We start from the raw sequence: 57,671 nt of genomic DNA, 5'->3' as shown, positions 1-57,671 counted from the left end.
CTCTATACCTAAGATCTCAATCTGATCTCGTGATATTAAAGCGATCGGACGTTGGTTTTGATGTTCGCGAAGTCATTGATCTTAGTTTGAATGATGCGAAGCACGCCGTTAAAAGCATCGATTTATTATCGGGTGCTTACTCCCTGTTAGTAACGCATCAGGACGGACAAGTTTCCCAATGGTTTGATGTGCTGAAAGATGAACAGCGTAGTCTGACTCACATCCGCGATTTCCAACTGGCTGAAGAAGTGCAATTTATTTTGCCGGATACTTACCGAAAGGGTTTCTACAGCTTCTATAAGAATGGCACATTACAAAGCCATTATACGACCAGCGAGAAGCTCTCTCTATTTGAACGAGCATTTGATAAATCACCTACATTAGCAGCCATGTCTGCTAATGAATTACATCTGGCAACGCTAATTGACAACAAAATAAGCGTGGCTAAGGTCGACAATGAATACCCACAAATTTCGTTTTCATCGCTGTGGCAAAAAGTTTGGTATGAAAGCTATCCAGAGCCTCAATATGTTTGGCAATCAACGTCTGCCAATGATGATTTTGAAGAGAAGTTCAGTTTAGTCCCTATCACTTTCGGTACCATCAAGGCGGCTCTGTTTGCCATGATGTTTGCAGTACCGGTTGCTGTACTCGGGGCTATTTATACCGCTTACTTTATGTCTCCACGGATGAGAAGAGTAGTGAAGCCTTCGATTGAACTGATGGAAGCTTTACCGACAGTTATCATTGGCTTTTTAGCTGGCTTATGGTTTGCCCCAATCGTTGAAACCCATTTAACGGCTGTATTTTCATTAATGGTGTTGCTGCCATTAAGTACGCTATTGACTGGGCTAGCTTGGTTCTGTTTACCTAAGGTGGTGACGAGTCGCTTCTCTAATGGCTGGCATGCGCTGATTTTGATACCCGTTTTGATTGTCACTGTGGTTGCGGTATTTGCTGGTGGCAGCAGCATTGAAGCTTTGTTGTTTGATGGTGATATTCGAACTTTCCTGGCTAGTTATGGCGTCGATTTTGATCAACGTAACGCGTTGGTCGTTGGTTTTGCTATGGGCTTTGCGGTCATTCCTACGATTTTCACCATTGCAGAAGATGCTATTTTCTCAGTACCTAAGCACCTGTCAGATGGATCATTAGCTTTAGGCGCAACAGCGTGGCAGACCCTGATTTACGTCGTATTACTCACGGCCAGCCCCGGTATTTTTTCAGCAATTATGATGGGGCTAGGGCGTGCTGTCGGTGAAACGATGATCGTTTTGATGGCAACAGGTAATACACCGATCCTCGATTGGAATATTTTGGAAGGGATGAGGACGTTATCGGCAACGATCGCTGTCGAATTGCCAGAATCTGAAGTGGGCGGGTCTCATTTCCGCTTGTTGTTCTTAGCTGCACTCCTGCTGTTTATTTTTACGTTCGCGGTGAACTCAGTTGCTGAGTGGGTAAGACAAAGATTGAGAGATAAATATCGTGCTCTGTAGTTTTGATGTTTTGTCTCATTGCGTGCTTGAATCTCGTTGTTTCACTAAGGACACTGAGCGTTGTGCTATTCATGAAAACGATGACAGTTTTGTTTATGTGGACAGCGTTCGAGGTTGGTGGTGATGGATAAGCTAAAATCATTAATATCTTGGATTAAATCTGGCTCTCCATGGATCTGGTTAACCGGCGGTGCAGTGAGTATTAGTATGCTTTCTGTTCTTGGTTTAATGTTATTGATTGGCTGGAAAGGGTTAACTTATTTTTGGCCGACCCCGCTGTACCAATGGCAAGTTGAGTCTAAAGATCTATCTTTGGTTGTCGACCTTGATGAAACGGTGTCAAAGCAAGATGTGCTAATTGGTCAGTTGTATGAACGAAAATACATTCCGATAGAACAGGTACCACAAGCTCATGATCTTTTATCGCCACAAAACATTTCTACTGGGTTAATACAGCGCTTAAATATCAAAGTCGCAAACAGAGAACTTTACCCTGCTGATTTTGTATCAATACTGGATGTGAATTTACTAGAGCCAACCACCCCCTCTGAATGGGCTGTGATTGAACGCAGTCGTGGTGGGTATTTCTTTGGTAAACCCGTTGGCTTTAAAACGGCTTCTGGAACCTTTTACTCGAACATTGACCAAAAGCTTGAAGACGGTTTGGCGTTTGCCGATACATTGCGTGAAGAAACGTCACGTGTTGTAAATCAAGAGATACGTAACGTTAGTTGGCAATTAGAAAATTTACGTTTAGAAAAGCGTAAGCTAGAGCTAAATGAGTCAGTGAGTGATGACTATCTTAAAACATATACAGAAACCAAACTTGAATTAAACCGTCAATTAGATGAAGCCGAATTAAAGCTGGAGCATCTCAGAACGCAATTGAATGTGGAAAGTTTGCTGGTGGAAGATATGACAGGCGAAAAGGTAGAAATACCGCTCAGTCATATACTGGATTACTGGTATCCCAATAAAATGTCTTATCCTGAAAAGGTCGGGCATTGGGGTAAGCAAGTTTGGAAATTCTTATCTGAAAATCCGCGAGACTCCAATTCTGAAGGCGGGGTTTTTCCTGCTATTTTTGGTACTGTGTTGCTTGTAATACTGATGTCGATCGTAGTGATGCCTTTAGGCGTTGTTGCGGCTATTTACCTACATGAGTACGCAAAAAGTAACGCATTGACTCGTTTAATTCGTATTGCCGTGATCAATTTGGCGGGTGTTCCATCGATCGTATATGGTGTTTTTGGTTTAGGCTTTTTTGTTTATACCATTGGCGGATCAATCGATAGCTTATTTTATGCAGAGCGTTTACCTGCTCCAACATTTGGGACTCCTGGACTGCTTTGGTCTGCACTGACTTTAGCGGTATTGACGCTTCCGGTTGTTATTGTGACAACAGAAGAAGGTTTGACGCGAATTCCTAGCTCTGTAAGACATGGCTCTTTAGCGCTTGGTGCAACTCAATTTGAGACGCTATGGCGTATTGTGTTACCGATGGCAAGCCCTGCGATTATTACGGGGTTAATATTAGCGATTGCTAGAGCTGCGGGAGAAGTTGCCCCATTGATGTTAGTAGGGGTTGTTAAACTCGCATCAAGTTTGCCTGTTGATAGTCAGTTCCCTTACATACACTTAGATAGAAAGTTCATGCATTTAGGCTTTCATATCTACGATGTTGGTTTTCAGACTTCGAATATCGAAGCGGCACGACCTTTAGTGTATGCGACTTCATTTTTATTGGTTACGGTTATCGTTGGACTGAATTTAACAGCCATCAATATCCGTAATAACTTGCGTGAAAAATACCGAACCTTAGGACAAGATTAAATGTTCTCGATTAATGAAACCTTGGGTTACCAAGCACCACTTGATGTTCACAACCTAAAGGATGAGCAAATTGCTATCTCGATTGAAGGGCTGAATCTTTATTATAAAGAGAGCCAAGCACTCGATGATATCTCAATGCAGATTCCTAAAGGACAAGTGACCGCATTTATCGGCCCATCTGGGTGTGGTAAGTCGACCCTATTACGCTGTATTAATCGTATGAACGATTTGGTTGAGGGGTGTAAGGTTTCAGGGAAAGTAAAACTTCATGGTAAGAATGTCTATCACCCTAAGGTTGATGTGGCTACATTGAGACGTCGTGTTGGAATGGTTTTTCAACGCCCAAACCCTTTCCCTAAGTCTATTTATGAGAATGTGGTTTACGGTTTGAGACTACAAGGCATGAGTAACAGTCGAGATCTCGATGATGCTGTTGAACGTTCTTTGCGCGCAGCTGCGCTATGGGACGAAGTGAAAGACCGATTGCATGAGAATGCCTTTGGTTTATCTGGCGGTCAACAGCAGCGTTTGGTCATTGCCCGTGCAGTGGCGATTGAACCAGAAGTTCTGTTGTTAGATGAACCGACATCAGCATTGGATCCTATCTCTACGTTGACCATTGAAGAGTTGATTAACGATCTGAAAACCCAGTATACCGTAGTGATTGTTACTCATAACATGCAGCAGGCTGCTCGTGTTAGTGATCACACTGCCTTTATCCATATGGGAAAATTGATCGAGTACTCAGATACGGATTCAATCTTTACGTCTCCATTGAAAAATCAAACAGAAGACTACATAACAGGTAGGTATGGCTAACGTTTAATCGGAGCCGCTCAGAGCTAAGCCACTCTTATATCAATGGCTTGTTTCATTTCTTTTCAAGGAGCTGATATGCATTTCGGTCGTCATATTTCAGGGCAATTCAACGTAGAACTAGAGTCTATCCGTACTCATGTACTTACCATGGGCGGGTTGGTGGAGCAGCAACTTTCGTTTGCGATGCAAGCTCTCCATAAAGATGACGTGGAACTGGCCAAAAAAGTGATTCGTGACGATCACAAAGTGAATGCAATGGAAGTATCTATTGATGAGGCTTGCACTCGTATTATCGCCAAACGTCAGCCTACAGCGAAAGATCTACGTTTGATTATGGCGATCATCAAAACAATTACTGATCTCGAAAGAATTGGTGATGTTGCTTCTAAGATCGCTCAAGGCGCGATAGAGATCCCTTCTACGAAAGAGCAAAAGTTTCACGTCTCGTTAGAGCCATTGTGTCGTCAGGCAATTACTATGTTGCATCAAGTATTAGATGCTTTTGCTCGTATGGATGTCGATGCGGCGGCAGAAGTACATAAACTTGACGATAAGCTGGATGCGGAATATGAAGCTGTGATTCGTCAGTTGATGACGTACATGATGGAGGATCCTAAGAACATCCCCAATATTCTACAAGTGATGTGGTCAGCCCGTGCGATTGAGCGAGTGGGAGATCGTTGTCAAAATATCTGTGAATACATTATTTATTTTGTGAAGGGTAAAGATGTACGCCACCTTGGTGAGCAAAGCTTAGATGACGCACTGAAGTAGGTATTAACTTTAGAATCGAATAATTGCACCAAGGTTAAGGTTGATTGTTGTGTCGTAAGGCACGAAGGTCTTATTGTGATCAAAAATATTCATATCAACACCAGCTCGTAGCCCAAGCACTGGCGTTGCTTGGTAAACGTAGGCTCCACCAAGACTTAACCCATGTGCTGTCTTCTCTTCAACTTCGCCATTGCGCGTTTTTGTTCCGTCATAACTCGCTACACCAATCTCCGCCTGAAAGCCGTGGTTCTGGTTTCTTCCAAACATGTTCTGGATACCAACGCGATAAGCATCAACCGTTTCATCATATCGATCGCTGTCATACCATAGGTGAGAATAGCTCAGGTAAATGGCGCCTAGATTTGCAACGTCAGTAATACCTGCTTGCATTCCAAAACCATGATAAGAACCAATCTTTAGTTCTGGGGATAAATGAAGACCATTTGAAAATGCAGAGGTTGAGAATAAAGCAGAAGCTAAAAGAAGTGTTTTAAATTTCATGGTACCACCGAAGTAATTGTTTGCTCTCCTTAGCATTATGTCGCTCCATGTGTAAAACCAGTGAAGCAATTGAATAACACTCATATTGTAATATTTTAGAAAGAGTAGGCTAATTCGTATTGGTTATATCGGTGATAATGCCTACTTATTGGTACGCATGATTACTTTGCTCACAACCCAAACAGATTGTGAACAAAGTGTTTAATTGATGGAAAGCTATTCTTAGAACTTGTATCCGACAGTGAAAGATAACTGATCGATGTCATAGTCATCCATCATGATGAAGTTGAAGCGTAGGTCGGTATAAAGACCGAAATCAAAATTTGCTCTAACTCCGGTGCCTAGCAATAGAGAAGTATTGTTGTCTTTGATACTTGCACTACCGTCAGGCGTATTTAACGTGATCTTTTCCTCTACACGAGCAAAACCAATAGCACCGTATGGCTTTACATCAAAGCCATTGAGGAAGAATGCATAGCCGATGTCTGTGTCTATTTTGAAGGTTGAAACTTTAGTCTCATATCCATAGCCTTCAAAATTTTCATCTTCTTTACTCGTATCTGATGAGATATTCACACCAAAGATTCGGTTAATGTCATAACCATATTCGAGCTTTAACCCATTACCTAAATCGCTTCGAGAGAAATTTGAATCTAGATGATCGACTTCACTAGACACAATACCGAAACCAATACGATGTCCAGAATAGTCTTTCTGAGCATAAGCTGATGAAGCAGAAGTGATTGCGATAACGGTTAGTGCTGTAGTTAGTAATTTCATATAAATAACGCTCTTAATGTTTAATTATTGCATCCTTATATTTGATTGACTCCCTGTCGATGGAGTGAATATTAAACAGTGTTATATTTTTAAGCTAAATAGGTTCTCGTATATCTGTAATAAGCATTACTTATTAATTTGTTGTAGTAGCGCATCTTTGATTACATCGAAAAGCCAGGATATGAGAGGGTTATTACGGTTTTTAGTGTGTATATGGCTGTAAACGCTGACATTTTTGTGTTTAGTGTCAAGATCTACATCTATAGCTCGCAGCGTTGGGTAGTTATCTATGGGGAATAGGTTGGAATGTGGCATGTACATATCTGAGTTCGCCACGACATCGATGATAGCCATCAAAATCTCGGAACGAAAGCCAATACTGTGTGGAATTGAACGTGACTCTAATATGTTGGCTGCATGGCTAAAATTGTCGTTCCAGCCAGGAGATATCATTGATGCTATTTCATAACCTGCTAACTCTTCGGGACTGACTGAAGCTTGCTTTATCGGATGATCCTTTCTTACAAATAATCGGCCGGTAATTTCCACCAGTTTTTTTACATAAATCTCTTTTGATGTAAAAGGAAGCTCGTAAGCAACGCCTAATAGAACCTCTCCTTTCTGTATATCTTCACAAGATGAGGTAGACCAACTTACAAGCTCGAGTTTTGAATTTGGTGCTTGTCTCATAAGCTCTTTATATAAGGTACCGGATAAACAAGCTAGTACTACAGGTGATAACGCTATCTTTAAGGGGTAGTCAATTTCACTTGGATTAAATCGATTGGATGCATTCACAGCGGTCATTAGGCCATCAAAGTGTGGTGTTATTTCATTGATGAGTTGCTCACTGAATGAGGTAGGTTGCAGGCCACCATGAACCTTTACGAAGAGGTCATCATTGAAGTGATATCTTAGCTTCTGTAGGGCTTGGCTGACTGCTGGCTGTGAAACAAAGAGTCGCTCCGCAGCCTTTCTGGTGTTTTTTTCTTGATAAACAATGAGGAATGTTCGTAACAGGTTTAAATCAAGAGTACTGAATAAGTCTTTAGCCATATCTATCCATGAAAATTTTCGGCACTATTAAATCTAATATACGTCAGTTAGTTAGATTAGTCGCGAGGTTCTCTTAGATTTGTGTTAGTGATTATTGCCCTAAACAATGAGGGCTTCTCTTACATCGGATATCTTATTAGCGTCGGTCACTGGGATCTGATAATCATCAATATCATCACTGCCCATTTGAGCACTTGAGTTGTTTTCCATTAGGCTTGGTCTTGTTGATTTTCCTGAAAGGTGAAGAGCTGGCACTTGGGTATTGCTTTGAATAATCTTAGCATTTGTTGCGTTGACGCCAGCCCCAGCCATGATATCGATTCTGCTATCGGCTTGTTTGACCATTGCTGCCAATACATCGATGCCTTGCTCTGCATTAACAGCAAGCCCTGACGTTAGGATTCTTTCGCATCCAAGTGTAATGATTTGTTCTAATGCTACTTGGTAGTCAGAACTTTGATCAATGGCTCTGTGGAACGTAATTCCAAGCTTTAATGAGTGCGCTTTGTCAGCCAGTTGCTGCATTTTTGGCATATCAATACTTCCATTAGGCTCTAACACGCCAAGTACGACCCCATTTACCCCGGCACTTGCACAAGCTTCAATATCTTCAAGCATACAGAGCATGTCGTCATCATCGAAAATGAAGTCGCCTTGTCTTGGCCGTATCATGGCATATACTGGAACTGACGAAACTTTTGCTGCTTGCTTCATCATTCCGAAGCTTGGAGTTAACCCGCCAAGTGACAAGGAAGAGCAAAGCTCAATTCGATTCGCACCGCCAGATAGTGCGTTATGTAGAGATTCTAAGTTATCGATACAGACTTCAATTTCGGTGTTCATCAGATTTATTCGTTCAAAAAGTTATTGATGAAATAATAGCAATCTAGATGTGATTCTGAATAGATGTTTGAAGAGGGAAATAGGGGTAAAGTTTTGCTTTGCAGTTACCCCTATTCATTGTGAGAAAGGGAATGGATTAAAGCGTGTAAAAACAAAAAGCCCGAAGCGTTAACTTCGGGCTTTTAATAGGACTTTACTTCTTAACTGATTGGCGGTGCGCTTTGCGCTATTAGCTTATGCTTTATTTCTCTTTATAGAGAGTCTTCCAACCATTAACCCGCGTTGAGTTCGGGCTTAAGAGGTAATTACTTGCTTAGGTCGCCAGCGTGCTCAGATAGGAATGCTGCAACACCTTTTGGAGATGCGTCCATACCTGATTTACCTTCTTCCCATTGTGCAGGACAAACTTCACCGTTCTTCTCGTGGAAGTTTAGTGCGTCTACCATACGTAGCATTTCGTCGATGTTACGACCTAGTGGAAGATCGTTCACTACTTGATGACGTACAAGACCGTCTGCGTCGATTAGGAAAGAACCACGGAAAGCAACGCCTGCTTCTGGGTGCTCAACATCGTATGCTTTGCAGATTTCGTGCTTAACGTCAGCAACTAGAGGGTATTTAACTTGACCGATACCGCCATCAGCGATAGCAGTGTTACGCCATGCGTTGTGAGAGAATTGTGAATCGATAGAAACACCGATTACTTCAACGCCTTTAGCTTGGAAATCTTCAAGACGGTTGTCGAAAGCGATTAGCTCTGAAGGACAAACGAAAGTGAAGTCTAGTGGGTAGAAGAAAACTACCGCTTTCTTACCTTTAGTGAATTCTGCGAAGTTGAAGTTATCAACGATCTCGCCGTTACCTAGAACAGCTGCTGCAGTAAAGTCAGGGGCTTGACGACCTACTAGTACCATTTGGAATCTCCTAAAAAATTAGTTGGCCCAACACATCTTTGTTTGAGCTCCGTTTCTACGGGACAAACTATAGTACAATCGGTACTATAGAAAAAAGCGAATTAAATAGATTAAGTTAATCGAAAAAAGCGATAAGCTTATTCTTTGCTCAGTCCTTAGGTCTGCTGACCTTTGTCCAACTTATCCTACTCATATTACAAAGTAATTTCATGAATAAATGGCCAAGTCTTAAGCAACTTTATTATCTCGTTACTCTTCACGAAACACGCCACTTCAGCGATGCTGCTGATCGCTGTTTCGTCAGTCAATCCACGCTAAGTAAAGGTATTCAAAACCTCGAAGAGCTGATTGGTTGCCCTTTGTATGAGAAAAAAGATAAAAAGAGTCCATTAGTATTTACACAAGCGGGTGAGCTGGTGGTTAAGCATGGTCGAGAGCTACTGGCGAAAGGGCAAGACCTTGTTGAGCTCGGAAACTTATGCAATGGGGATGCAATGCAAGGGCAGCTACGAGTAGGGTGTATTCCTACCATCGCGCCGTTCTTGTTGTGCGATTTAGTACAAGAAGTTAACCAACGCTTTCCACAGTTAAATTTGCTGTTACGTGAAGACACAACAACTAACTTATTAGCAGCGCTGCGTCATGGTGAGTTGGATGTTTTGATTTTGGCTTTGCCTGTCGATATCGACAACATGGAGAGCCAAGTTGTTGGGCAAGACCCATTCAGAATGGTGATCAGTCGCAATCAAGCAGATGGCATTCGTGTTCCGATTAAATACGATGACTTACCAGATGAGTCTGTATTTTTGTTGGAGAATGAGCACTGCTTAACCGAGCACGCGGTATCAGCCTGTAAGCTAACCGACAAAGAGAAGATAAACCCGTTCACCGCCACAAGCCTACATACATTGGTACAAATGGTGGCCAATGGTTTAGGAACTACCTTTATTCCACAAATGGCTATCGACCATGGCTTACTGGAAAATCAAAACCTAGTGGTTATTGATCCTCCTGGTCAGCAAGCGTACCGAGATATCGGCCTTGTATGGCGCCCGAGCTCTTCGCGTCTCGAGACATTCCACCAATTAGCTGATGTGGTTTCTGAGTTGTTGTAATAACTAGAACATCAAATAGATAAAATAAAAAGAGCGGCCATTTTAGCCGCTCTTTTTATTTATTTTAGAAGAAAAACGCCACAAACTGTGGCGTTGGAAATTTATTTACAGCGTTAGATTTTGAAAAAACTCAGTAAGTCTTTTTGTTTCACTGCTAATGAAGATAACTCCTCACTCGCTTGTTTGCTTTGTTCGATTCCTGAAACATTTTGGTGAACGATATCAAAGGTCAAAGAAACATTTTGTGAAATATCCTGTGTGACTCCTGATTGCTCTTCAGATGCTGTTGCTACTTGTGTATTCATATCTGAAATCAGGCCAACAGACTCCGTTATTGATGCGAATGCCGTTCTAAGCTGTTCGCTGTAATGACGCGACTCGACGGCTAACGATAGGTTAGATTGCATGAACTGGTTGGCATCTTTTGCCTGTGCTTGAAGTCGAGAGATTATCTCTTGAATATCGACAGTTGATTGTTGTGTTTTAGCGGCCAGAGAACGAACTTCATCAGCAACGACAGCAAAACCACGCCCTTGCTCACCAGCTCGTGCTGCTTCAATTGCCGCATTTAACGCAAGCAAATTCGTCTGTTCGGAAATCGAGTTGATCACTTCAATAACAGTCCCGATCTCTACCGAGTACTCTTGCAGTTGATTGACGATGTTTGATGTTTCTTCGATTGAGTCTTCAACCTTGCGAGATATATCATCGGATGCATCGAGTGAAACTCCCCCCTCTTTGACATTGGAAGTTGCACCCGTTGCCGCGTTCTCAGCACTAGCAGCGTTGTGGCTGACTTCATTCGCAGTACTAGAGAGCTCATTGATGGCAGTTGCTATTTGTTCCATTTGACTCAGCTCTTGTTGAGCGTTCCCCTCGGTTTGGCTCATTACGGCTGTTAACTCGACTGAAGCTGCTGAAACGTTGTCTGAAATTTGGTGGAATCCATCGATGATGCGACGCAGTTCTTGGCGCATTTCTAAAATGTTGGCGTATATACCCGTTTCTTTACCTGTTACTGGAATCTGTTTTGAAAGATCGCCTGAAGCAACTTCTTCGACAATCGATTGAATCTCGCTAGGCTCCCCTCCTACAACTTTCCATACGCTTCGGTAAATGGAGATTGCAATGCCAAGGGCGATAGCGATAACAATGATTGAAAGTGCACCTAAGATAAATTGAGCATTTGAAAATCGTTCAACCATGCTTGGTCCTACAGAGTCTTGTTTTGACTTTGTGGATAGTTTGATTTCTTCAATTGTTTTTGCTGCGTTGCTACCAGCAACATCAAGGGTGCCAGAAACGATGCGGTTTCGTTCATTTATCGTGTCAACGACTTCTGAAAATGTCAGACGGTAGGCTTTAAAAGCGGTATTAAAATCAGTTAAGTATCGAATTTGCTCGTTCGACATTAGTTGAGATTCTATTGTTTCCACAAGCAACGCTGCTGATGCAAATTCTTTTTCTGCTCGCTGAGCATCTTCTGTGTTGTTACTGGTCAGAAATTTAGAAGCATATAATCTTGATAGCAATACGTGTTGTTGAAGTTGTCCTGAACTGACTGCAACCTCTAAATCCTCTTCAGCAGATGCTTGAGTCATCAAGTTAGTCACTGCTTGTCGCATTTTTAAACCTGATGGGTCTAAGCTCTCTTTTACTAAGCTATTTCTAGTATTGACCAGTTGAACAACTTGGCTAAACCCTTGGCTATACTGTTTAAGCTGCTTCTCTATCGCTAAGAACTCATTTTTATGGAGGTCGTCAAGATGAGCCTCTAACACTTCATCGATCAATTGAATTGATGTAGTGATGCGCTTGTCCAGTTCTGAAGCATGCGATGCAACAGGGTCCTTTATATATTTTAATGCAGATAAACGAGCTTCCAATATGTTGGCTTGGATTCGCCCTGTGGATACGCTTGTTAATGCGAGGGAACGATAGATGTTAAATCCATCACTCGATTGATAAAAGCGCAATGAAGCAACGACTGAAATAACCAAAATTAGCGCAAGAATTACGCCAAAACCCAAGGACAGCAATTTCTTTAAACTCATACGTATCATTCCCAGAAAGGCAGTTTGTTTTTATTGTTAACAAATTTTTACATTATCCAAACGATAGATATATCAATAAATCCAATTAGAGCCTTACATTCTCATATATAAGAACAATAAGTGAGTTCGGTTTATTGAGAGGCTTGAACTTTGGAACTGGTCTCTAAGAAGAAATGAGGGATACAGTGAGTTTCACAGTGAATATGTGATTGTTGGACATGTAAAGAGCCTTGGATTGAAAGGCTCTAGGGGGATAGCAGATAGAACAACGTTGGCTAACTTTCGACTTCTTCCGGTTCTACTTCTTCTTGGAGTTCGAGTAGATTGATCGCTATCGTGACGAAGTCGCTATCAGTGATAATCCCTACTAATTCGTGGTCATCGACAACAGGTAAACAGCCCACTTTGTGCTTTTGCATATAAACAGCTGACTCTTTCAATCCAGCTCGCGGCTCTACCGACATAACGCTTTTGTGCATGATATCGTTGAGTGGTGTCGCAAGAGTAAATGATTGAGCTTGTGGGATGTTTTGTAGACTAGATTCTTGAGCGGCAAGAACGTCACGTTGTGTTACGACGCCTAATAATTTTCTGTCGGCATCTACAACTGGGATATGGCGGATATCAAGCGCTTCCATCATGTGCTTAGCATCGGCCAGTGAGTGTGAGCGCAATAGGGTATGAGGGTTGCGAGTCATCATATCTTCAACCTTGATCATACGAACCTCCTTCTTTTTTATTTGTTGCTATTACTATAGTTTTTTATCCAAAAAATAACTGAGACCTGACGCATTTTTGGGCGAGTTTTATGCAACTAATTCTTTAGTTTGAGGAGGTGAATCGTTAGCTTTATTTTACGCCTCTTTACAATAATCCAGTGCTGTAAACCTTGCTATTGCGGCTCGTGTGCCTATACTAGCCCACTGCGAAATTTTTAGTCGTGTTTGTCATCAGTTCCCGGTAATGAATTACTTATCGTAACGATCGATTAGCAAGCATGATTTATTATTCGTCAACGGCACGAATCTCATCAACTAAGACAAGACTAGACACATGCAAGTTTCAGATTTTCACTTTGACCTACCAGATGAACTTATTGCTCGTTACCCTCAAGAAGAGCGTACAGCAAGCCGCCTGCTTAAATTAGACGGCAATAATGGCAACCTGACGGATGGTTCGTTTAAAGACGTTTTAGACTTGGTTGAGCCGGGTGATCTTGTCGTTTTCAATAATACTCGAGTTATTCCTGCTCGCGTGTTCGGTCGCAAGGCATCAGGCGGTAAGCTTGAAGTGTTGGTTGAACGAATGCTCGACGAGAAGAGTATTCTAGCCCACGTTCGTTGTTCTAAATCTCCTAAACCAGGCACTAAATTGTTTCTTGGTGAGAATGACGAGTATGAAGCTGAAATGGTAGCGCGTCATGATGCGTTGTTTGAAATCCATTTCACTTCCGACCAAAGCGTATTAGAAATTCTTAACAGTGTTGGTCACATGCCACTGCCACCTTACATCGATCGTCCTGATGAAGACGCAGATAAAGAGCGTTACCAGACGGTTTACAATGAGAAGCCCGGTGCCGTTGCTGCGCCAACAGCTGGCCTTCACTTTGATGACAAGCTAATGGCTGACATGAAAGCTAAAGGTGTAGAGTTTGCTTACGTGACACTTCACGTAGGTGCGGGCACATTCCAACCAGTAAAAGTTGATAATATCAATGATCATCACATGCATGCTGAGTACGTTGAGGTACCGCAAGAAGTGGTTGATGCCGTTGCTGCAGCAAAAGCTCGTGGCGGTCGTATTATTGCCGTTGGTACAACATCAGTGCGCTCACTAGAAAGTGCAGCGCAAGATGCACTGAAGAAGGGCACCGAATTAGTTCCTTTCTTTGGCGATACAGAAATTTTCATCTTCCCTGGTTATGAATATCAGTTGGTGGATTGCTTGATTACCAATTTCCACTTACCAGAATCAACACTGATTATGTTGGTGAGTGCATTTTCTGGCTACGACAATGTGATGGGCGCATACGATCACGCAGTGAAGAGCGAATATCGCTTCTTTAGCTACGGTGATGCGATGTTCATCAATAAGAAAACGAGCTAATCTAACTCGTTATAAACGATATAAAAAGAATTTACGGGTGCTAGCAGTAAGCTAGGAGTTGGGCAGAGTGTCTGTCTAATCTCTCGCAGGGAATACGCGACCGCTCCTCATAGAACTCGCGAGATTGAACTTATGTTTAGCTTAAGGTTCTGAATTATCAGTCAGATTGTTTCTCTGGCATATTGGAGGCTTCGTGAAATTAAAATACGAACTTAAAAAAACAAACAGCGGCGCACGTCGTGGTCAACTTCAGTTTGAACGTGGTACCGTTGAAACACCAGCATTCATGCCAGTAGGTACTTACGGTACGGTAAAAGGTATGACGCCTGAAGAAGTGAAAGACACCGGTGCTGAAATCCTACTAGGTAATACGTTCCATCTATGGTTACGCCCTGGTCAAGAAATCATGAAGCTGCACGGTGACTTGCACGATTTCATGAACTGGAAAGGACCTATCCTGACTGATTCAGGCGGTTTCCAAGTATTCAGCCTAGGTGCGACGCGTAAAATCACTGAAGAGGGTGTTCACTTCCGTAACCCTGTAAACGGTGACAAGATCTTCATGGACGCTGAAAAGTCGATGGAAATCCAAAAGGATCTAGGCTCAGACATCGTAATGATCTTTGATGAATGTACGCCTTACCCTGCGACGCATAAAGAAGCTAAAGACTCGATGGAGATGTCTCTTCGTTGGGCTCAACGTTCACGCGATCACTTTGATAAGCAAGAAAACCCGAACTCACTGTTCGGTATTGTACAAGGTGGCGTATACGAAGACCTTCGTGATGTGTCCGTTAAAGGCCTAACAGAAATTGGTTTTGACGGTTACGCTGTTGGCGGCCTAGCTGTAGGCGAACCAAAAGAAGACATGCACCGTATTCTTGAGCACACATGTCCTCAATTACCTGAAGATAAGCCACGTTACCTAATGGGCGTAGGCAAACCTGAAGACTTGGTTGAAGGTGTTCGTCGCGGTATCGACATGTTTGACTGTGTAATGCCAACGCGAAATGCACGTAATGGCCACCTATTTGTAACTGAAGGTGTGATCAAGATCCGTAATGCGAAGCATAAAATGGATACAACACCACTAGATTCAGAGTGTGACTGTTACACTTGTAAGAACTATAGCAAGTCGTACTTACACCATTTGGATCGTTGTAATGAGATCCTAGGTGCTCGACTGAACACGATTCATAACCTGCGTTTCTACCAGCGAGTAATGTCAGACATTCGTCAGTCTATTGATGAAGATCGCTTTGAAGAGTTCGTTGCAGAGTTCTACGCAAGAATGGGGCGTGAAGTGCCACCACTAGGTAAAGAATCTTAGTATTTCTTTTTTTGCGAGCCCCATCTCTCTTCCGAGAGTTGGGGCTTGAAAATAAAGGGGTGCAACCCAATTAGACAAACAATTACGAAAATATAATAGAGGATGTTTTAAATGTTTATTTCTCAAGCTCACGCAGCAGCAGAAGGTGCACCAGCAGGCGGCGGTTTCGAAATGCTTATCATGCTAGGTATGTTTGCTGTGATCTTCTACTTCATGATCTACCGTCCACAAGCTAAGCGTGTTAAAGAGCACAAGAACCTTATGTCTTCAATGGGCAAAGGCGATGAAGTTCTTACAAGCGGTGGCTTAATCGGTAAGATTACTAAGATTGCTGAAGACAGCGACTACGTTGCTATCGAATTGAACGCAAACAACGAAGTAGTTATCAAGAAAGACTTCGTTACAGCAGTGCTACCAAAAGGTACTCTGAAATCTCTATAAACAGCTAGAGGATCCTCGCTGTGCTAAACCGTTATCCGTTATGGAAGTATTTGATGGTGATGTTTGCCATCGCTATTGCTGCGTTATACGCACTTCCAAATATATACGGTGAAGATCCGGCAGTTCAAGTTACAGGGGCGCGCGGCGCCTCTGTAGATCTGTCTACGCTGGATGCTGTCACCGATGCTCTTGAAGCAGAGAGCCTTTCTACTAAATCCGTTGCTCTAGAGAACGGTTCCATTCTTGTTCGCTTTAACGATACAGATACGCAAATTAGTGCCCGTGATATCATCACAGAAGCACTAGGTGATGATGTTATCGTTGCTTTAAACTTAGCGGCTTCAACTCCTGATTGGCTTGAATCTATTGGTGCTGCACCAATGAAGCTCGGTCTTGACCTACGTGGCGGTGTTCACTTCTTAATGGAAGTGGATATGGATGCTGCAATGGAAAAGCTGGTTGGCCAACAAGAAGAAGCGTTCCGCAGTGAACTTCGTGAAGAAAAGATTCGTTACCGTGCAATTCGCCCATCAGGTAAAGATGCGGTTGAAGTGATTCTGCGTAACGAAGAGCAGCTTGCTGAAGCGAAATCGCTACTGCAATCTAAACACCAAGACATGACGTTCGTCGATTCTGCATCTAACGGTCGTTTTTCTTTGGTTGCAAACTTCACAGAAGCTCGTCTTCAAGAAATCCGTAACTACGCGGTAGAGCAAAACATCACTATCCTACGTAACCGTGTTAATGAACTTGGTGTAGCTGAGCCTTTGGTTCAACGTCAAGGTGCTAGCCGTATCGTAGTGGAATTGCCTGGTGTTCAAGACACGGCGCGCGCTAAAGAAATTCTTGGTGCGACGGCAACACTTGAATTCCGTGAAGTGGATAGCAGTGCTGATTTAGCCGCTGCCGCTTCTGGTCGTGCCCCTGCGGGTAGCGAAATCAAGCAAGATCGTGATGGTCGTCCTGTTGTACTTCAGAAGCGCGTTATCTTAGGCGGTTCAAGTATTACTGACGCAAGCTCAAGTGTTGATGAATATGGTCGTCCACAAGTTAACATCTCGCTAGACAGCGAAGGTGGTAGCAAGATGTCTGCGTTCTCTCGTCAGAATATCGGTAAGCTAATGGCAACGGTATTTGCAGAGTATAAAGACAGCGGTCGTAAAACGCCTGAAGGCCGAGTGATTCTAAGTAAGCACGAAGAAGTGATTAACCAAGCGACGATTCAATCTGCACTTGGCCGTAACTTCCGTATTACAGGTATCGACTCAACGGCTGAAGCTCATAACTTGGCACTTCTACTACGTGCTGGTGCATTGATTGCGCCTATCTCGATTGTAGAAGAACGTACGATTGGTCCATCTATGGGGCAACAAAACATCGATATGGGTATCATGGCGATGGTTTGGGGTATGGCTGCAGTAATGCTGTTTACACTGCTTTACTACCGAACTTTCGGTCTGATCGCGAACGTCGCTCTGATGGCTAACCTTGTGTTGATTATTGGTGTCATGTCGATGATTCCTGGCGCGACAATGACGCTACCAGGTATTGCCGGTATCGTATTGACGGTTGGTATGGCAGTCGATGCCAACGTTCTTATCTTTGAGCGTATACGTGAAGAACTTCGAGATGGACGCAGTCCACAACAAGCAATTCACCAAGGCTATGCAAACGCATTTAGTACAATCGCCGATGCCAACATCACCACACTACTGACAGCAATCATTCTGTTTGCTGTAGGTACAGGTGCGATTAAAGGCTTCGCGGTAACGTTATCAATCGGTATCTTGACTTCAATGTTTACAGCTATTGTCGGAACACGTTGTATCGTGAACCTGATGTATGGCGGCAAACGCGTTAAGAAACTGTCGATCTAAGGCTAGGAATTAATATGTTTCAGATTCTAAAAGCAGAAAAAATGATCGACTTTATGCGTTGGTCAAAGGTTGCCTTTGTATTCTCTATCTTGATGATTGGTACTGCTATCTTCACCTTAACAACGAAGTCGTTGAACTGGGGTTTAGATTTTACCGGCGGTACGCTGATTGAAGTGGGTTTCGAGCAACCAGCAAACCTACCTGACATTCGAAGTGCACTAGAAGCTGAAGGCTTTGGTGATGCTACGGTTCAGAACTTTGGTTCTGCGCGTGAGGTAATGGTTCGTCTACGTCCACGTGACGGTGTTGCAGGCGAAACGCTTGGTAACCAGATCCTGACTGCAATTAAAGATGGTACTGGTGAGCAAGTTGAAATGCGCCGTATCGAGTTCGTTGGTCCAAACGTGGGTGATGAACTAACAGAAGCTGGTGGCCTTGCTATTCTAGTTTCTCTTATCTGTATCTTGATCTACGTGTCAGTGCGATTTGAATGGCGTTTGGCTGCAGGTGCTGTATTAGCCCTAGCACACGACGTTATCATCACACTAGGTGTGTTCTCTCTAATGCAAATTGAGGTAGACCTTACTATCGTAGCAGCCTTGCTGACGGTGGTCGGTTACTCCCTCAACGATACCATAGTGGTATTTGACCGGATTCGTGAGAACTTCCGTAAGATGCGTAAGGGTGAAGCACCTGAAGTACTGAACAGCTCAATCACACAAACATTGAGCCGTACATTGATCACTTCTGGTACAACGTTATTCGTAGTTATCGCACTGTTTGTTCAGGGCGGCGCTATGATTCACGGCTTCGCAACTGCACTTCTACTGGGTATTACGGTTGGTACATACTCTTCTATCTACGTTGCATCTGCACTGGCTATGAAGTTGGGTATTACGCGTGAACACCTAATGCCACCGCAAGTGGACAAAGAAGGTGAAGAGTTTGACGAGATGCCTTAGGCCTTGGCTTAATAAGTTTCGCTAAACAAAAAAACCGCTGCCTAGTCAGCGGTTTTTTTACGTCTGTATTTTGTCGATAAGCTCAATGCAATTCATCAGCGAAGTGTGTTGTGCTCATCGCGACTAACCGCCATCTTGCTCGTAGCTCGTATCACAGATACAAAAAAGCCCCGCAATAGCGAGGCTTTGAAAATCTTCTGCTCTTAACTAAAGAGCATTAACGTAAGGTCTGAATTACTTCAGCATACCTTCGTTAGAGTTTTCACGAACGTGCTTAAGAATAGACTTAACACCACGAGCGCTTGAAGCAACAACATTACCAGACGTCATGTAATCAGTACCGCCAGCAAAGTCAGTCATGATAGCACCAGCTTCACGAGCGATTAGATCGCCAGCAGCTAGATCCCATGGCTTAAGACCAAGTTCTAGGTAACCGTCAACACGACCAGCCGCTAGGTAACATAGGTCAAGAGCTGGAGAACCAGTACGACGGAAGTCAGCGCAATCTACGAATAAAGCTGAGATGATTTTCATGAAAGATTCAGAGTGTTGTTTTTGCTTGAATGGGAAACCAGTCGCTAAAACAGTACCTTGAAGGTCTTTAAGTTGAGTAACACGCATACGAGCGTTGTTAAGTTGAGCGCCAGCGCCACGTTGAGCAGTGAATAGCTCGTTTAGCATTGGGTCATAAACACAAGCAACTTCTGTACGACCGTTCATACGAACAGCAATAGATACAGAGAAGTGAGGGAAACCTTTTACAAAGTTGTTGGTGCCATCTAGTGGGTCAACGATCCATTGTACGTCAGAGTCTTTACCTTCAGTCAGGCCTGACTCTTCAGAAATAATGCTGTGCTCTGGGTAAGATGATTTGATTGTCTCAATAATCATGTACTCAGCTTCTTGAGCAATGTTAGTAACGTAATCATTGTTACCTTTTAGAGATGTTTCGATCTTATCAGTTGTTTCAAGAGATTTAGCAATATGGTTGCCAGCTTTACGCGCAGCGCGTATCGCAATGTTTAGCATTGGATGCATATGGTTTTTCCCACAAGATGTTAAAGAACAATTTAAAGCGGCGGCGAGTATACCAAAGTTTCCGTAAAAGGGAAGTGGTTATTTTTTGAACTCTTGGTTTCACATTCCGTTAAGGGTCTGACCATTTTACTTTGCTATGTGTTAATATCTCGCGATTATTTTTAAAGTGGTGTCATATAGCATGTTAGACAATGTAAAAGTCGTTCTGGTTGGTACGTCTCATTCGGGAAATATCGGCTCAGCAGCTCGCGCAATGAAAGTGATGGGTTTGAGTCAGTTGGTTCTTGTAGACCCTCAATGTGAAGTTGACGAGCAGACCTTAGCACTGGCTGCGGGTGCAGGTGACATCGCAGAAAACGCGACCATTGTTTCTACTCTAGAAGAAGCAGTAAAAGACTGTGGTTTGGTTGTAGGCTCAAGTGCTCGTTCTCGTACGCTTGAGTGGCCAATGCTTGAGCCTCGCGAGTGTGGCGAAAAGTTTGCCGTTGAAGGTCAAAAATATCCAGTCGCATTAGTGTTCGGTCGTGAACGTACTGGCTTAACGAATGACGAGTTGCAGAAATGTCACTATCACGTATGTATCCCTGCTAACCCAGAATACAGCTCATTAAATCTAGCGATGGCGGTACAGACTCTGAGCTACGAAGTTCGTGTTGCACACCTTGATATGGTGGCTAGCCAATATCAGCCACAACAACAAGATGACTACCCACGTCACGAAGAACTAGAAATGTTCTATGAGCACCTTGAAAAAGTGATCATTGATACCCAATTTATCTCTAAGGATAAGCCGGGTCAGGTGATGAACAAGTTACGTCGTCTATTCAGCCGTGCTCGCCCAGAGCTTCAAGAGATCAACACTTTGCGCGGTATTTTGACTTCGATTGAGAAGAGTAAATCGGGCAAATAAATCCCATACAACCTCTAGGGATGAATACTTGACTAAAATAGTCAACTAAATACTTGACCAATTTAGTCGGGTATGGGAAAATTCCAACCACATAAACAATGTGGATACGGTGTGATATGAAACTTACATCTAAAGGAAGATATGCGGTAACAGCTATGCTAGATGTAGCACTGCATTCGCAAAAAAGCCCAGTTCCTCTGGCTGATATTTCAGAGCGACAAGGCATCTCGTTATCTTACTTAGAACAACTCTTTTCTAAGTTACGTAAAGCTGGCTTAGTTGCTAGTGTTCGCGGCCCTGGTGGTGGTTACCGCTTAGGTGCTGAAGCGAGCGACATTGCTGTCGGAACTGTTATTGCAGCAGTAGACGAATCAGTGGATGCAACCAAGTGTCACGGTCGAGCAGATTGCCAAGGTGGTAGTCGTTGTTTAACTCACACTCTTTGGCGTGATTTAAGCTCCCGAATCAGCAGCTTCTTAAATGACATTACGCTCGGTGAGCTAATGAAAGATAACGAAGTTTTAGAGATTTCTGATCGTCAAGATATCGATCTTGCGGTTAATAATGGTTTTGCACATAAAAATACGAGCACTACAACGATTAGTGCAGCACCTCACGGTGTTAATGCCCGCTCTTAGCGGTCAGTTTTTACATTGGAGTAGAAAATGAAACTGCCTATTTACTTTGACTATTCAGCTACATGCCCAGTCGATCCACGTGTTGCTGAAAAAATGGTTCAGTGCATGACGATGGACGGTAACTTCGGTAACCCTGCATCTCGTTCACACCGTTACGGCTGGCAGGCAGAAGAATCAGTAGATAATGCTCGTGAGCAAATTGCCGATCTACTAAATGCAGACCCACGTGAGATTGTTTTCACGTCAGGTGCTACAGAGTCAGACAACCTTGCTATCAAAGGTGCAGCGCACTTTTACGAGAAGAAAGGTAAGCACGTAATCACGTGTAAAACAGAACATAAAGCGGTTCTTGATCCATGTCGCCAACTAGAACGTGAAGGTTTTGAGGTGACTTACCTTGAGCCTGAAGCAAACGGCATCATTGATTTAGACAAGCTACAAGCAGCAATGCGTGAAGATACGGTTCTTGTTTCTATCATGCACGTAAACAACGAGATTGGTGTAATCCAAGATATCTCTGCAATCGGCGAATTATGTCGTTCACGCAAGATCATCTTCCACGTTGATGCGGCTCAGTCTGCGGGTAAAATCCCACTAGATGTAAAAGAGATGAAAGTTGACCTTATCTCTCTTTCTGCACACAAAGCATACGGCCCTAAAGGCATTGGTGCTTTGTACGTTCGTCGTAAGCCACGTATTCGTCTTGAAGCACAGATGCACGGTGGAGGTCACGAACGTGGTTTCCGTTCTGGTACGCTTGCTACTCACCAAATCGTGGGTATGGGTGAAGCTTTTGCTGTCGCTAAACAAGACATGCAGAAAGATTATGACCACGCACTAGCACTTCGCGAGCGTCTATTGAAAGGGGTTCAAGATCTAGAAGCAGTAACGGTAAATGGCGACTTAGATCAACGTGTACCACATAACCTAAACGTGAGCTTTGCTTTCGTTGAAGGTGAATCTCTGCTTATGTCTTTAAAAGACTTAGCGGTATCATCAGGTTCTGCATGTACATCAGCGAGTCTTGAGCCTTCATACGTTTTACGCGCTCTTGGCTTAAACGATGAACTGGCACACAGCTCAGTACGTTTTTCATTCGGCCGTTTCACTACGGAAGAAGAAATCGACTACGCGATTGCACAAATCCGTGTAGCAGTAAATAAATTACGCGACATGTCTCCTCTATGGGATATGTATAAAGAAGGGATTGATTTGAACACTGTTGAGTGGGCTCATCACTAATCTCACGGAAATAGAGGATTCGAGGTAACTATCATGGCATATAGCGAAAAAGTAATTGATCACTACGAAAACCCACGTAACGTAGGTTCGTTTGATAAAGAAGATCCAAGTGTAGGTAGCGGCATGGTTGGCGCACCAGCTTGTGGTGACGTAATGAAACTGCAAATCAAAGTATCTGCAGAAGGTATTATTGAAGACGCAAAATTCAAGACTTACGGTTGCGGTAGCGCAATCGCTTCTAGCTCACTAGTAACTGAGTGGGTTAAAGGTAAAAGTATTGATGAAGCAGCTGCTATTAAAAACTCTGAAATCGCAGAAGAGCTAGAGTTGCCACCAGTGAAAGTTCACTGTTCAATTCTTGCTGAAGATGCAATCAAAGCAGCGGTTGCGGATTACAAAAAGAAGCACTAATCGTTTCTACAACGTAATCACTTCAAAAAAGTAATATTTGGGAGCACCCTTTGTGCTCCCCCTGAGTTCTCAATTTATATAAAACACAAGGTTGTAGTATGGCCATCACCATGACAGATACGGCAGCAAGCCGAGTTCAAGCTTTCCTAGATAACCGAGGTAAAGGTATCGGGTTGCGCTTAGCGGTAAAAACTACTGGCTGTTCGGGTATGGCGTATGTACTGGAATTCGTTGACGAGCTCAACGAAGAAGACGAAGTGTTCGAGCATTCAGGTGTTAAGGTCATCATTGATCCAAAGAGCCTAGTTTACCTAGACGGTACTGAGCTTGATTACGTAAAAGAAGGCCTAAACGAAGGTTTTGAATTCAACAACCCTAACGCGAAAGGCGAATGTGGTTGTGGTGAGAGCTTCAATGTATAAATGCCTCAATCGTTGAGCGTTTATAATGAGCGAAGAATAAAATTAGGCTCTAAGTAAAGAGCCTAAACTTAGGACCACCGTTACATGAATCATTTCGAATTATTTGGGCTACCACTTCAGTTTCAACTGGATGGTAGCCTTCTTTCTTCTCAGTTTAGAGATCTGCAACGCCAATTCCACCCTGATAAATTTGCCACGGCTTCTGAGCGAGATCGCTTGCTGGCTGTGCAAAAAGCTGCGCAAATCAATGATGCGTACCAGGTGTTGAAAAATCCAGTCAGCCGTGCTGAATACCTGTTAGTTCAACATGGTGAGGATATTCGTGGTGAGCAGCAGACTATGCAAGATCCTATGTTCCTGATGGAGCAAATGGAATTGCGTGAAGAGCTGGAAGATATCGCCGACAGTTCTGATCCTGAAGATGCTTTGTTTGCATTTGAAGGAAAGGTTAGCAAAATGTATAAACAACAATTAAGCGCTATCCAACAAGAACTCGACAGCGAAGCTTGGTTAGAAGCTGCAGACCGAGTAAGAAAGCTTAAGTTTATTGCAAAATTAAAGAATGAAATCGAGTTAGTTGAAGATCGCTTGATCGGCTAGTTCGTATAACAAGGACACATCCATGGCACTACTTCAGATTGCAGAACCAGGGCAAAGCGCCGCTCCTCACCAGCACAAGCTTGCAGTGGGTATTGATTTAGGTACAACAAACTCATTGGTTGCGTCAGTGCGCAGTGGTGAGGCGAGCACGCTTGTTGATCAACAAGGTCGCAGTATTCTCCCTTCCGTTGTTCACTATCAGTCAGAGTCGTACACCACTGGTGATGAAGCGCGTGTAAATGCACAAACTGATCCTAAAAATACCATTATCTCAGTTAAGCGATTAATCGGTCGTTCACTGTCAGATATTCAACAGCGATACCCATCTCTGCCATATCAGTTTGAAGAAAGTGATAATGGCCTGCCTGTGATTAACACAGCGCAAGGAAATAAGAACCCAATTCAAGTATCTGCAGATATTCTTCGTGCACTCGGTCAACGTGCTGAGTCGACGTTAGGTGGTGAATTGGCTGGTGCCGTGATTACCGTCCCTGCGTACTTTGATGATGCACAACGTGCAGGTACCAAAGACGCAGCGCAACTTGCTGGTCTTCATGTGTTACGTCTTCTTAATGAACCCACTGCAGCTGCGATTGCTTATGGCTTGGATTCAGGTAAAGAAGGGGTAATCGCTGTTTATGACTTAGGCGGTGGTACGTTTGATATCTCTATCCTACGCCTGTCTAAAGGTGTCTTCGAAGTTTTAGCAACCGGTGGCGACTCTGCATTAGGCGGCGATGACTTTGACCATTTAATTGCGGATCATTTCCAAGAGCAAATGGGCTTGTTAGAGCTGACAGCAGAACAGAACCGTATTCTTCTAGACGCAGCAACAGAAGCGAAGATTGGCTTATCTGAAGCTGAAAGCGTTAATGTTGAAGCACTAGGTTGGTCTGGCTCATTAACTCGTGAAGAGTTCGAAGAGATCATCAAGCCACTAGTTAAGAAAACGCTGCTTTCGTGCCGCCGAGCACTGAAAGATGCGGAAGTTGACGCGGATGAAGTACTAGAAGTCGTGATGGTAGGTGGTTCAACTCGTACCTTACTTGTTCGTGAAATGGTCGGTGGCTTCTTTGGTCGTACTCCATTAACCAGTATTAACCCTGATGAAGTGGTTGCGATTGGCGCATCGATTCAAGCGGATATCTTAGTTGGCAACAAGCCTGACTCTGAGATGCTGCTATTGGATGTTATCCCTCTGTCACTGGGTATCGAAACCATGGGTGGCTTAGTCGAAAAGATCATCCCTCGTAATACCACGATCCCAGTTGCTCGTGCACAAGAGTTTACCACGTTCAAAGACGGTCAAACTGCAATGACAGTACACACCGTGCAAGGCGAGCGTGAGATGGTTGATGACTGTCGTTCACTGGCTCGATTTGCTTTGAAAGGCATCCCGCCGATGACAGCAGGTGCTGCTCATATTCGCGTTACTTACCAAGTGGATGCTGATGGTCTACTGTCGGTTACCGCAACGGAGAAGAGCACTGGCGTTCAAGCTGAAATCCAAGTTAAGCCTTCTTACGGTCTAAGCGATAACGAAGTGGCCAGCATGCTGAAAGATTCGATGACGTTTGCAAAAGAAGACATGCAAGCGCGTGCTCTTGCTGAGCAACGCGTAGAAGCGGATCGCGTTATTGAAGGCTTAATTGCTGCGATGCAAGCCGATGGTGATGAGTTGCTGGATGAGCAAGGCAAGCAACAACTTGTTCAAGCCATTGAAGCACTGATTGAAGTGCGCAATGGCGACAATGCCGATGCCATTGAACTAGAAATTAAAAATATCGACAAAGCGAGCCAAGACTTTGCTTCTCGTCGTATGGATAAATCAATTCGTGCTGCACTGTCAGGTCAGTCAGTCGATAATATTTAATAGTTAGAGAATAGATAAACATGCCAAAGATTATTGTTTTACCTCACGAAGATCTATGTCCAGAAGGCGCTGTTTTAGAAGCAAAAACTGGTGAGACGGTTCTTGATGTTGCATTGAAGGCCGGTATTGGTATTGAACACGCATGTGAGAAGTCGTGTGCATGTACTACATGTCACGTTGTGATTCGTGAAGGCTTTGATTCTTTAGAAGAGAGCGATGACCTAGAAGACGACATGCTAGATAAAGCATGGGGCTTAGAGATGGAATCCCGCCTAGGTTGCCAAGCTAAAGTTGCTGATACGGATCTTGTTGTAGAGATTCCAAAGTACACGCTGAACCTAGCTTCTGAAGATCACTAAGAACTTGTTTTTAGTAACGGTTTCTATGGTTATAACTGTGTAATTATTATTTAGACAACCATTACTAGAACAGCCATGTTAAGAAACAGGCCTAGAATATAGATCATAAAGGTGACAGAGCGTCGCTGATAAAAATAAGGAAGTGTTATGAGCTTGAAGTGGATTGATTCGCGAGATATCGCAATTGAACTATGTGATTTGTACCCAGATACTGACCCTAAAACGGTTCGTTTTACCGATTTGCATCAGTGGGTGTTAGACCTTGAAGAGTTCGACGACGCGCCGAACAACTCTAATGAGAAAATCTTAGAGGCTATTATTTTGTGCTGGATGGATGAGATGGATTAATCCTCTTGTCTAATGATTAGGTTGTGGGTTGGCATCAGTCCAATATAAAACGCAGCCAAGTTAACAATTCTTACTAAAAACAGCGGACCTTATGGTCCGTTTTTTTATCAAAATGACATTTTACTCCTACATAATGCTAACATCAGTGCGCTAATAAAAAATAATCAGAACCACTTAATAACGGTGGTTCATGACAAGGAGAAATCATGTCTACACAGATGTCAGTATTTTTAAGTCAAGAAGCTGCCCAGCCTCAGTGGGGAGCTAGAGCTATTTTATCGTTTTCTGAAGCAGGAGCGACAATTCACATTGGTGAAGGTCACGATTTAGGCGCAGTTCAACGTGCTGGTCGTACGCTTGACGGACAAGGTATCGCATTCGTTTCACTTCGTGGTGAAGGTTGGGATCTAGAAAGCGTTTGGGTTTTCTACCAAGGCTACCGTGGACCAAAGAAAAAGAATGCATTGGAATGGGATGCACTTTCAGAAGCTGATCAAGTAGAGCTAGAAGCTCGCATTCGTGCTACTGATTGGACTCGTGACATTATCAACAAAACCGCTGAAGAAGTGGCACCTCGTCAATTAGCGACAATGGCTGCTGAATACATCAAGTCAGTGGCGCCAGCAGGCACAGTGAAAGCGAAAATCGTTAAAGATAAAGATCTACTAACTGAAGGTTGGGAAGGCATCTACGCAGTAGGGCGTGGCTCTGAGCGTACATCAGCAATGCTTCAATTGGATTTCAACCCAACAGGCGACGAAAATGCACCTGTATTTGCTTGTCTAGTCGGTAAAGGTATCACTTTCGACTCAGGCGGTTACAGCATCAAGCCAGGTCAATTCATGACAGCAATGAAGGCTGATATGGGCGGCGCTGCAACCATCACTGGTGGCCTTGGTCTTGCAATTGAACGTGGCTTGAACAAGCGTATTAAGCTTATTCTATGTTGTGCAGAGAACATGATCTCTGGTCGTGCATTGAAGCTTGGCGACATCATTACCTACAAAAATGGTAAGACGGTTGAGATCATGAATACTGACGCTGAAGGTCGCTTGGTTCTTGCTGATGGTTTGATGTACGCAAGTGCACAAAATCCAGAATTGATCATTGATTGCGCAACGCTAACTGGCGCAGCGAAAAATGCACTAGGTAACGACTACCATGCACTATTAAGCTTCGATGATGAACTGTCTCACCAAGCGCTAACGGCTGCGAACCAAGAGAAAGAAGGCCTATGGCCACTGCCTCTTGCTGATTTCCACCGTGGTATGCTGCCTTCAAACTTTGCTGATCTTTCAAACATCAGTTCAGGAGATTACACGCCGGGTGCAAGTACCGCTGCTGCATTCCTTTCTTACTTTGTAGACGACTACAAAAAAGGTTGGATTCACCTGGATTGCTCAGGTACTTACCGTAAATCTGCAAGTGATAAATGGTCGGCTGGTGCAACGGGTATGGGTGTTCGTACGCTCGCTCGCCTTCTTATCGATCAAGCAAAATAATAATAAGAATGTGCGGTATTTCGATGCCGCTCATTCAGAAACTAAGATCGAATGATCTCAGTAATTTCAGTATTTAATAACAAAAAAATGAAGTGAAGGAATCCCTATGGCTCTAGAAAGAACGTTCTCAATTGTTAAGCCAGATGCAGTTAAGCGTAACCTTGTTGGTGAAATCTACCACCGCATCGAAAAGGCAGGCCTAGAAATTATTGCTGCTAAAATGGTTCGTCTTACTGAAGAACAAGCAAGTGGCTTCTACGCAGAACACGAAGGCAAAGAATTCTTCCCGGCTCTTAAAGAGTTTATGACTTCTGGTCCTATCATGGTTCAAGTACTTGAAGGCGAAAACGCGATTGCTCGTTACCGCGAATTGATGGGCAAAACAAACCCAGAAGAAGCAGCATGCGGCACTATCCGTGCTGACTACGCTATCAGCATGCGTTACAACTCAGTACATGGCAGTGACAGCCCTGAGTCAGCAGCTCGTGAAATCGAATTCTTCTTCCCAGAATCTGAAATTTGCCCGCGCCCAGCTGAATAAGCAGACAACAGCAAATCATTCTAAAGGCTTCACTTCGGTGAGGCCTTTTTTGTATCTGGTTGATTGTGGGAAAAGAGGTGCAGTTAAAAGAGAGATTCCAGATACCTCGTTCCTCGGTTCTGGAATGACGGGTACTGGTGCTTCTTGATCTCGATGAGGTAAGTGTAAAGATGTCAGGGTTAGTCACGTCATTCCCGAGAGCGACGAAGGAGCTTAATCGGTAATCTTTTCTTCAAATTGGTTAATCTCAGGCCGATAAATTAAATTGTTCAAATTTTAATCATTTAAGTTTGAATGTCTTAGTAAACACAGGGTTTTACAGTGCTTGTTGAAGTTGCGTAAAGCCTGTACAATTCGCGCCCTTAATTATTGTTCCGTCACTGAGAGGCATCATGACCACAGCTAAAGTCAATCTACTCGATTTTGATCGTAAAGGTCTTCGTAAATTTTTCACAGAAGAACTGAATGAGAAAGCGTTTAGAGCAGAGCAAGTGATGAAGTGGATTTATCACTTCGGTGTCGATGACTTCGAACAAATGAACAACATTAACAAAAAGTTACGTGAGAAACTTCAACGTCGTTGTGAGATTGTTGCACCTGTTGTTTCTGAAGCTCAGCACTCTACAGATGGCACAATTAAATGGGCTATGAGCGTTGGCGACCAAGACGTTGAAACCGTATACATCCCAGATGGTGACCGTGCGACGCTATGTGTATCTTCACAAGTTGGTTGTGCACTTGAGTGTAAATTCTGTTCAACAGCTCAACAAGGCTTTAATCGTAACCTAAAAGTTTCAGAGATTGTTGGTCAAATTTGGCGTGCATCTCGTGAGATCGGTCTAGAGAAAGAAACAGGTCGTCGCCCAATTACTAACGTTGTAATGATGGGTATGGGTGAACCTCTATTGAACATGAAGAATCTAATTCCATCATTAGAAATCATGCTTGATGATCTTGGCTTCGCACTGTCTAAGCGTCGTGTAACGGTATCAACTTCTGGTGTTGTATCTGGCCTTGACCAAATGACTGATAACATCGACGTAGCACTTGCGATTTCTCTACATGCACCAAACGATGCACTACGTAGCCAAATCATGCCGATCAACGACCGTTGGGATATCCAAGACTTCCTAGCGTCTGTTCGTCGTTACATTGCTTCTTCAAATGCTAACCGCGGTAAAGTAACCGTTGAGTACGTTCTATTGGATCATGTGAATGACGATATGGACCATGCTCGTGAACTTGCTGAGCTAATGAAAGATACGCCATGTAAGATTAACTTGATTCCATTTAACCCTTACCCAGGGTCACCTTATAAGAAGCCAAGTAATTCTCGTATTGATCGCTTCCAAAAAACGCTGATGGAATACAACTACACAGTAACGGTTCGTAAAACTCGTGGTGATGACATTGATGCCGCATGTGGCCAATTGGTGGGGGATGTTATTGACAGAACCAAGCGTACCAAAATGCTGAAAGCCGCCTCAGAAGCTAACCTCATTGCAGGTGGTGTGATTGAAGTAAAAGCGGTTTAAACGCGATTGGAATTTAAACAAGCCAGAAGTCTAACTTCTGGCTTGTTGCTTTTTGGGAGAGTTAATTTCCAATTTTTAGATTTTTTTCCCATGCTTTCTTACATTTTTCGTCAAATTTTGGACAAAACCATGAGCTGACGGTAAATTTTGTTTAAAGTGTTTTTGCCTTGTAATGGCATTAGCTTATGATTAACTAATCTTAAATTAATTTTAAGTGCTCGCTTGTTACTGATCATCAATATGTCTATTTAGGTTGGCTACTTGATAAACTAGCTTCCTGAGAGCGTCGTTCATAACGGTATGACCGATGTTTGTCTTTAAGGGTTGATGATTTAAGTAACAGGAAAAATTCCACATAAAGTGGGTTGCTAGATTGAGCTTAAACGACAATAAAAACATGCTCTCATCAACCTGCGATAATACTTTAGAAGTTCACTCTCTATGAACACAGAACACGACACAAAAACACCTGAAATAGTTGCACCGACTTTAGAAGCAGGAACACTGCTTAAAAATAAACGTGAATCTCTTGGTTTAACACAAAAGCAGATCTCTGATCGCTTGAAGCTTCGCGTTACTTTGATTCAACAAATCGAAGAAAACCAGTTCGAATCTGACCAAGTGGCAACGTTTATGCGTGGCTACATTCGCTCATATGCGAAGTACGTTAATCTTGATGAGAAAGTGGTTTTAAATGCGCTTCATCATTCTGGTGACGCTCAACATCAAGAACAAGAAATGCTGAGCTTTTCTCGTAAGACCAAAACCGAAAAGCACAATAGCCGTATTATGTTCCTAACTTGGAGTATTTTCGCGGTGATTGTAGGCATGTCTTCATTGTGGTGGTGGCAGAACCAACAGCAAGACACCTTGTCTCAATCTCTGGTTAATACCGAAAGCTCAGAAGAGCTAATGGTCGATGAGTCGCTAGACCCTGAATTAACGTCATTAGAAGTGATTGAAGCTGAACAAAACACAGAGACATCTTTTGTTACTGAAAACTCTGATGATCTGACTTCTACAAATACAGCTGAAACTTCAGAAACTATTGAACCAGTTGAACAGATGGAAGAAGCACAACAAGCTGCAGACGTCGCTTCTGTTACGGCAGAATTAGAAACGGTAGCTCCAGAATCTGTGGTTAACGAGCTAGTGATGCAGTTTTCTGCTGATTGCTGGATCCAAGTGAAAGATGCTTCGGGTAAAACGTTGTCTACTGGCATCAAAAAAGCAGGCCAGACCTTAAATCTTTCTGGAGCTGCACCATATAAAGTGATTCTGGGTGCGCCTGAAGGCGTATCGATGACATTTGCAAGTGAACCTGTCGACCTTTCTGGGTATACTTCAGGCAAAGTAGCTAGAATAACCTTACCTTAGAGTTAATATGCAACACGAATCTCCTATTATTCGTCGCAAATCAACCCGTATTTATGTGGGTGATGTGCCGATCGGTGATGGTGCACCAATTGCTGTGCAATCCATGACCAACACAAGAACAACTGATGTAGCCGCGACCGTTGCTCAAATTCGAGCTTTGGAAAAAGTGGGTGCTGATATCGTTCGCGTATCTGTTCCTACTATGGATGCCGCTGAAGCGTTTAAGTTAATCAAGCAGCAAGTATCTGTTCCTTTGGTTGCTGATATTCATTTCGACTACCGTATCGCCCTTAAAGTGGCTGAATATGGCGTTGACTGTTTGCGTATCAACCCTGGTAACATCGGTAATGAAAGTCGTATCCGCTCCGTTGTTGATTGTGCTCGCGATATGAATATTCCGATTCGTATTGGTGTTAACGGCGGCTCTCTTGAAAAAGAGATCCAAGAGAAATACACAGAACCGACAGCCGAAGCGCTTGTTGAATCCGCAATGCGTCACGTCGATATCCTAGACCGTTTGAACTTTGATCAATTTAAAGTCAGCGTTAAGGCTTCTGATGTCTTCCTCGCCGTCGGCTCTTACCGTTTGCTGGCTAAGCAGATTGACCAACCACTTCACCTTGGTATCACCGAAGCGGGCGGTGCTCGTGCTGGCTCTGTGAAGTCAGCTGTGGGTCTAGGTATGCTTCTTTCTGAAGGTATCGGTGACACGCTGCGTATCTCGCTAGCGGCTGATCCTGTTGAAGAGATCAAAGTTGGCTTTGATATTCTTAAATCTTTGCGCATTCGCTCGCGTGGCATCAACTTCATTGCGTGCCCGAGCTGTTCTCGTCAAGAGTTCGATGTTATTAACACCGTTAACGCCCTTGAAGAGCGCTTAGAAGACGTTATTACCCCAATGGACGTATCAATCATCGGTTGTGTGGTTAACGGCCCTGGTGAAGCTGAAGTGTCTCACTTAGGTTTAGCCGGTAGTGCACGTAAAAGTGCCTTCTACGAAGACGGTAAGCGTCAGAAAGAGCGCTTCGACAACGATGATCTTGTCGACAAACTTGAAGCTAAGATTCGTGCAAAGGCGTCAGTGCTTGATAAAGCAAATCGCATTGATGTAGAAAACTTAGAAGATTAATACAACGCGATGGGGTGTGACTGTCTATTCGCACTAACACCTGGTCGTGAGAAATTACGGAATAAATACTGTGGCTAAAAATATCCAAGCAATTCGAGGCATGAACGACTGCCTTCCAACTCAATCACCACTGTGGCAGAAAGTAGAAAGCGCAGTTAAAAACGTGGTGAGTGCATACGGTTACAACGAAGTACGTATGCCTATCGTTGAAGAAACAAACCTATTTAGCCGTGCCGTTGGTGAAGAGACAGACGTTGTTTCTAAAGAGATGTACACCTTTGACGACCGCAATGGCGATAGCCTAACGCTGCGTCCAGAAGGCACAGCTGGTTGTGTACGTTCATGTATTCAAAATAGCCTTATCAACCGTGATGAACAGCGCCTATGGTACATGGGCCCGATGTTCCGCCACGAGCGTCCTCAAAAAGGTCGTTACCGTCAATTCCACCAATGTGGTGTTGAAGTGTTTGGCTTAGACGGTCCAGACGTTGACGCAGAACTTATCATGATGACAGCTCGTCTATGGCGTGAGCTAGGTATCGATAAGCACGTTCGCCTAGAGCTAAACTCAATCGGTTCTCAAGAAGATCGCGTAAGCTACCGCACTGCGTTAGTGGCTTTCCTTGAGCAACACATTGATGTGCTAGATGATGATTGTAAACGTCGTATGCACACTAACCCTCTACGTGTACTTGATACTAAGAACCCTGATGTTCAAGCTATCTTAGGTGACGCACCTCGACTATCTGAATATCTAGGTGAAGAATCGAAGCAACATTTTGCTGGTTTGTGTGAACTTCTTGACGCTGTTGGTATCGAATACCAAGTTAATGAGCGTCTAGTACGCGGCCTAGATTACTACAACCGTACCGTATTTGAGTGGATCACAGACAGCCTTGGTGCTCAAGGTACAGTATGTGGCGGCGGCCGTTACGATGGTCTTGTTGAGCAACTGGGCGGAAAAGCAACCAATGCAGTTGGCTTCGCAATGGGTCTAGAGCGTCTGGTTCTGATGATGGAAACGCTAGAACTAACAGAAGTTCGCCGTAGCGTTGATGTTTACATGGTTGCGGCTGGCGAAGGCACTATGATCGCAGGCATGCAACTAGCGAATCAATTACGCGACACTGTAGAAGGCGTGCGTGTGATGAACCACTTTGGTGGTGGTAACTTCAAGAAGCAATTCAAACGTGCTGACAAAGTAGGTGCCGTTGTGGCGCTAGTGCTTGGTGAGAACGAAGTTGCTGATAATACCGTTGTACTAAAAGATTTGGTTGGCGGCGAGCAAGAAACCGTGTCTCAAGCGGAAGTTGCAGAGAAAGTTGCTGCGCTAATCTAATTAGCCATTGAGCAAACGCTCATAATGAATATTAACGTCAGCACTATGCTGGCGTTTAAAGAATTAAAGAGGACAGGAAGTGGAACTTTACGATAGCGAAGAGCAACAGGTTGAAGCCATTAAAGATTGGTGGAAAGAGAACGGTAAAGCCGTAATCTTTGGTGCGGTTATTGGTTTAGGTGGTCTATTTGGTTGGCGCTATTACCAAGATTCAGTCCTTGAAGCGCGTGAAGCTGCTTCAGAAAGCTACACCTCTGTCATTTCAGCTCTTGATGCTAAGGGCGTTGATGCTCAATCTGACATTCAAGCTTTCATCGACGCAAATAAAGACGCTGAGTATTCCGTTCTTGCTGCTATGCAACTAGCAAAAGCACAAGTACAAGCGGGCGAACTTGCAGCGGCACTTGAACAGCTTGAGTGGGCAAAATCGGCAACTAAGGATGCGGCTCTAGCGCCACTTCTTACTTACCGTGTTGCACGTATCAAAGCTGAGCAAGGTGAATTTGACGCAGCATTGACTGATCTTGAAGCGATGACTGACGAATCCTGGAAAGGCCGTGTTGCTGAACTACGTGGTGACATTTCACTTCGTAAAGGCGATACAGACGCAGCATACAGTGCTTACACAGAAGCACAGCAAGCTGTTGATGCTAGCCAAACGCTTCAAATCAAACTTGACGACCTAGCTAAATAAGGCGCTTTGAATGAAGAAGATGTTTCCCAAAGCGGCGTTGTGTGCGATTGCTCTTGGCCTGTTAGCAGGCTGTGCGGGTGAAGAAGACACAGTCATTATGGCTCCAGTACCAACAGTAAATAGCGAGTTCACTCCTAAACAGGAATGGTCTACGTCAGTTGGTGATGGTGTTGGTCACTACTTTTCAAAACTATCGCCAGAACTGGCGTACGACAAAGTATTTGTTGCAAGCCGCGAAGGTTTGGTTAAAGCGCTTGATCCTGAAACGGGTAAAGAGCTCTGGAAAGTCGATCTAGAGAAAGACGTACTGGCTCGTTTATCGGGTGGCTTAACTGCGGCTTACGGCAAAGTATTTGTTGGTTCTGAGAATGGCGAAATGATCGCGTTGGACGAATCGACGGGTGAAGAGCTATGGCGTGTTTCAGTGAATGGCGAGGTGCTTGCATCCCCAGCGACTGAAAACAATATGGTACTGGTTCATACTAGTCGCGGCATGATGATTGCTCTAGACCAAGAGACCGGTGAGCAAAAGTGGACAATCAGCACTGAAGTTCCAAGCCTAACACTCCGTGGTGACAGTACGCCTGTTGCTGTTTCTGGTGGTGTTTTCTGGGGTACGGCAAATGGTCGTCTAGCTGCCGCTATTGTTGACCGTGGCCAGCTTATTTGGCAACAGCCAGTAGGTACGCCAAAAGGCGCAACGGAAATTGATCGCTTAGTGGATGTTGATGCATCTCCAGTTGTTCTTGGTGGTACTTTGTATACCGTTGGTATCAATGGTCAATTGATTGCTATCGATCTTCGAGCTGGCAAGCCAATTTGGAAACGTAACTATTCGTCAGCGATTGATCTCGCGAGTGATGGCAGTCGTTTGTTTGTGGTTACCGATAAAGACCATGTGGTTGCAGTTGATGCTCGTAGTGGTACTGAACTTTGGAGCACTCCATTGTTAGAAAACCGCTTACTGACAGCACCTGCTATTATTAATGGATATGTTGTCGTGGGTGACACCGAAGGTTATCTGCACTGGTTAGATCGTTCATCTGGTGAGTTTGTTGCTCAACAGTTAGTCGATGATAGCGGCTTTGCGGTTGCACCAATTGAATTGCCTGAAGGCTACTTAGTGACGACTCGCAATGGCGATGTAAAGAAACTAACGATTAGCCAATAAAAGCGTGATACAATTCACAGTCGGCTCCTGGTTGGTAACAGCCAGGAGCCGTTTTGTTGTTAAAAATTAATAAACCGTGTGGTTATAGGTAAGAGTTTAAACTTGCGAACAAGTGCTTACCTATAACTACATTTAGAGAAGAAATTGTAGAGGTTGTTATGGTACCTGTTGTTGCTCTAGTAGGGCGTCCGAACGTAGGTAAATCTACGTTATTTAACCGATTGACTCGAACTCGTGATGCATTGGTTGCGGATTTTCCTGGCTTAACGCGTGACCGTAAATACGGTCATGCTCATTTTAGCGAGCATGACTTTATTGTTATTGACACTGGTGGTATCGACGGTACCGAAGAAGGTGTTGAAACTAAAATGGCTGAACAGTCGCTAGCGGCGATTGATGAAGCTGATGTCGTTCTATTTATGGTAGATGGCCGTGCTGGTCTAACACCTTCAGACGTAGCGATTGCTAAGCACCTTCGTCAACTAGAAAAGCCTTCAATGCTAGTAGTAAACAAGGTTGATGGTATTGACCCTGATGCGGCAAGTGCTGACTTCTGGCAACTAGGTGTAGAAGACATGTATCAGATCGCTGCTGCGCACGGTCGTGGTGTAACAGCGTTGATTGATCTTGCTCTTAACCCATTTGCGGAAGCGCTTAAAGCTGAGAATGGCGAAGTAAGCGATTTGACTGAGTTTGAAGACGAAGAAGAAGAGCAAGTTGATTTCACTGAAGAAGAAGCGGAAGAAGAATTCAAGCGCCTTCAAGATCAACCGATCAAGCTAGCGATCATTGGCCGTCCTAACGTAGGTAAATCAACATTAACTAACCGTATTCTTGGTGAAGAACGTGTTGTTGTTTACGATATGCCGGGCACAACCCGCGACTCTATCTACATTCCAATGCAGCGTGATGAGCGTGAATACGTTCTAATTGATACTGCGGGTGTTCGTCGTCGTAAAAATATCAACGAAACGGTTGAGAAGTTCTCAGTGGTTAAAACACTGAAAGCGATTGAAGATGCAAACGTTGTATTGCTGCTTATCGATGCTCGCGAAAACATCTCCGATCAAGATCTAAGCTTGTTAGGCTTTGCATTGAACGCGGGTCGTTCAATTGTTATTGCAGTAAACAAATGGGATGGCCTAGATAACGACGTTAAAGATCGCGTTAAGAAAGAATTAGACCGTCGTTTAGGTTTCGTTGATTTCGCACGTATTCACTTTATTTCTGCACTTCATGGTACAGGCGTTGGTCACTTGTTTGAGTCTGTTCAAGAGGCTTACAAGTCAGCAACGACTCGTGTTGGTACTTCTGTGCTAACTCGTATCATGAAAATGGCAACCGATGATCACCAACCGCCTATGGTTCGTGGGCGTCGTGTGAAACTGAAATACGCGCACGCTGGTGGCTACAACCCACCTATTATCGTTATCCACGGTAACCAAGTTCGCAACTTGCCAGATTCATACAAGCGATTCTTGATGAACTACTATCGTCGTTCACTAGAGATTATGGGTACACCTATTCGCATTCAATTCCAGAACAGCGAGAACCCATTTGAAGCGAAAACAAACAAGCTGACAATCTCTCAAGAACGTAAACGTAAGCGCATGATGAGCATGGTTAAAGGTCGTAAGTAAACCTTTCCAATAGATTTGATACCCGAGCCTGTCTCGGGTATTTTTTTAAGCAAAATTCACGTTAATCCACAACGACACATTTTTGTTTCGCTGTGGCTTAACGAATCAGACTCGATTTCAAAAGAAGAACAATATGACCACTAGCGATTTGATTACACAAGCTGAAGCAATCCCACCAACCATTACTCAATTTTGTCATCAAGCGTGGCAACTTACGGCGAAAGCGTTGTATGTAGAAAGCGACAGCAGTAAAACTTACCTGATCACTGATGTGACGCCTTTTCATCCTGTGAGTCATATTTGGCCCGATCACCCAGCAGACCAAGGCTTCGTCAATGTTGGTGACGAGCAATATCCTGTGGAAGACTGCCTTGTTGGTGCAATAGAACAATCTACTGGAAAACTTCACATCGCAGCCGATATTCCTGTTAAGCGTGATACGGAAGGCTGGGCGTTTGTGGTTGTCCACCAGCTACCTGTATTAGTTTCTATGATTAATGTTAACGATGAAGTGCTGTTGTCGGTTGATAAAGAGTACCAAGCCAGTTTGAGCCGAGGTCACAGTGCTGGCCACATTGCTTTCTTAGCGTTGAATAAAGTATTGGCTGAGAGCTACTGGCGGAAAGATGCCGACAGAAAAGATCCGCTCGGCAGTTACGACTTTAATAGCTACGCACAAGTGACTAGCTTTGTGACTCCTGAGTTGTGTACTGATAAGTATCGTTTGGGCAAAACCCTGAAGAAGCGTGGTTTGAACGTAGCAGATATGCTAACCAATCTTGATGGTATCGAAGCTGACATCAATCAGATGATTAAAGGTTGGCTCGCAGATTCGACGCCAGTGGCAATGAGATTGGAAGGCGAGGTATTAACAGACTCTCGCTATTGGGAATGGCAATTGGATAGCGATACTTTAGTGTCGATTCCGTGTGGTGGTACTCACATAGATAATACTTCAGAGCTTGGGGCGTTATCGGTTAAGTTAACTCAGCTAGATGAGCAACATATTGAAATGCTAACGCATGTAATTCGATGATTTCGGTTACAGATCGAAATTACTTATTCTGTTTAACCTGTTTTTATATGTAATTATCAAAATAAATAACCATTTAAAATTGAAATGCAGCACATGTAACTTATGCTTTCGGTGTGTGGTGATATAAATATTCTTTTTGGGGTAGATCGCTGATCAAAATAGATAAAGCAAAAGATCAACCTATGATCTTCGATTGTGTGTTGTGGTTATTTAGTGTGTTATTATTAACCAACAGCAAGCTTGCATAAGAACAGGCTGCACCCGACTACACAATTGAAAGCTTTAGTGAATGGAACAACAATTTTTATTAGAAGGCCACCGAGCAGTGAATCGTTTGCTTCGAAAGCTTGCACTTGGAATGGATCGTAAGGATTTAAACCATAAGATCATTCAGCTTACAGAGCAGCTTTTTGGGCAACGTATGGCCTCAATATTACTGCTTAACTCAAAGTCGAACACTTTACACATCGAATGCGCGCCTAACTTGCCCGATTTTTATAATCAGCAGATAGAAGGTATTGGAATTGGCGTTGGTATTGGTTCTTGTGGAGAGGCTGCTGCGCTTAAGAAAGCTGTTATGGTCTCTGATATTAATACTCACTCAAATTGGGCGCCTTTCTTAACCTTGACCAATCAAGCCAACTTACACGCTTGTTGGTCGGTGCCCATCATCTCTTCGCATGGCCACGTGCTAGGTACATTTGCTATTTACAGCCGATGCATTTCAGAACCTCATGAATTTGAACTCGAGATCTTGGAGCTGCTTGCTTCTTTGTATTCAGTAGCGCTAGAGAAATACGAGCTAGAGAATCAACTCAACTTTTTTGCCAGTCATGATTCGCTGACGCATTGCTTGAACCGCCGAGCACTGTTAAGTGAAGCTAAGAAGGTTTTAGTTAAACGATGTTTTGCGGACAAAGTGATGGCCTGCCTGTTTGTTGATGTTGATAAATTCAAGTCAATCAACGATACGTATGGCCATAGCTTTGGCGATGATGTTCTGTTAGCCGTTGCAAAAGTTCTCGATGAAGCGACTACGGCATGTGCCAAGGTAGGTCGTTACGGCGGTGACGAGTTTGTAGTGTTTTCTTGCTTTGATACCGAACAAAAAGTGTCAGACTTTTATCACAGCTTAGAAAAAGCGTTGGATAAAGCTCTCTATATTAATGGCGTTCAGTTTTCAGTCAGTGTTGGGATTGCTTGTGAAAAGTCGCCTAAAGGGCTCGATAAGTTGATTGCGTCAGCTGACAAAAGCATGTATCAAATCAAGCAAGCCAAGGCGAAGAAAGAGTAGATTACTTATTAGTACTGAAAGTAAAAAGTTAGGATTTCCTATGAGTGAAAATATCTGCCCTAAATGCCAGTCAGAACTTAGCTGGGATGGTAAATACCACTGTGAAAGCTGCCAAGATCACTTTACAAAAGTGGGCTTTTGTCCTGAGTGCAGCAGCCAATTAGAGAAGCTTCAAGCTTGTGGGGCTGCGAGCTATTTCTGCAATGGTGATTGTAACGAGCTTAAATCTAAGTCGAGAGTGAAATTCGAGTTTCAACAAGCCGAATAGTCTTACCTCTCAATGGCAAGACGATAATCTGAGGTGTTTTTTGTAGGTCTAGTATGAAAATATTGGGCCTTTTTTGTATTTAGCGAATATGCGTGTGTCATCTTGGTTCAATCTTATCGTCACTGCACCAGCATGAAACATAGTAACCTTGTCGCTATGCACTGCATTGGTGTTAACTTAGTTAAAGTACTATTAAATACAAAGGCTTAAAACTTTGTTGGTTATGTTTTAAGTTTGGCACTCTTCTTGTAACTCTGTAATTGAATAACAAAAATACAATTATGGAGTAACAATCATGAACAAGGTGTTCAATTTATCGCTAGCTGCACTGTGTACAACACTTTCATTTTCTTCTGCAACAGTGCTTGCGGCTGACGATACCATTAAAGTCGGCGTTCTACATTCATTGTCAGGCACTATGGCGATCAGTGAAACAACGCTAAAAGATACCGTTCTTATGCTCATCGACGAGCAAAACAAAAAAGGTGGCTTACTTGGTAAGAAGCTTGAGCCTGTAGTTGTTGACCCTGCGTCAAACTGGCCGTTGTTTGCTGAGAAAGCACGTGAGCTTATCGAGAAAGAAAAAGTGGATGTGGTATTTGGTGGTTGGACATCGGTATCACGTAAATCCATGCTGCCAGTTTTTGAAGAGCTAAACAGCATCCTTTTCTACCCAGTACAGTATGAAGGCGAAGAGTCCTCTAAAAACGTTTTCTACACCGGCGCTGCGCCAAACCAACAAGCGATTCCTGCCGTTGATTACTTAATGGATGAACTTGAAGTGGAACGTTGGGTGCTTGCAGGTACCGATTACGTTTATCCACGTACCACCAATAAGATCTTAGAGGCCTACCTAAAAAGTAAAGGTGTCGCAGAAGAAGACATCATGATCAACTACACACCGTTTGGTCATTCTGATTGGCAATCTATTGTTTCAGATATCAAGAAGTTTGGTGAAGCTGGTAAGAAAACCGCCGTTGTATCTACTGTGAATGGCGATGCAAACGTACCTTTCTATAAAGAGCTTGGTGCTCAAGGTGTTTCATCTGAAGACATTCCAGTGATTGCATTCTCGGTTGGCGAAGAAGAGCTATCGGGCATGGATACTGAACCTCTAGTGGGTCACTTAGCGGCATGGAACTATTTCATGAGCGTCGATACCGAAGTCAATGAAGAGTTCGTTGAAACATGGCAGTCATTCATTAAGAGTGACAAACGTGTAACGAATGACCCGATGGAAGCACACTATATTGGTTTCAATATGTGGGCTCAAGCTGTGACTAATGCGGGCACAACCGATGCTGAAGCGGTGCAAGATGCATTGATTGGTGTGTCTGTTCCAAACCTATCTGGTGGCTACTCAACCATGCTACCAAACCACCACATAACTAAACCTGTATTGATTGGTGAGATTCAAGATGATGGCCAGTTTGACATCGTTTGGGAAACCACAGGCCTTGTTGCAGGTGATGCTTGGTCTAACTACTTACCTGAATCAGCAAAACTATTCTCTAGTTGGTCTAAGCCATTCTCATGTGGTGCGTTCAACGTTGAAACTAAAAAGTGTTCTGGTGGTAACTAGAGTTATTCGCTCTTAGCTGATAACTAGTTACTGGTTATCAGCTTTCGTTACTGGGTGTTAGCTATTACCGGTAACTACTAGCTATGAATATTGAGCCTTCTCTTTAGGGAAGAGTGCTTCTGCATGGAGGCGCAACGAAAGAGAAGGCTCAAATTAGTTTCAAGTCACAACAACTATCCAAACATCCACCAAGTAAAAAATAACAATATCTAACTTGTTGGTTAAGGAAGCAGGGATGAAGAACGTATTAAACGTATTTAAGGCGCTGTTGCTCATGGCTATCAGTGCTCAGTTGGCTTTTGCTGGAATAACGGATGAAGCTAGCTTTACCAAGGCGCTAGTTGGTAAAAAAACATCGGATAAAGAGCTAGCCATCGATTGGATCATTGAGACACAAACGGAAGACGTGTCGAAGGCTATTTTAGATGGATGGTTAAACGGCAATCTCTATTACTTCAATGATAAAAAAAACGAACATTATAAACAGCTCTATCTCATTCAAAACACCAAAACAGCCACTTCAGCTCAGTCTGTATGGGATGAATCAACTCTCAATATCGACAATGCTAAGCTGTTTAAAAAGGTGCGCGTAAACAACAAACTTCGCGGGATCTTACGGGGTGAAATTGCCTCTATTGGATTAAATAGCAGTAACCCAGATGTGCGTTATCAAGCGGTTCTCGATCTACTGGGAACTAAGGATGCCACTATCATCGATCGTTTATCCGAACTTAGAGAAAATGAGACCGATGGTAAAGTCGCTGAACTAATGGATTTGTCATTAGCTATTTTTACCTCGCTTGATAACAGTGCAACAACTGAAGCTCGAGTAACATCGATTGAACGAGTGGGCGACTTTAAGCATTCAGTCGTTCTAAAAACACTGAACCAACTACTTAACGGTGAGCAAGAACCAAGCATTTTGGCTGCAACAGAGCGTGCGATGGACGATTATCAACAAAGCCAAGCTCTGTACTCAGGTGTTGAAACCGTATTCTTTGGCTTGAGTTTAGGTTCGGTATTGGTACTAGCGGGCATTGGCTTAGCGATCACCTTTGGTGTGATGGGCGTTATCAACATGGCTCATGGTGAGCTGATCATGATTGGCGCTTACACCACCTATGTATTGCAACTTCTGATGCCGAATCATATTGGTTTAGCGCTAATACTTTCTATTCCTGCAGCATTCATCGTTTCGGGCTTAGTGGGTATTGCGATTGAGCGAAGCGTGATTCGTCACCTTTATGGGCGTCCATTAGAGACCTTGCTCGCCACCTTTGGTATCAGCTTAATCTTGCAGCAAGCCGTTCGCTCTATTTTCTCTCCGCTGAACCGATCAGTGAGTACACCTGAATGGATGTCTGGTGCGCTTCAATTGAATCCTATGCTATCGCTGACTTATAACCGTCTTTACATCATCTTGTTCTGTGGCTTGGTGTTTATGGGGTTATTGATGGTTCTGAAAAAGACACCGTTAGGCCTTCAGGTTCGTGCCGTTTCTCAAAACCGTGGTATGGCTCGTGCGATGGGGATTCGATCGGAACGTGTTGATGCGATGACCTTCGGTTTAGGCTCTGGCGTCGCAGGTGTTGCGGGTGTAGCGCTTTCTCAACTGACTAACGTTGGCCCAAATATGGGGCAGGCGTACATCATTGATTCTTTCATGGTGGTGGTGTTTGGCGGGGTTGGCAACTTATGGGGCACACTAGTCGCAGGGCTCAGCCTTGGCTTATTTAATAAGATTTTAGAACCATGGGCTGGTGCGGTTCTCGCCAAGATCCTAGTACTGGTTTTCATCATTCTGTTTATTCAAAAACGTCCACGCGGACTATTCCCGCAACGTGGCCGTGCGGCTGAAGGTTAAGGACAACATCATGCAGTCTAAATCATTTGTACTTTCGGCGATGCGTGGTGACAAAGGTGGTCAACTGACCATCCTTGCCATTCTTGCGGCCGTCATTCTTATTCCGCTGGCTAACACCATGTTGCCAAGTGGACACCCGCTTCATGTTGAGACTTTTACAATCTCATTAATGGGCAAATACCTGAGTTACGCAATGTTGGCGTTGGCGCTCGATCTTGTGTGGGGCTACCTCGGAATCTTGAGTCTAGGCCATGGCGCTTTCTTTGCGCTTGGTGGCTATGCGATGGGCATGTACTTAATGCGCCAGATTGGTGACCGTGGGGTATATGGCGACCCAATCCTACCTGACTTCATGGTGTTTCTTGATTGGTCGGCGTTGCCATGGTTCTGGCAGGGCTTTGATCAGTTCTGGTTCGCCTGCCTAATGGTGGTGTTGGTACCGGGCGCATTGGCTTATTTGTTCGGTTATTTAGCTTTCCGTTCTCGAGTGTCAGGGGTGTATCTTTCTATCATGACTCAAGCGTTAACTTACGCATTGATGCTGGCGTTTTTCCGCAACGAAATGGGCTTTGGTGGTAACAATGGATTGACGGACTTTAAAGACATCATCGGTCTGAGCTTGCAAAGTGATGCAGTCAAGATAGGTCTGTTTGTTGCGACTGGTATTGCGCTAATCCTCAGCTACATCGCGTGTCGCATGGTGGTGACCAGTCGATTAGGGCGAGTGGCTTTAGCGATTCGTGATACTGAATCTCGCACTCGATTCATGGGTTACGACGTCGATGGTATCAAGCTGTGGGTCTTCGTTCTATCTGCGGTTATCGCGGGTATTGCTGGTGCTTTATATGTGCCTCAAGTCGGTATCATCAACCCGGGAGAGTTTGCTCCGCTTAACTCGATTGAGATAGTGGTTTGGGTTGCCTTGGGTGGTCGTGCCACTCTGTTTGGTGCCATCGTTGGTGCCCTGATCATCAACTACGCCAAGAGTTGGTTTACGGTTGAATTCCCAGAGGTGTGGTTATTCGCCCTAGGTGGTCTATTTGTACTTTCAACCATGTACTTCCCACAAGGTGTGATTGGCTTTGTTAGCGAGAAATGGCAACAACTGCGTAAGGCGTCGGGTTCACGAGGCAAGGGACAAGGAAAATCAGATAAGGATGATCAGTCAGAAAACAAGGAGGTGATCGTATGACCACATTTAGTAACGTTAAGGAATCGGTTCAAGCCTTCACTCGCCGAGACGAAGTCTTTGATTACCTCAAGCCTGATGTTCATCCTGCCATCGATACCCGTCATAACGTGTTGTTGTACGTGGAAGGCGTTAACAAAAACTTCGATGGTTTCCAAGCGATCAACGACCTCAATCTTTATATCAAAGAAGGCGAACTGCGCTGCATCATCGGTCCTAATGGCGCGGGTAAAACCACTATGATGGATATCATTACGGGTAAAACAAAGCCAGATACTGGTGATGTGTGGTTAGGCTCGAACATTAACTTATTGAAGATGAATGAAGCAGAAATTGCCAATGCTGGAGTTGGGCGTAAGTTTCAAAAACCGACCGTGATTGAATGTCTAACCGTTTGGCAAAACCTTGAATTAGCCATGGCGGGCGACCGCTCTGTTTGGTCTACTTTCACTGCGGTGATGTCTGGTGAGCAGAAGGACAAGCTCACCTCGGTACTTGAACTTATTCACCTAAAAGACGAAGCCGCCAACTTGGCTGGCAATCTCTCTCACGGACAAAAGCAGTGGTTAGAGATCGGCATGTTATTGATGCAGAACCCCAAGCTGTTGCTGGTGGATGAGCCCGTTGCAGGTATGACTCACCAAGAGATGGATCGTACATCGGAGTTACTTAACTCACTGGCAGGCAAACACTCTGTAGTCGTGGTTGAACACGATATGGATTTCGTTCGTTCAATCGCTAGCCATGTCACCGTACTTCATCAAGGTCACGTGTTGGCCGAAGGCACCATGGATCAAGTGCAAGCTCACCCTGAAGTTAAACAAGTTTATCTCGGAGAATAGGATGCTAGAGGTTAAATCAGTTAATCAATATTACGGTGAGAGCCACACATTGTGGGATTTAGACATGCAGATCCCAGAAGGCAAATGCACGGTATTGATGGGACGCAATGGCGTTGGTAAAACGACTCTTCTGCAATGCATCATGGGGCTAGTTAAAGTCAAAAGTGGTGACATTTCGTTATCGGGTGAATCGCTTTTGAAAACCGATGCCGAAGATCGTGCTCGCCAAGGAATCGGTTATGTGCCGCAGGGGCGTCAGATCTTTCCGATGCTTACTGTGCAAGAAAATCTAGAAGTCGGTTTACCGATTCGCGACAAGGGTGACCGTAAGATCCCAGAGTTTATCTTCGATATCTTCCCTGTATTAAAAGAGATGCTGCATCGACGTGGTGGCGACTTATCTGGTGGTCAGCAACAACAGCTCGCGATTGGTCGTGCGTTGGTGGTTAACCCTAAGCTATTGATCTTGGATGAACCGACAGAAGGTATTCAGCCCAATATCGTGCAAGAGATTGGCGACATCATTCGTATGCTTAACGAGAAGATGGGACTCACGGTTCTGCTTGTAGAGCAAAAGCTACCATTTGCGAGAAAGGTTGGTGATCGCTTCTGCATTCTTGACCGTGGACGTCAGGTCGCGGAAGGAGAAATGAAAGGGCTCAATGAATCCTTGATCAAGGAGTACCTGACCGTATGAGTGCTTTATTTTCTTTGAGCGAAGAAAGGGACGCTTCTCTAACCGAGGCTTTGTCTCTGAATGAAACCATTGAACAAGATATTCGAGACGGCTGGCAGGCGAGCTTAAACCTCAACTTTGTCGACCGTGGTGATAAAACCGTTTTAAAGAATCGTCAGCAGTCTGGTCCGCTTGCGGTGCAACGCCCCTTGTATCCTGATGGGGAAACGTGTCACACCTACTTACTCCATCCCCCCGGCGGAGTAGTAGGTGGTGACACTCTCAACATTGAAGCGACCATAGAAAGTGGCGCTCATGCGCTAATTACCACCCCCGGTGCCACTAAGTTTTATCGTTCTAATAATAAGTACGCCAAGCAGAAGCAGACCTTGCGAGTGAAGAAAGATGCGCGCTTGGAATGGATGCCGCAAGAGAACATTTTTTTCCCTAATGCACACGTACGTTTAGACACTGAAATTCGGCTAGAAAAGGGCGCACAGTTTTGGGGTTGGGAGATGCACTGTTTTGGGCGACCTGCACAGAATGAGGGATTTGAGCATGGTCACCTTGTAGGGAAAACAGAAATCTATCTTGATAATCAAAGGCTTCTCACTGAAGGTTTTAATTTTCATGGTGGCGATAAGTTAATGATAAATATGGGGTTACTTGATTTCTCAATGATGGGAACCTTTTATCTTACGTCAAATGAGAAGCAAGATTTAGAGTTGGTACAGAGCTTGCTCTTATCTATTACACAGCAAGCTTCACAGCAATCAGTCACATCGAAAGTGCCGAATGAGCCCACATTAATAATGGGTGCGACGCAAATAGAGGGATTGATTGTGGTGCGAGCCTTGGGTAATTGGAGTGAAGACATCCTCCAAGCCTTTGGTCAGATATGGCAAGCAACTCGCTCTCATTTGTGTGGTACGACTCCTGATTTACCAAGGATTTGGGCGACTTAGCGATTAGCCCTTTTTGTACCGAGGGCGACTTCCGGCCCTCGGTACATTTTTTAAAGCTTGCTATGTTTGAATCCCACTTACTGCTCATGCGTTTTTGAGCACTAAGAAAACAACACTAACAGCGGGCGGCTAAATGGAATTAACACCAAGAGAAAAAGATAAGCTACTTATCTTCTGCGCAGGAATGCTGGCACAGCAGCGCAAACAAAAAGGCTTAAAACTCAACTATCCAGAATCTATTGCACTGATCAGCAGTGCCATTCTTGAAGGTGCCCGCGAGGGTAAAACCGTTTCAGAGTTGATGGATTTTGGACGCACACTTCTTACTGTCGATGACGTTATGGAGGGGATCCCTTCCATGATCCCTGATGTACAAGTCGAAGCCACTTTTCCTGATGGCACCAAGTTGGTGACCGTTCATGAACCTATTGTGTAGGGAGAAGCAAGATGGCTGGTTCCACAAAAAAATACTCAGGTTTCGTTCCCGGCAAAGTAGAAACCGCTCCCGGTGACATCACCTTAAATGAAGGTCGCGAGACAACGTCAGTTAAAGTTCAAAACATTGGCGATCGTCCTATTCAAATTGGCTCTCATTACCACTTCTATGAAGCAAATCCTTCGCTGATCTTTGATAGAGAAACCACTAAAGGCTTTCGGCTCAATATCCCTGCGGGCACTGCAACTCGATTCGAGCCGGGTCAGTCGCGTAGCGTCGAGTTAGTACGTTATGCCGGTAAGTTAGAAATTTACGGCTTCCAAGGAAAGGTGATGGGCAAGCTTTAAGAGCTCCTCACGGAAATAATTAAAACAACAAAGGATTGATCATGGCGACGATATCCAGACAGGCTTACGCCGAAATGTTCGGGCCCACAGTTGGAGACCGAGTGCGTCTTGCTGACACCGATTTATGGTTAGAAGTTGAAAAAGATTACACCGTTTACGGCGACGAAGTGAAATTCGGCGGTGGCAAAGTCATCCGTGATGGACAAGGGCAAAGCCAACGTCCAAGTGCTGAGACACCGGATTTGGTGATTACCAACGCCATCGTATTAGACTACTGGGGCATCGTGAAAGCCGATGTCGCAATTAAAGATGGCCGAGTTCAGGCATTAGGTAAAGCGGGCAACCCAGATGTTCAACCGGGTGTTGATATTGTGATTGGCCCAGGCACCGAAATTTTAGCCGGTGAAGGCTCTATTCTGACGGCTGGTGGCATTGATTCACACATCCACTTTATCTGCCCGCAACAAATTGAAGAAGCGCTAGCTTCAGGTGTTACCACCATGATTGGCGGTGGCACTGGGCCAAATACGGGTACTAACGCAACCACATGTACGCCAGGGCCTTGGAACATGCACCGCATGTTGGAATCACTCGATCAATTCCCAATGAACTTTGGTTTGTTAGGTAAAGGCAATGCAAGTCAGCCAGAAGCTCTACGCGAACAAGTCGCAGCAGGTGCAGTCGGTTTGAAGTTGCACGAAGACTGGGGAACAACCCCCGCTTCAATCGATACCTGCTTAAGTGTTGCTGACGAGATGGACGTACAAGTTGCGATTCATACCGACACTCTGAATGAATCTGGTTTTGTTGAATCGACACTTGGCGCAATCGGTGACCGCGTGATTCATACATATCACACCGAAGGTGCGGGTGGTGGTCACGCTCCTGATATTATTCGTGCTGCAGGTGAACCGAATGTTCTGCCTTCTTCGACTAACCCTACACGACCTTACACCATAAACACCGTCGATGAGCATTTGGACATGTTGATGGTATGTCACCACCTTTCCCCGTCTATTGCTGAAGATGTGGCGTTCGCCGAGTCGCGTATTCGTCGTGAAACCATTGCCGCTGAAGACATTCTTCATGATTTAGGTGCGTTTTCTATGATCGCTTCGGATTCTCAAGCGATGGGGCGAGTGGGTGAAGTAATAACTCGAACTTGGCAAACCGCGCACAAGATGAAAGTTCAGCGCGGTAGCCTAAAAGAAGATTCAGACTACAGCGATAACTTCCGTCTAAGACGTTATGTCGCTAAGTACACCATCAACCCTGCGATTACTCATGGTATGTCTCATGAAATCGGTTCTATCGAAGCCGGAAAATTAGCAGACTTAGTGTTGTGGAAGCCCGCTTTCTTTGGTGTGAAACCAAGCGTGATTTTGAAAGGCGGCATGATCGCCATGGCACCAATGGGTGATCCCAATGCTTCTATCCCAACCCCTCAGCCAGTTCACTATCGCTCTATGTTTGGTAGCTATGGCAAGGCGTGTCAGAACACATCGATGTTGTTTGTTTCCAAGGAAGCCAAGGCGCAGAACATCGATAAGCAGTTGGGGCTGCAGAGTTTGATTGGCGTAGTGAGCAACTGCCGAAACATCAGTAAAGCTGACATGAAGCTTAACGATTGGATGCCGAAGATTGAGGTCGACTCTCAGACTTATCAAGTGCGCGCTGATGGCGAGCTGCTTACGTGTGAACCTGCTGAAGAACTGCCAATGGCTCAAAGATATTTTCTATTTTAATAGCTCGGCTGAAGGCTCTTATCTTAGACCTTTAGCTGAAGCTCGTGTTTTAGCTCTTGGCTGAGGGCTCTTATTTTGAACGTTATAAATCTCACAAGGAGATTGAGGTAATAGCATGATTGAACTAACTCATATTCAAGAGGAGTTAAACACGACTCCTGATGGCTTTCTAAGTCTACCGATCGATAGTCGTATTAAGAGTCGTCTTAAAGTCACACTCGATGACGGGCGCAATGCAGGGCTGTTTCTACCACGAGGTCATATCTTGCGTGGCGGTGAACAACTCTCAAGTGAATGTGGCTTGGTCGTGGAAGTGAAAGCGGCACCTGAAACCGTTTCGACTGTTTACTGTGAAGATCTGCTCCTACTAACGCGAGTGGCTTACCACCTTGGCAATCGACATGTTCCGTTGCAAGTGGAAGCTGGCTGGGTTCGTTATCAACACGACCATGTTTTGGATGAAATGGTTGAAGGCTTAGGCGCTAAAGTGACCACCGAGACACAACCGTTTGAACCTGAAGGCGGCGCTTATGGCGGTCGCTCGGGTGGTCATCACCACCATCATTAATCGAGTCATTTGAGACTCACCCATTTATAGATACAACCACGATATTAATAACTATAAACGCAAGGAACTCGCGATGAACTTTAAAACAGCTGCAGGCTTATGTACTTTCACAATAGCTTCTCTAACAACATCGACATTGGCATTGGCTCATCCAGGTCATGGATCTCACTCGGTTCATGAGTCTCACTCATTTATGTCTGGCTTAACTCACCCTGTGACAGGCATGGATCACCTGATCATGCTGATCGCTTTTGGTCTATTAATTGGCGCACTGTCATTTTCAACCAAGATCAAAGCAGCTTTGATTGGTGGTGGATTAGTATCGTTAATGCTTGGTCTTATCGCAGGCCAAGCCTTGGGTTTCTCTGTGATTGTTGAACCAGCGATCATCGCTTCTCTGTTTGTAGTTAGTTTATGTTTATGGCACGTATTCTCACCATCAACTAAGCGTGTAAACAGTGTATTAGCGGCTTCGATTGGTATGTTGTTTTTCCATGGTTACGCACACGGTGTTGAGGCGGCAAGTAATCTGACTCAGTTTGCAGCAGGCATGGGCATCAGTGCTTTGGCATTAATGGTTATCGGCACTTTGGTTGGCCGTGCGGTTTACTCTAAATGGCTGTCGGTTGGCGTGGCTTCAGCAAGCGCACTATTGATTTTAGGCGCGTAAGCTCTCGAACTTTTTGATTCTAGAAGGCAGAGAGCAAGAGTATGACCAAAACAGAAAATATCGCTATTTATCGTCTCTTTCAATTGATCAGTCCATCGTTGCCGATTGGTGGTTTCACTTATTCGCAAGGGCTAGAGCTTGCTGTAGAAGCGGGGTGGGTGACCGATCGCAACAGCATGGAACAGTGGCTCAATACCATCGTCAGTTCCAGTGTCGCGACTTTGGAATTGCCCATCTTAGAGCGCCTTTATCACGCGCTAGAAAAAGGTGAGCTCGATGAGATTGAGCACTGGTGTAACTATTTGTACTCAAGTCGTGAAACCAGTGAATTGCGAGCGGAAGAGAAACAGCGTGGACAAGCCTTGAATACTCTGTTGAAGCGTTTAGATATCGATATTTCGTTGGTGGACTCTGTTGATAGTCATCCTAACCAACTGTTGGGCATGTGTATGGCGGCTCAGCATTGGGGCATTGATTTAGAGATCCTCAAGCAGGGTTATTTATGGAGCTGGCTTGAAAACATCGTTACCGCAGGGGTCAAGTTAGTGCCTTTAGGTCAAACCGATGGTCAGTTGGCACTGATTAATATCACCAACACGTTTCCCGAGATCATTGAGAAAGCACGCACGATAGAAGATTGGATGATAGGCAGCTTTTCGCCATCAATGGCATTAGCAAGTTCACTGCACGAAACACAATACACGAGACTATTTCGTTCGTAGCGGTTAGCACGAACGATGTAGTAAAAAGAATATAAGGAAGTAGACAATGGAAAGTTATAAGCAACCCCTTCGAATTGGTATTGGCGGCCCGGTAGGCTCTGGTAAAACAGCATTGTTAGAGGTGTTGTGTAAGGCGATTCGCGACAAGCTAAACATTGCTGTGGTAACCAACGACATTTACACCCAAGAAGATGCAAAGATACTCACACGTGCTGAAGCTCTCGAACCTGACCGCATCATTGGCGTAGAAACCGGTGGTTGTCCGCACACGGCTATCCGTGAAGATGCTTCGATGAACTTAGCTGCCGTAGAGGAGCTTGCTAAGCTACATAAGAACCTTGATGTGGTGTTTGTTGAAAGTGGTGGCGATAACCTGAGTGCGACGTTCAGCCCTGAGTTAGCCGACCTTACTATCTACGTGATTGATGTTGCTGAAGGGGAGAAGATCCCACGTAAAGGTGGCCCAGGTATTACACGATCTGATCTGTTGGTTATCAATAAAATCGATTTAGCACCGTATGTTGGCGCGTCACTTGAGGTGATGGAGCAAGATACGCAGCGCATGCGTCCAACCAAACCATACGTGTTCACCAACCTAAAAGAGAGCCAAGGTTTGGACTTCATCATCAACTTTATTGTGACGGAAGGTATGCTGACTATGAAGGAGCCTTCTACGACTGAGTCGTGAATCATGAATAGGGAGTAGAGTTTAAATCCGTTCGCTTTCTAATTTATTAGACACAAAAAAGCCCTGTCGATTATCGATAGGGCTTTCTGATTTTAAAGGGCTTTTAACGTTCGAGTCGAATCTAAAGCTCGCTCTTAGCGACTCTTGTTGTCACTTGTGATTCAATCACGCCATCTTCAACTTGAGTGGTGATCACTTCACCTGGTTCGACATCGTTAATTGATGACACGGTATTGCCCGATGTTGAATGGGTAATGCTGTAGCCTCGCTTCAAGGTTGCCAGTGGGCTCACTGTCTCTAACTTCTCTGCAGCCATGGCTAGCTGGTGGCGAGTGGTTAGCAGTGTTTTATCCATCGCATCCAATAGCTTCTGTTCTGAGCGTTGTAGATGCAACTTCTGTTCGCCAAGGCGCTTCACTGGCGAGTTCAACTGAAGCTGATGTTGTTTACGTTCAACACGCTGTGCATGCTGCTTTAGGTATTGAGCCATACCACGACGTAAGCGCATGTCTAAGTCATCAAGCTGCTGACTCTGTTTTTGCAGTTGGTAGCTAGGGTGTTGTTTCTCTAAGCGGTATTTCAACGTTTGAGTTGATTGCGCTTGTTTGATTAGTACATGACGAATTGCACTGACTAAGCGAGCGCGTTTAGAGACAAAAGCTTGTTCTTTATGACTGTTATCACGGCTAACCAGTTCGGCTGCTGCTGACGGTGTTGGTGCACGCATATCTGCGACGAAATCAGCTATAGTGACGTCAATTTCGTGGCCAACTGCGCTGATAATCGGGATCTGGCTTGCTGCAATTGTGCGAGCAACGATCTCGTTATTAAAGCACCATAAGTCTTCTAATGAACCGCCGCCACGACCCACGATCAACACATCACATTCATTGCGTTCGTTAGCTCGTCCAATCGCTTGAGCTATCTGAATTGCAGCCTCTTCGCCTTGAACCATGGTTGGGTAAACCACAACCGGTAATGAAGGATCGCGTCTTTTCAGTACATCAAGGATGTCAAACAGTGCAGCACCGGTTTTTGAGGTGATCACGCCAACGCGCTTTGGGTGTTCAGGAAGCGGTTGCTTGCTTGATTGAGCAAATAATCCTTCTGCGGCGAGGTTCATCTTAAGTTTTTCAAACTCTTGCTGAAGCTTACCATCACCCTCTGGCTGCATGCTTTCGATGATTAGCTGATAGTCACCACGCGGCTCATAAAGAGACAGACGTGCTTTGACTAAAACTTGATTACCGTTCTGAGGCTTAAAAGTCACACGGCGGTTATTGCCACGAAACATAGCGCACTTAACTTGAGCGCGAGAGTCTTTAAGCGTGAGGTACCAGTGACCGGAGACAGGTGCAGAGAAATTTGAGATTTCACCAACGAGCCAGACTATCCCCATTTCGTTTTCTAATAGGAGACGAACCTCTGAGTTGAGGCGAGAAACAGTAAAGATGTTTGGATTAGTCATAGAAGCACTATCTTTCCTTGAAGGAAGGTCTTTCTTGGAATCTCACAGGGCGTGAGTATGGAAGATAGCGGCAATATAATACATAGCAAGGGGGTAAATGCAAATTAAAAATACAAAAATGTGTAGCCAAGCGATTTCGTTGGCCGTATAATCCGTCCGCAATATCTAATCCAAATGCAGTTTAATTTTCCTTAATTGGCTGCCCTCATTAGGCGAAACGATGAGATTGGATTGTTTCTTTTTACTCCTATTATTGTGAGATATTGCAAATGCTAAGAATTGCCAAAGAAGCGCTGACATTCGACGACGTACTGCTAGTGCCAGCACACTCCACCGTTCTCCCTAATACAGCTGATCTTCGCACTCAGCTGACGAAGAATATTTCCCTAAACATCCCAATGATCTCTGCATCGATGGATACTGTGACAGAAGCTCGCCTAGCGATTGCACTGGCACAAGAAGGCGGAATCGGCTTCATTCATAAGAACATGTCTATTGAACAGCAAGCTGAAATGGTTCGCCAGGTTAAAATTTACGAAGCAGGTGTGGTTTCTCACCCTGTTACTGTAAACCCTGACGCGACAATCGCTGATGTTGTAGCTCTTACTCAAAAACACGGCTTCGCTGGTTTCCCTGTTGTTACTGAAACAAACGAACTTGTTGGTATTATTACTGGCCGTGACGTTCGCTTTGTGACTGACCTTTCTAAGAAAGTTGACGTAGTAATGACACCTAAAGCTCGCCTTGCTTCTGTTAAAGAAGGTGCAACTCGTGAAGAAGTTCAAGAGAAAATGCACGAAGCGCGTGTTGAGAAAGTTCTTGTTGTAAATGATGACTTCCAACTTACTGGAATGATCACTGCAAAAGATTTCCACAAAGCAGAACGTAAACCAAACGCTTGTAAAGATGAGCGCGGCAGCCTACGTGTAGGTGCAGCTGTTGGTGCTGGTGCTGGTAACGAAGAGCGCGTTGCTGCTCTTGTTGAAGCAGGCGTAGACGTTCTACTTATCGACTCTTCACACGGTCACTCTGAAGGCGTACTTAACCGTATCCGCGAAACTCGTGCTGCCTACCCTGATCTACAAATCATCGGTGGTAACGTAGCAACTGGCGCTGGCGCTCGTGCTCTTATCGAAGCTGGTGTAAGTGCAGTTAAAGTGGGTATCGGCCCGGGTTCAATCTGTACGACTCGTATCGTTACTGGTGTTGGTGTTCCTCAAGTAACAGCAATCGCAGACGCAGCTGAAGTAGCAAACGAATACGGTATTCCAGTAATCGCAGATGGCGGTATCCGCTTCTCTGGTGATATCTGTAAAGCGATCGTTGCTGGCGCATCTTGTGTGATGGTTGGTTCAATGTTCGCGGGTACTGAAGAAGCACCGGGTGAAGTTATCCTTTACAACGGTCGTTCTTACAAGTCTTACCGTGGTATGGGTTCTCTTGGCGCTATGTCTCAAGGTTCTTCTGACCGTTACTTCCAATCTGACAACGCTGCAGACAAGCTTGTTCCAGAAGGGATTGAAGGTCGTATCGCATACAAAGGTCGTCTAAAAGAGATCGTTCACCAACAGATGGGCGGTTTACGCTCAAGCATGGGCCTAACGGGTTCTGCAACTGTTGAAGATATGCGTACTAAAGCTGAGTTTGTTCGTATCTCTGGTGCGGGCATGAAAGAATCTCACGTACACGATGTTCAAATCACGAAAGAAGCACCTAACTACCGTTTAGGTTAATAATACGTCCAAACGTTTGAATAATGTGCTGATTTAGTCGGCACATTAATATACCAATCGTAGTAAATAACGGGTCATCCTAGCTTGTTAAAAAGCTCGATAACTTCGTTAGAATTTTTGATTGTAGAATAACTACTTATCAGAACTCTTTGTCGAATAGAGCAGCCTTGTTCTCAAGCTTTTTTCCTGCGCTATTCCTGAACAATTACTTACTGTGATTGGTATTATATCTACCGCTTGTTTTGTTTAGAGAGTGGTTCTCACAAAACATCGCCTTACAGATAACCTACGAAAACGTTTGCTTTATTTCTTGAAGAGTTAATCAGAGGTGAGTAAACTCGCCTCCGTTTTATCACATAGCCAATAAGACTACTTACAATGACTAAAAATATTCATGACCAACGTATTCTAATTCTGGACTTCGGTTCTCAATACACACAGCTAGTTGCTCGTCGTATTCGTGAGATCGGTGTTTACTGTGAACTTTGGAGCTGGGACGTAGAAGAAGCGGATATTCGTGAATTCAATCCAGACGGCATTATCCTATCTGGCGGCCCTGAAAGTGTAACGGAAGAGAATTCTCCACGTGCACCTCAGTACGTATTTGATTCAGGTGTTCCTGTCTTCGGTATTTGCTACGGCATGCAAACTATGGCTGAGCAACTTGGCGGTAAAGTAGCGACGTCTACTGAACGCGAGTTTGGCTACGCAGCTGTACAAGTGACTGGCGAATCAGCACTTTTCGCTGACCTTGAGACGACTCAAGATGTTTGGATGAGCCACGGTGACAAAGTGGTTGAGATCCCTGCTGATTTCACAAAGATCGCTGAAACAGACACTTGCCCATACGCTGCAATGGCAAATGAAGATAAGAAGTACTACGGCGTACAATTCCACCCAGAAGTAACACACACTAAGAACGGCCTAAAAATGCTTGAGAACTTTGTTCTTAATGCATGTGGTTGTGAAGGTCTGTGGACTCCAGCTTCAATCATTGAAGATGCAGTTGCACGTATTAAAGAACAAGTAGGTGACGATGAAGTTATCCTTGGTCTTTCTGGTGGTGTGGATTCATCAGTAGTTGCGATGCTTGCTCACCGTGCTATCGGCGACAAACTAACATGTGTATTTGTAGATAACGGCCTTCTTCGTTTAAACGAAGGTGAGCAGGTTATGGAGATGTTCGGCAATAAGTTTGGCCTAAACATCATCAAAGTAGATGCTGAAGAGCGTTTCCTTAACGCTCTGGAAGGCGAAGCTGAACCAGAAGCGAAACGTAAGATCATCGGCCACGTATTCGTAGATATCTTCGATGAAGAATCTAAGAAACTGAAGAATGCTAAGTGGCTTGCTCAGGGTACTATCTACCCAGACGTAATCGAGTCTGCAGCATCTAAGACAGGTAAAGCACACGTAATCAAATCTCACCACAACGTTGGCGGCCTTCCTGATGATATGGAAATGGGCCTTGTTGAGCCTCTACGTGAGCTGTTTAAAGATGAAGTACGTAAGATAGGCCTAGAGCTTGGTCTTCCATACAACATGCTTTACCGTCACCCTTTCCCGGGTCCAGGTCTAGGTGTTCGTGTACTTGGTGAAGTGAAGAAAGAGTACTGTGATTTACTGCGTCGTGCTGATGCTATCTTCATTGAAGAGCTTCACGCTGCTGACCTTTACCACAAAGTATCTCAAGCATTCACGGTATTCCTACCAGTACGTTCAGTTGGCGTAATGGGCGATGGCCGTAAGTACGATTGGGTTGTATCTCTACGTGCTGTAGAAACTATCGACTTTATGACTGCTCACTGGGCGCACCTACCATACGACTTCCTAGGTAAGGTTTCTAACCGTATTATCAACGAAGTTAACGGCATTTCACGTGTTGTTTACGATATTTCTGGTAAG

55 protein-coding genes (2 of these 55 cut by a window edge) are annotated in these 57,671 nt (G+C 44.3%); 46 read left to right on the top strand and 9 right to left on the bottom strand.

The window, feature by feature from the left end; genetic code table 11:
• From IQO02_RS05580 to phoU, 4 genes are all read left to right on the top strand, one after another.
• Positions 1-1,499, top strand: partial view of an ABC transporter permease subunit gene (locus IQO02_RS05580; RefSeq protein ID WP_102282757.1) — the 3' portion only. The gene continues 718 nt to the left of window position 1, outside the view; 1,499 of the gene's 2,217 nt are visible here — the last part of the coding sequence; its start codon lies off the left edge, out of view; its stop codon occupies positions 1,497-1,499.
• A gap of 123 nt (positions 1,500-1,622) precedes the next feature.
• Positions 1,623-3,332 (top strand): phosphate ABC transporter permease PstA, encoded by a 1,710-nt coding sequence (pstA, locus tag IQO02_RS05575; protein ID WP_016796700.1) that lies wholly within the window; start codon positions 1,623-1,625, stop codon positions 3,330-3,332.
• Positions 3,333-4,151: a phosphate ABC transporter ATP-binding protein PstB gene (gene pstB / locus IQO02_RS05570; protein ID WP_016796699.1), complete on the top strand. Its 819-nt coding sequence runs from the start codon at positions 3,333-3,335 to the stop codon at positions 4,149-4,151.
• A gap of 75 nt (positions 4,152-4,226) precedes the next feature.
• Positions 4,227-4,925, top strand: a complete 699-nt coding sequence (phoU, locus tag IQO02_RS05565) for a phosphate signaling complex protein PhoU (RefSeq protein ID WP_102279629.1) — start codon at positions 4,227-4,229, stop codon at positions 4,923-4,925.
• Positions 4,926-4,934: 9 nt separating this feature from the next.
• On the opposite strand, the gene IQO02_RS05560 is transcribed toward phoU, so the two are convergent.
• The 5 genes from IQO02_RS05560 to IQO02_RS05540 form a co-directional block, all read right to left on the bottom strand.
• On the bottom strand, positions 4,935-5,426 hold the full coding sequence (locus tag IQO02_RS05560) for a hypothetical protein (RefSeq protein ID WP_102357679.1): 492 nt from the start codon (positions 5,424-5,426) through the stop codon (positions 4,935-4,937).
• 222 nt (positions 5,427-5,648) lie between these two features.
• Positions 5,649-6,206, bottom strand: coding sequence for a porin family protein (locus tag IQO02_RS05555; protein ID WP_010440457.1), 558 nt, complete (start codon positions 6,204-6,206; stop codon positions 5,649-5,651).
• 126 nt (positions 6,207-6,332) lie between these two features.
• Positions 6,333-7,262 carry a LysR family transcriptional regulator gene (locus IQO02_RS05550; protein WP_016784851.1) on the bottom strand — a complete coding sequence of 310 codons (930 nt, stop codon included), beginning with the start codon at positions 7,260-7,262 and terminating at the stop codon, positions 6,333-6,335.
• Positions 7,263-7,361: 99 nt separating this feature from the next.
• Positions 7,362-8,105 (bottom strand): copper homeostasis protein CutC, encoded by a 744-nt coding sequence (locus IQO02_RS05545; RefSeq protein WP_016789119.1) that lies wholly within the window; start codon positions 8,103-8,105, stop codon positions 7,362-7,364.
• A 305-nt stretch (positions 8,106-8,410) separates the two neighbouring features.
• Positions 8,411-9,019 (bottom strand): peroxiredoxin C, encoded by a 609-nt coding sequence (locus IQO02_RS05540; RefSeq protein ID WP_010440476.1) that lies wholly within the window; start codon positions 9,017-9,019, stop codon positions 8,411-8,413.
• A 209-nt stretch (positions 9,020-9,228) separates the two neighbouring features.
• Between IQO02_RS05540 and IQO02_RS05535 the strand changes: the two genes are divergently transcribed.
• Positions 9,229-10,134 (top strand): hydrogen peroxide-inducible genes activator, encoded by a 906-nt coding sequence (locus IQO02_RS05535; protein ID WP_016767129.1) that lies wholly within the window; start codon positions 9,229-9,231, stop codon positions 10,132-10,134.
• A gap of 113 nt (positions 10,135-10,247) precedes the next feature.
• Here the strand turns inward: IQO02_RS05535 and IQO02_RS05530 are convergent, their stop codons facing one another.
• Together IQO02_RS05530 and IQO02_RS05525 are read right to left on the bottom strand one after the other, a co-directional pair.
• Positions 10,248-12,188: a HAMP domain-containing methyl-accepting chemotaxis protein gene (locus tag IQO02_RS05530; protein ID WP_016796697.1), complete on the bottom strand. Its 1,941-nt coding sequence runs from the start codon at positions 12,186-12,188 to the stop codon at positions 10,248-10,250.
• A 275-nt stretch (positions 12,189-12,463) separates the two neighbouring features.
• Positions 12,464-12,907, bottom strand: a complete 444-nt coding sequence (locus tag IQO02_RS05525) for a CBS domain-containing protein (RefSeq protein ID WP_016767133.1) — start codon at positions 12,905-12,907, stop codon at positions 12,464-12,466.
• Positions 12,908-13,241: 334 nt separating this feature from the next.
• Between IQO02_RS05525 and queA the strand changes: the two genes are divergently transcribed.
• The 5 genes from queA (at position 13,242) to secF (ending at position 18,904) form a co-directional block, all read left to right on the top strand.
• Positions 13,242-14,294: a tRNA preQ1(34) S-adenosylmethionine ribosyltransferase-isomerase QueA gene (gene queA, locus IQO02_RS05520; RefSeq protein WP_102282756.1), complete on the top strand. Its 1,053-nt coding sequence runs from the start codon at positions 13,242-13,244 to the stop codon at positions 14,292-14,294.
• A 193-nt stretch (positions 14,295-14,487) separates the two neighbouring features.
• The gene (tgt, locus tag IQO02_RS05515) at positions 14,488-15,624 is read left to right on the top strand and encodes a tRNA guanosine(34) transglycosylase Tgt (protein WP_010440490.1); all 1,137 of its coding nucleotides are present in this window, start codon (positions 14,488-14,490) and stop codon (positions 15,622-15,624) included.
• 111 nt (positions 15,625-15,735) lie between these two features.
• On the top strand, positions 15,736-16,065 hold the full coding sequence (gene yajC / locus IQO02_RS05510; RefSeq protein ID WP_010440492.1) for a preprotein translocase subunit YajC: 330 nt from the start codon (positions 15,736-15,738) through the stop codon (positions 16,063-16,065).
• A 20-nt stretch (positions 16,066-16,085) separates the two neighbouring features.
• Positions 16,086-17,942: a protein translocase subunit SecD gene (secD, locus tag IQO02_RS05505; RefSeq protein WP_080572723.1), complete on the top strand. Its 1,857-nt coding sequence runs from the start codon at positions 16,086-16,088 to the stop codon at positions 17,940-17,942.
• Positions 17,943-17,956: 14 nt separating this feature from the next.
• Complete coding sequence (gene secF, locus IQO02_RS05500) at positions 17,957-18,904, top strand: protein translocase subunit SecF (protein ID WP_016788422.1); 948 nt, start codon at positions 17,957-17,959, stop codon at positions 18,902-18,904.
• Positions 18,905-19,138: 234 nt separating this feature from the next.
• On the opposite strand, the gene suhB is transcribed toward secF, so the two are convergent.
• The gene (gene suhB, locus IQO02_RS05495; RefSeq protein WP_010440508.1) at positions 19,139-19,942 is read right to left on the bottom strand and encodes an inositol-1-monophosphatase; all 804 of its coding nucleotides are present in this window, start codon (positions 19,940-19,942) and stop codon (positions 19,139-19,141) included.
• A gap of 181 nt (positions 19,943-20,123) precedes the next feature.
• Between suhB and trmJ the strand changes: the two genes are divergently transcribed.
• The 34 genes from trmJ (at position 20,124) to ureG (ending at position 52,565) form a co-directional block, all read left to right on the top strand.
• Positions 20,124-20,852 (top strand): tRNA (cytosine(32)/uridine(32)-2'-O)-methyltransferase TrmJ, encoded by a 729-nt coding sequence (gene trmJ, locus IQO02_RS05490; RefSeq protein WP_016792159.1) that lies wholly within the window; start codon positions 20,124-20,126, stop codon positions 20,850-20,852.
• A 116-nt stretch (positions 20,853-20,968) separates the two neighbouring features.
• Complete coding sequence (gene iscR / locus IQO02_RS05485) at positions 20,969-21,490, top strand: Fe-S cluster assembly transcriptional regulator IscR (protein WP_010440512.1); 522 nt, start codon at positions 20,969-20,971, stop codon at positions 21,488-21,490.
• A 27-nt stretch (positions 21,491-21,517) separates the two neighbouring features.
• A complete protein-coding gene (locus IQO02_RS05480; RefSeq protein ID WP_010440514.1) occupies positions 21,518-22,732 on the top strand; it encodes an IscS subfamily cysteine desulfurase in 1,215 nt (404 codons plus the stop codon).
• A gap of 33 nt (positions 22,733-22,765) precedes the next feature.
• The gene (iscU, locus tag IQO02_RS05475; RefSeq protein WP_004735094.1) at positions 22,766-23,143 is read left to right on the top strand and encodes a Fe-S cluster assembly scaffold IscU; all 378 of its coding nucleotides are present in this window, start codon (positions 22,766-22,768) and stop codon (positions 23,141-23,143) included.
• Positions 23,144-23,241: 98 nt separating this feature from the next.
• The gene (gene iscA / locus IQO02_RS05470) at positions 23,242-23,565 is read left to right on the top strand and encodes an iron-sulfur cluster assembly protein IscA (RefSeq protein WP_010440519.1); all 324 of its coding nucleotides are present in this window, start codon (positions 23,242-23,244) and stop codon (positions 23,563-23,565) included.
• A gap of 84 nt (positions 23,566-23,649) precedes the next feature.
• Positions 23,650-24,165: a co-chaperone HscB gene (gene hscB / locus IQO02_RS05465; protein ID WP_010440522.1), complete on the top strand. Its 516-nt coding sequence runs from the start codon at positions 23,650-23,652 to the stop codon at positions 24,163-24,165.
• A 22-nt stretch (positions 24,166-24,187) separates the two neighbouring features.
• Positions 24,188-26,038 (top strand): Fe-S protein assembly chaperone HscA, encoded by a 1,851-nt coding sequence (hscA, locus tag IQO02_RS05460; protein WP_016796696.1) that lies wholly within the window; start codon positions 24,188-24,190, stop codon positions 26,036-26,038.
• A 20-nt stretch (positions 26,039-26,058) separates the two neighbouring features.
• Positions 26,059-26,397: an ISC system 2Fe-2S type ferredoxin gene (gene fdx / locus IQO02_RS05455; protein WP_010440525.1), complete on the top strand. Its 339-nt coding sequence runs from the start codon at positions 26,059-26,061 to the stop codon at positions 26,395-26,397.
• A 147-nt stretch (positions 26,398-26,544) separates the two neighbouring features.
• Positions 26,545-26,745: a Fe-S cluster assembly protein IscX gene (gene iscX, locus IQO02_RS05450; protein WP_010440526.1), complete on the top strand. Its 201-nt coding sequence runs from the start codon at positions 26,545-26,547 to the stop codon at positions 26,743-26,745.
• Positions 26,746-26,951: 206 nt separating this feature from the next.
• Positions 26,952-28,247, top strand: a complete 1,296-nt coding sequence (gene pepB, locus IQO02_RS05445) for an aminopeptidase PepB (RefSeq protein ID WP_193838512.1) — start codon at positions 26,952-26,954, stop codon at positions 28,245-28,247.
• A gap of 106 nt (positions 28,248-28,353) precedes the next feature.
• Positions 28,354-28,788, top strand: coding sequence for a nucleoside-diphosphate kinase (gene ndk / locus IQO02_RS05440; protein ID WP_010440533.1), 435 nt, complete (start codon positions 28,354-28,356; stop codon positions 28,786-28,788).
• Between the two features lie 392 nt (positions 28,789-29,180).
• Complete coding sequence (locus tag IQO02_RS05435) at positions 29,181-30,323, top strand: bifunctional tRNA (adenosine(37)-C2)-methyltransferase TrmG/ribosomal RNA large subunit methyltransferase RlmN (RefSeq protein ID WP_010440536.1); 1,143 nt, start codon at positions 29,181-29,183, stop codon at positions 30,321-30,323.
• 441 nt (positions 30,324-30,764) lie between these two features.
• Positions 30,765-31,700: a cytoskeleton protein RodZ gene (gene rodZ / locus IQO02_RS05430; protein ID WP_010440538.1), complete on the top strand. Its 936-nt coding sequence runs from the start codon at positions 30,765-30,767 to the stop codon at positions 31,698-31,700.
• A 7-nt stretch (positions 31,701-31,707) separates the two neighbouring features.
• Positions 31,708-32,829: a flavodoxin-dependent (E)-4-hydroxy-3-methylbut-2-enyl-diphosphate synthase gene (ispG, locus tag IQO02_RS05425; protein ID WP_009848294.1), complete on the top strand. Its 1,122-nt coding sequence runs from the start codon at positions 31,708-31,710 to the stop codon at positions 32,827-32,829.
• Positions 32,830-32,899: 70 nt separating this feature from the next.
• The gene (hisS, locus tag IQO02_RS05420) at positions 32,900-34,168 is read left to right on the top strand and encodes a histidine--tRNA ligase (RefSeq protein WP_016784836.1); all 1,269 of its coding nucleotides are present in this window, start codon (positions 32,900-32,902) and stop codon (positions 34,166-34,168) included.
• 79 nt (positions 34,169-34,247) lie between these two features.
• Positions 34,248-34,862 carry a YfgM family protein gene (locus tag IQO02_RS05415; RefSeq protein ID WP_010440549.1) on the top strand — a complete coding sequence of 205 codons (615 nt, stop codon included), beginning with the start codon at positions 34,248-34,250 and terminating at the stop codon, positions 34,860-34,862.
• A 10-nt stretch (positions 34,863-34,872) separates the two neighbouring features.
• Complete coding sequence (gene bamB / locus IQO02_RS05410; protein WP_010440552.1) at positions 34,873-36,033, top strand: outer membrane protein assembly factor BamB; 1,161 nt, start codon at positions 34,873-34,875, stop codon at positions 36,031-36,033.
• 158 nt (positions 36,034-36,191) lie between these two features.
• Positions 36,192-37,673 (top strand): ribosome biogenesis GTPase Der, encoded by a 1,482-nt coding sequence (gene der, locus IQO02_RS05405; protein WP_010440555.1) that lies wholly within the window; start codon positions 36,192-36,194, stop codon positions 37,671-37,673.
• Positions 37,674-37,806: 133 nt separating this feature from the next.
• Entirely contained in the window at positions 37,807-38,709 is a 903-nt protein-coding gene (locus tag IQO02_RS05400) for a metal-dependent hydrolase (RefSeq protein WP_016796695.1), read from the top strand.
• 289 nt (positions 38,710-38,998) lie between these two features.
• Positions 38,999-40,003, top strand: coding sequence for a sensor domain-containing diguanylate cyclase (locus tag IQO02_RS05395; RefSeq protein WP_102305943.1), 1,005 nt, complete (start codon positions 38,999-39,001; stop codon positions 40,001-40,003).
• A 40-nt stretch (positions 40,004-40,043) separates the two neighbouring features.
• The gene (locus IQO02_RS05390) at positions 40,044-40,271 is read left to right on the top strand and encodes a zinc ribbon domain-containing protein (RefSeq protein WP_010440564.1); all 228 of its coding nucleotides are present in this window, start codon (positions 40,044-40,046) and stop codon (positions 40,269-40,271) included.
• 295 nt (positions 40,272-40,566) lie between these two features.
• Positions 40,567-41,853 (top strand): urea ABC transporter substrate-binding protein, encoded by a 1,287-nt coding sequence (urtA, locus tag IQO02_RS05385; RefSeq protein ID WP_010440568.1) that lies wholly within the window; start codon positions 40,567-40,569, stop codon positions 41,851-41,853.
• A 235-nt stretch (positions 41,854-42,088) separates the two neighbouring features.
• A complete protein-coding gene (gene urtB, locus IQO02_RS05380) occupies positions 42,089-43,717 on the top strand; it encodes an urea ABC transporter permease subunit UrtB (protein WP_016789118.1) in 1,629 nt (542 codons plus the stop codon).
• Between the two features lie 10 nt (positions 43,718-43,727).
• A complete protein-coding gene (gene urtC, locus IQO02_RS05375; RefSeq protein ID WP_016767140.1) occupies positions 43,728-44,909 on the top strand; it encodes an urea ABC transporter permease subunit UrtC in 1,182 nt (393 codons plus the stop codon).
• Positions 44,906-45,748: an urea ABC transporter ATP-binding protein UrtD gene (urtD, locus tag IQO02_RS05370; protein WP_016767142.1), complete on the top strand. Its 843-nt coding sequence runs from the start codon at positions 44,906-44,908 to the stop codon at positions 45,746-45,748. The genes urtC and urtD overlap by 4 nt, the downstream gene beginning before the upstream one ends.
• A gap of 1 nt (position 45,749) precedes the next feature.
• A complete protein-coding gene (urtE, locus tag IQO02_RS05365) occupies positions 45,750-46,445 on the top strand; it encodes an urea ABC transporter ATP-binding subunit UrtE (RefSeq protein WP_010440573.1) in 696 nt (231 codons plus the stop codon).
• Entirely contained in the window at positions 46,442-47,389 is a 948-nt protein-coding gene (locus IQO02_RS05360; protein ID WP_010440575.1) for an urease accessory protein UreD, read from the top strand. The genes urtE and IQO02_RS05360 overlap by 4 nt, the downstream gene beginning before the upstream one ends.
• 133 nt (positions 47,390-47,522) lie before the next feature.
• The gene (gene ureA, locus IQO02_RS05355; protein ID WP_004735119.1) at positions 47,523-47,825 is read left to right on the top strand and encodes an urease subunit gamma; all 303 of its coding nucleotides are present in this window, start codon (positions 47,523-47,525) and stop codon (positions 47,823-47,825) included.
• Between the two features lie 11 nt (positions 47,826-47,836).
• Positions 47,837-48,172, top strand: a complete 336-nt coding sequence (locus IQO02_RS05350; protein ID WP_010440579.1) for an urease subunit beta — start codon at positions 47,837-47,839, stop codon at positions 48,170-48,172.
• Positions 48,173-48,213: 41 nt separating this feature from the next.
• On the top strand, positions 48,214-49,917 hold the full coding sequence (ureC, locus tag IQO02_RS05345) for an urease subunit alpha (RefSeq protein ID WP_010440581.1): 1,704 nt from the start codon (positions 48,214-48,216) through the stop codon (positions 49,915-49,917).
• A gap of 115 nt (positions 49,918-50,032) precedes the next feature.
• Complete coding sequence (ureE, locus tag IQO02_RS05340; RefSeq protein ID WP_016767144.1) at positions 50,033-50,485, top strand: urease accessory protein UreE; 453 nt, start codon at positions 50,033-50,035, stop codon at positions 50,483-50,485.
• A gap of 73 nt (positions 50,486-50,558) precedes the next feature.
• Complete coding sequence (locus IQO02_RS05335; RefSeq protein WP_010440587.1) at positions 50,559-51,155, top strand: HupE/UreJ family protein; 597 nt, start codon at positions 50,559-50,561, stop codon at positions 51,153-51,155.
• A gap of 41 nt (positions 51,156-51,196) precedes the next feature.
• A complete protein-coding gene (locus IQO02_RS05330; protein WP_010440589.1) occupies positions 51,197-51,877 on the top strand; it encodes an urease accessory protein UreF in 681 nt (226 codons plus the stop codon).
• A 46-nt stretch (positions 51,878-51,923) separates the two neighbouring features.
• Positions 51,924-52,565, top strand: coding sequence for an urease accessory protein UreG (ureG, locus tag IQO02_RS05325; RefSeq protein ID WP_004735125.1), 642 nt, complete (start codon positions 51,924-51,926; stop codon positions 52,563-52,565).
• Positions 52,566-52,686: 121 nt separating this feature from the next.
• On the opposite strand, the gene xseA is transcribed toward ureG, so the two are convergent.
• Entirely contained in the window at positions 52,687-54,033 is a 1,347-nt protein-coding gene (gene xseA / locus IQO02_RS05320) for an exodeoxyribonuclease VII large subunit (protein WP_010440592.1), read from the bottom strand.
• 269 nt (positions 54,034-54,302) lie between these two features.
• On the opposite strand from xseA, the gene guaB reads away from it, so the two are divergent.
• Both guaB and guaA read left to right on the top strand, forming a co-directional pair.
• A complete protein-coding gene (guaB, locus tag IQO02_RS05315) occupies positions 54,303-55,766 on the top strand; it encodes an IMP dehydrogenase (protein ID WP_010440594.1) in 1,464 nt (487 codons plus the stop codon).
• A 378-nt stretch (positions 55,767-56,144) separates the two neighbouring features.
• A protein-coding gene (gene guaA, locus IQO02_RS05310) for a glutamine-hydrolyzing GMP synthase (RefSeq protein ID WP_010440596.1) crosses the window boundary here: on the top strand, positions 56,145-57,671 show its 5' portion. The gene runs 27 nt beyond the window's last position; only the first 1,527 of its 1,554 coding nucleotides appear in the window; it begins with the start codon at positions 56,145-56,147; its stop codon lies off the right edge, out of view.

The sequence above is a fragment of the Vibrio sp. OPT24 genome (assembly GCF_015163545.1).
Taxonomy (GTDB): domain Bacteria; phylum Pseudomonadota; class Gammaproteobacteria; order Enterobacterales; family Vibrionaceae; genus Vibrio; species Vibrio cyclitrophicus.
Note: the sequence above shows the minus strand (reverse complement) of the source record. Positions and strands in the feature narration are given on the sequence as shown.

Coding starts and splice junctions, on each gene's coding strand:
- pstA (WP_016796700.1), top strand. CDS start 1,623: ATGGATAAGCTAAAATCATTAATATCTTGGATTAAATCTGGCTCTCCA.
- pstB (WP_016796699.1), top strand. CDS start 3,333: ATGTTCTCGATTAATGAAACCTTGGGTTACCAAGCACCACTTGATGTT.
- phoU (WP_102279629.1), top strand. CDS start 4,227: ATGCATTTCGGTCGTCATATTTCAGGGCAATTCAACGTAGAACTAGAG.
- IQO02_RS05560 (WP_102357679.1), bottom strand. CDS start 5,426: ATGAAATTTAAAACACTTCTTTTAGCTTCTGCTTTATTCTCAACCTCT.
- IQO02_RS05555 (WP_010440457.1), bottom strand. CDS start 6,206: ATGAAATTACTAACTACAGCACTAACCGTTATCGCAATCACTTCTGCT.
- IQO02_RS05550 (WP_016784851.1), bottom strand. CDS start 7,262: ATGGCTAAAGACTTATTCAGTACTCTTGATTTAAACCTGTTACGAACA.
- IQO02_RS05545 (WP_016789119.1), bottom strand. CDS start 8,105: ATGAACACCGAAATTGAAGTCTGTATCGATAACTTAGAATCTCTACAT.
- IQO02_RS05540 (WP_010440476.1), bottom strand. CDS start 9,019: ATGGTACTAGTAGGTCGTCAAGCCCCTGACTTTACTGCAGCAGCTGTT.
- IQO02_RS05535 (WP_016767129.1), top strand. CDS start 9,229: ATGAATAAATGGCCAAGTCTTAAGCAACTTTATTATCTCGTTACTCTT.
- IQO02_RS05530 (WP_016796697.1), bottom strand. CDS start 12,188: ATGAGTTTAAAGAAATTGCTGTCCTTGGGTTTTGGCGTAATTCTTGCG.
- IQO02_RS05525 (WP_016767133.1), bottom strand. CDS start 12,907: ATGATCAAGGTTGAAGATATGATGACTCGCAACCCTCATACCCTATTG.
- queA (WP_102282756.1), top strand. CDS start 13,242: ATGCAAGTTTCAGATTTTCACTTTGACCTACCAGATGAACTTATTGCT.
- yajC (WP_010440492.1), top strand. CDS start 15,736: ATGTTTATTTCTCAAGCTCACGCAGCAGCAGAAGGTGCACCAGCAGGC.
- secF (WP_016788422.1), top strand. CDS start 17,957: ATGTTTCAGATTCTAAAAGCAGAAAAAATGATCGACTTTATGCGTTGG.
- suhB (WP_010440508.1), bottom strand. CDS start 19,942: ATGCATCCAATGCTAAACATTGCGATACGCGCTGCGCGTAAAGCTGGC.
- trmJ (WP_016792159.1), top strand. CDS start 20,124: ATGTTAGACAATGTAAAAGTCGTTCTGGTTGGTACGTCTCATTCGGGA.
- iscR (WP_010440512.1), top strand. CDS start 20,969: ATGAAACTTACATCTAAAGGAAGATATGCGGTAACAGCTATGCTAGAT.
- IQO02_RS05480 (WP_010440514.1), top strand. CDS start 21,518: ATGAAACTGCCTATTTACTTTGACTATTCAGCTACATGCCCAGTCGAT.
- iscU (WP_004735094.1), top strand. CDS start 22,766: ATGGCATATAGCGAAAAAGTAATTGATCACTACGAAAACCCACGTAAC.
- iscA (WP_010440519.1), top strand. CDS start 23,242: ATGGCCATCACCATGACAGATACGGCAGCAAGCCGAGTTCAAGCTTTC.
- hscB (WP_010440522.1), top strand. CDS start 23,650: ATGAATCATTTCGAATTATTTGGGCTACCACTTCAGTTTCAACTGGAT.
- hscA (WP_016796696.1), top strand. CDS start 24,188: ATGGCACTACTTCAGATTGCAGAACCAGGGCAAAGCGCCGCTCCTCAC.
- fdx (WP_010440525.1), top strand. CDS start 26,059: ATGCCAAAGATTATTGTTTTACCTCACGAAGATCTATGTCCAGAAGGC.
- iscX (WP_010440526.1), top strand. CDS start 26,545: ATGAGCTTGAAGTGGATTGATTCGCGAGATATCGCAATTGAACTATGT.
- pepB (WP_193838512.1), top strand. CDS start 26,952: ATGTCTACACAGATGTCAGTATTTTTAAGTCAAGAAGCTGCCCAGCCT.
- ndk (WP_010440533.1), top strand. CDS start 28,354: ATGGCTCTAGAAAGAACGTTCTCAATTGTTAAGCCAGATGCAGTTAAG.
- IQO02_RS05435 (WP_010440536.1), top strand. CDS start 29,181: ATGACCACAGCTAAAGTCAATCTACTCGATTTTGATCGTAAAGGTCTT.
- rodZ (WP_010440538.1), top strand. CDS start 30,765: ATGAACACAGAACACGACACAAAAACACCTGAAATAGTTGCACCGACT.
- ispG (WP_009848294.1), top strand. CDS start 31,708: ATGCAACACGAATCTCCTATTATTCGTCGCAAATCAACCCGTATTTAT.
- bamB (WP_010440552.1), top strand. CDS start 34,873: ATGAAGAAGATGTTTCCCAAAGCGGCGTTGTGTGCGATTGCTCTTGGC.
- der (WP_010440555.1), top strand. CDS start 36,192: ATGGTACCTGTTGTTGCTCTAGTAGGGCGTCCGAACGTAGGTAAATCT.
- IQO02_RS05400 (WP_016796695.1), top strand. CDS start 37,807: ATGACCACTAGCGATTTGATTACACAAGCTGAAGCAATCCCACCAACC.
- IQO02_RS05395 (WP_102305943.1), top strand. CDS start 38,999: ATGGAACAACAATTTTTATTAGAAGGCCACCGAGCAGTGAATCGTTTG.
- IQO02_RS05390 (WP_010440564.1), top strand. CDS start 40,044: ATGAGTGAAAATATCTGCCCTAAATGCCAGTCAGAACTTAGCTGGGAT.
- urtA (WP_010440568.1), top strand. CDS start 40,567: ATGAACAAGGTGTTCAATTTATCGCTAGCTGCACTGTGTACAACACTT.
- urtB (WP_016789118.1), top strand. CDS start 42,089: ATGAAGAACGTATTAAACGTATTTAAGGCGCTGTTGCTCATGGCTATC.
- urtC (WP_016767140.1), top strand. CDS start 43,728: ATGCAGTCTAAATCATTTGTACTTTCGGCGATGCGTGGTGACAAAGGT.
- urtD (WP_016767142.1), top strand. CDS start 44,906: ATGACCACATTTAGTAACGTTAAGGAATCGGTTCAAGCCTTCACTCGC.
- urtE (WP_010440573.1), top strand. CDS start 45,750: ATGCTAGAGGTTAAATCAGTTAATCAATATTACGGTGAGAGCCACACA.
- IQO02_RS05360 (WP_010440575.1), top strand. CDS start 46,442: ATGAGTGCTTTATTTTCTTTGAGCGAAGAAAGGGACGCTTCTCTAACC.
- ureA (WP_004735119.1), top strand. CDS start 47,523: ATGGAATTAACACCAAGAGAAAAAGATAAGCTACTTATCTTCTGCGCA.
- IQO02_RS05350 (WP_010440579.1), top strand. CDS start 47,837: ATGGCTGGTTCCACAAAAAAATACTCAGGTTTCGTTCCCGGCAAAGTA.
- ureC (WP_010440581.1), top strand. CDS start 48,214: ATGGCGACGATATCCAGACAGGCTTACGCCGAAATGTTCGGGCCCACA.
- ureE (WP_016767144.1), top strand. CDS start 50,033: ATGATTGAACTAACTCATATTCAAGAGGAGTTAAACACGACTCCTGAT.
- IQO02_RS05335 (WP_010440587.1), top strand. CDS start 50,559: ATGAACTTTAAAACAGCTGCAGGCTTATGTACTTTCACAATAGCTTCT.
- IQO02_RS05330 (WP_010440589.1), top strand. CDS start 51,197: ATGACCAAAACAGAAAATATCGCTATTTATCGTCTCTTTCAATTGATC.
- ureG (WP_004735125.1), top strand. CDS start 51,924: ATGGAAAGTTATAAGCAACCCCTTCGAATTGGTATTGGCGGCCCGGTA.
- xseA (WP_010440592.1), bottom strand. CDS start 54,033: ATGACTAATCCAAACATCTTTACTGTTTCTCGCCTCAACTCAGAGGTT.
- guaB (WP_010440594.1), top strand. CDS start 54,303: ATGCTAAGAATTGCCAAAGAAGCGCTGACATTCGACGACGTACTGCTA.